This window comes from Pseudomonas sp. MWU12-2345 (assembly GCF_023242385.1).
Classification (GTDB): Bacteria; Pseudomonadota; Gammaproteobacteria; order Pseudomonadales; family Pseudomonadaceae; genus Aquipseudomonas; species Aquipseudomonas gingeri_D.
Map to the genome: position 1 here is coordinate 114,716 of NZ_JALLJA010000011.1, position 53,972 is coordinate 168,687.

57 protein-coding genes (2 of these 57 running past the window's edge) are annotated in these 53,972 nt (G+C 62.6%); 33 read left to right on the plus strand and 24 right to left on the minus strand.

Annotated elements, in window-relative coordinates:
• The 4 genes from trkA to def all read right to left on the minus strand — a co-directional run.
• On the minus strand, positions 1-51 hold the 5' portion of the coding sequence (gene trkA, locus M5C71_RS21235) for a Trk system potassium transporter TrkA (protein ID WP_103497193.1). It extends 1,323 nt beyond the left edge of the window; only the first 51 of its 1,374 coding nucleotides appear in the window; the start codon lies at positions 49-51; its stop codon lies off the left edge, out of view.
• Positions 52-73: 22 nt separating this feature from the next.
• On the minus strand, positions 74-1,384 hold the full coding sequence (gene rsmB / locus M5C71_RS21240; protein WP_248768662.1) for a 16S rRNA (cytosine(967)-C(5))-methyltransferase RsmB: 1,311 nt from the start codon (positions 1,382-1,384) through the stop codon (positions 74-76).
• Complete coding sequence (gene fmt, locus M5C71_RS21245) at positions 1,381-2,325, minus strand: methionyl-tRNA formyltransferase (RefSeq protein WP_248768663.1); 945 nt, start codon at positions 2,323-2,325, stop codon at positions 1,381-1,383. Before fmt ends, rsmB begins: the two co-directional genes overlap by 4 nt.
• Positions 2,326-2,467: 142 nt before the next feature.
• Complete coding sequence (gene def, locus M5C71_RS21250) at positions 2,468-2,974, minus strand: peptide deformylase (protein ID WP_103497196.1); 507 nt, start codon at positions 2,972-2,974, stop codon at positions 2,468-2,470.
• Positions 2,975-3,126: 152 nt separating this feature from the next.
• Between def and M5C71_RS21255 the strand changes: the two genes are divergently transcribed.
• The 3 genes from M5C71_RS21255 to M5C71_RS21265 all read left to right on the plus strand — a co-directional run bounded on the left by M5C71_RS21255 (position 3,127) and on the right by M5C71_RS21265 (position 5,968).
• Positions 3,127-4,149 (plus strand): LysM peptidoglycan-binding domain-containing protein, encoded by a 1,023-nt coding sequence (locus M5C71_RS21255; RefSeq protein WP_103497197.1) that lies wholly within the window; start codon positions 3,127-3,129, stop codon positions 4,147-4,149.
• Between the two features lie 113 nt (positions 4,150-4,262).
• On the plus strand, positions 4,263-5,363 hold the full coding sequence (gene dprA / locus M5C71_RS21260; protein ID WP_248768664.1) for a DNA-processing protein DprA: 1,101 nt from the start codon (positions 4,263-4,265) through the stop codon (positions 5,361-5,363).
• A gap of 47 nt (positions 5,364-5,410) precedes the next feature.
• On the plus strand, positions 5,411-5,968 hold the full coding sequence (locus M5C71_RS21265; protein ID WP_103497199.1) for an L-threonylcarbamoyladenylate synthase: 558 nt from the start codon (positions 5,411-5,413) through the stop codon (positions 5,966-5,968).
• 168 nt (positions 5,969-6,136) lie between these two features.
• Here M5C71_RS21265 and M5C71_RS21270 read toward each other — a convergent pair whose 3' ends face one another.
• Entirely contained in the window at positions 6,137-7,114 is a 978-nt protein-coding gene (locus tag M5C71_RS21270) for a quinone oxidoreductase (protein ID WP_152736558.1), read from the minus strand.
• A 179-nt stretch (positions 7,115-7,293) separates the two neighbouring features.
• Here M5C71_RS21270 and hemF point away from each other — a divergent pair, with 179 nt between their 5' ends.
• The gene (gene hemF / locus M5C71_RS21275; RefSeq protein ID WP_103497201.1) at positions 7,294-8,214 is read left to right on the plus strand and encodes an oxygen-dependent coproporphyrinogen oxidase; all 921 of its coding nucleotides are present in this window, start codon (positions 7,294-7,296) and stop codon (positions 8,212-8,214) included.
• Positions 8,214-9,035: a shikimate dehydrogenase gene (gene aroE, locus M5C71_RS21280; RefSeq protein WP_103497202.1), complete on the plus strand. Its 822-nt coding sequence runs from the start codon at positions 8,214-8,216 to the stop codon at positions 9,033-9,035. Before hemF ends, aroE begins: the two co-directional genes overlap by 1 nt.
• Positions 9,036-9,259: 224 nt before the next feature.
• Here the strand turns inward: aroE and M5C71_RS21285 are convergent, their stop codons facing one another.
• The 3 genes from M5C71_RS21285 to betC all read right to left on the minus strand — a co-directional run bounded on the left by M5C71_RS21285 (position 9,260) and on the right by betC (position 13,584).
• Positions 9,260-10,828 carry a SulP family inorganic anion transporter gene (locus M5C71_RS21285; RefSeq protein ID WP_103496227.1) on the minus strand — a complete coding sequence of 523 codons (1,569 nt, stop codon included), beginning with the start codon at positions 10,826-10,828 and terminating at the stop codon, positions 9,260-9,262.
• A gap of 301 nt (positions 10,829-11,129) precedes the next feature.
• The gene (choX, locus tag M5C71_RS21290; protein WP_103496228.1) at positions 11,130-12,050 is read right to left on the minus strand and encodes a choline ABC transporter substrate-binding protein; all 921 of its coding nucleotides are present in this window, start codon (positions 12,048-12,050) and stop codon (positions 11,130-11,132) included.
• Between the two features lie 19 nt (positions 12,051-12,069).
• A complete protein-coding gene (betC, locus tag M5C71_RS21295; RefSeq protein ID WP_248768665.1) occupies positions 12,070-13,584 on the minus strand; it encodes a choline-sulfatase in 1,515 nt (504 codons plus the stop codon).
• A 114-nt stretch (positions 13,585-13,698) separates the two neighbouring features.
• Here betC and M5C71_RS21300 point away from each other — a divergent pair, with 114 nt between their 5' ends.
• Together M5C71_RS21300 and M5C71_RS21305 are read left to right on the plus strand one after the other, a co-directional pair.
• Entirely contained in the window at positions 13,699-14,649 is a 951-nt protein-coding gene (locus M5C71_RS21300) for a LysR family transcriptional regulator (protein WP_103496230.1), read from the plus strand.
• 35 nt (positions 14,650-14,684) lie between these two features.
• Positions 14,685-15,011, plus strand: a complete 327-nt coding sequence (locus M5C71_RS21305; RefSeq protein WP_152736554.1) for a DOPA 4,5-dioxygenase family protein — start codon at positions 14,685-14,687, stop codon at positions 15,009-15,011.
• 4 nt (positions 15,012-15,015) lie between these two features.
• Here the strand turns inward: M5C71_RS21305 and M5C71_RS21310 are convergent, their stop codons facing one another.
• The 4 genes from M5C71_RS21310 to trpB all read right to left on the minus strand — a co-directional run bounded on the left by M5C71_RS21310 (position 15,016) and on the right by trpB (position 18,101).
• Entirely contained in the window at positions 15,016-15,456 is a 441-nt protein-coding gene (locus M5C71_RS21310; RefSeq protein ID WP_248768666.1) for an anti-virulence regulator CigR family protein, read from the minus strand.
• Positions 15,457-15,599: 143 nt separating this feature from the next.
• Positions 15,600-15,881 carry a hypothetical protein gene (locus M5C71_RS21315; protein WP_248768667.1) on the minus strand — a complete coding sequence of 94 codons (282 nt, stop codon included), beginning with the start codon at positions 15,879-15,881 and terminating at the stop codon, positions 15,600-15,602.
• Positions 15,882-16,074: 193 nt separating this feature from the next.
• A complete protein-coding gene (gene trpA, locus M5C71_RS21320; RefSeq protein ID WP_248768668.1) occupies positions 16,075-16,881 on the minus strand; it encodes a tryptophan synthase subunit alpha in 807 nt (268 codons plus the stop codon).
• Entirely contained in the window at positions 16,881-18,101 is a 1,221-nt protein-coding gene (trpB, locus tag M5C71_RS21325) for a tryptophan synthase subunit beta (protein ID WP_248768669.1), read from the minus strand. The genes trpA and trpB overlap by 1 nt, the downstream gene beginning before the upstream one ends.
• Before the next feature lie 112 nt (positions 18,102-18,213).
• On the opposite strand from trpB, the gene M5C71_RS21330 reads away from it, so the two are divergent.
• Positions 18,214-19,107, plus strand: a complete 894-nt coding sequence (locus tag M5C71_RS21330) for a LysR family transcriptional regulator (protein ID WP_103496235.1) — start codon at positions 18,214-18,216, stop codon at positions 19,105-19,107.
• Here M5C71_RS21330 and M5C71_RS21335 read toward each other — a convergent pair.
• Positions 19,104-19,430 (minus strand): DUF883 family protein, encoded by a 327-nt coding sequence (locus M5C71_RS21335; RefSeq protein WP_103496236.1) that lies wholly within the window; start codon positions 19,428-19,430, stop codon positions 19,104-19,106. The genes M5C71_RS21330 and M5C71_RS21335 overlap by 4 nt on opposite strands.
• Before the next feature lie 161 nt (positions 19,431-19,591).
• Here M5C71_RS21335 and M5C71_RS21340 point away from each other — a divergent pair, with 161 nt between their 5' ends.
• Together M5C71_RS21340 and M5C71_RS21345 are read left to right on the plus strand one after the other, a co-directional pair.
• Positions 19,592-19,807, plus strand: a complete 216-nt coding sequence (locus M5C71_RS21340) for a dodecin (protein WP_100939968.1) — start codon at positions 19,592-19,594, stop codon at positions 19,805-19,807.
• A gap of 134 nt (positions 19,808-19,941) precedes the next feature.
• Positions 19,942-20,172, plus strand: a complete 231-nt coding sequence (locus tag M5C71_RS21345; protein ID WP_177103937.1) for a DUF1161 domain-containing protein — start codon at positions 19,942-19,944, stop codon at positions 20,170-20,172.
• A gap of 54 nt (positions 20,173-20,226) precedes the next feature.
• Here M5C71_RS21345 and M5C71_RS21350 read toward each other — a convergent pair whose 3' ends face one another.
• Positions 20,227-21,228 carry an LLM class flavin-dependent oxidoreductase gene (locus M5C71_RS21350; RefSeq protein WP_103496238.1) on the minus strand — a complete coding sequence of 334 codons (1,002 nt, stop codon included), beginning with the start codon at positions 21,226-21,228 and terminating at the stop codon, positions 20,227-20,229.
• A 220-nt stretch (positions 21,229-21,448) separates the two neighbouring features.
• Between M5C71_RS21350 and M5C71_RS21355 the strand changes: the two genes are divergently transcribed.
• Both M5C71_RS21355 and M5C71_RS21360 read left to right on the plus strand, forming a co-directional pair.
• Positions 21,449-21,880, plus strand: a complete 432-nt coding sequence (locus M5C71_RS21355; protein WP_248768670.1) for an OsmC family protein — start codon at positions 21,449-21,451, stop codon at positions 21,878-21,880.
• A 128-nt stretch (positions 21,881-22,008) separates the two neighbouring features.
• Positions 22,009-22,242 carry a DUF1161 domain-containing protein gene (locus M5C71_RS21360; protein ID WP_103496240.1) on the plus strand — a complete coding sequence of 78 codons (234 nt, stop codon included), beginning with the start codon at positions 22,009-22,011 and terminating at the stop codon, positions 22,240-22,242.
• A 2-nt stretch (positions 22,243-22,244) separates the two neighbouring features.
• Here M5C71_RS21360 and M5C71_RS21365 read toward each other — a convergent pair whose 3' ends face one another.
• Positions 22,245-22,661, minus strand: coding sequence for a hypothetical protein (locus M5C71_RS21365; protein ID WP_103496241.1), 417 nt, complete (start codon positions 22,659-22,661; stop codon positions 22,245-22,247).
• A 176-nt stretch (positions 22,662-22,837) separates the two neighbouring features.
• On the opposite strand from M5C71_RS21365, the gene M5C71_RS21370 reads away from it, so the two are divergent.
• Positions 22,838-23,887 carry an aminopeptidase gene (locus M5C71_RS21370; RefSeq protein WP_248768671.1) on the plus strand — a complete coding sequence of 350 codons (1,050 nt, stop codon included), beginning with the start codon at positions 22,838-22,840 and terminating at the stop codon, positions 23,885-23,887.
• Between the two features lie 119 nt (positions 23,888-24,006).
• Here the strand turns inward: M5C71_RS21370 and M5C71_RS21375 are convergent, their stop codons facing one another.
• Entirely contained in the window at positions 24,007-24,651 is a 645-nt protein-coding gene (locus M5C71_RS21375; protein ID WP_103496243.1) for an HAD family hydrolase, read from the minus strand.
• A 27-nt stretch (positions 24,652-24,678) separates the two neighbouring features.
• Complete coding sequence (locus tag M5C71_RS21380) at positions 24,679-25,227, minus strand: gamma carbonic anhydrase family protein (RefSeq protein ID WP_177103933.1); 549 nt, start codon at positions 25,225-25,227, stop codon at positions 24,679-24,681.
• 62 nt (positions 25,228-25,289) lie between these two features.
• Here M5C71_RS21380 and prlC point away from each other — a divergent pair, with 62 nt between their 5' ends.
• From prlC to M5C71_RS21395, 3 genes are all read left to right on the plus strand, one after another.
• On the plus strand, positions 25,290-27,368 hold the full coding sequence (gene prlC, locus M5C71_RS21385; RefSeq protein WP_247263085.1) for an oligopeptidase A: 2,079 nt from the start codon (positions 25,290-25,292) through the stop codon (positions 27,366-27,368).
• The gene (locus M5C71_RS21390; protein WP_248747450.1) at positions 27,365-27,652 is read left to right on the plus strand and encodes a YheV family putative zinc ribbon protein; all 288 of its coding nucleotides are present in this window, start codon (positions 27,365-27,367) and stop codon (positions 27,650-27,652) included. Before prlC ends, M5C71_RS21390 begins: the two co-directional genes overlap by 4 nt.
• Before the next feature lie 137 nt (positions 27,653-27,789).
• The gene (locus M5C71_RS21395) at positions 27,790-29,814 is read left to right on the plus strand and encodes a M3 family metallopeptidase (protein WP_248747451.1); all 2,025 of its coding nucleotides are present in this window, start codon (positions 27,790-27,792) and stop codon (positions 29,812-29,814) included.
• Here the strand turns inward: M5C71_RS21395 and M5C71_RS21400 are convergent.
• The gene (locus M5C71_RS21400) at positions 29,792-30,436 is read right to left on the minus strand and encodes a protein tyrosine phosphatase (RefSeq protein WP_248768672.1); all 645 of its coding nucleotides are present in this window, start codon (positions 30,434-30,436) and stop codon (positions 29,792-29,794) included. The two genes, M5C71_RS21395 and M5C71_RS21400, sit on opposite strands and share 23 nt — an antisense overlap.
• A 301-nt stretch (positions 30,437-30,737) precedes the next feature.
• On the opposite strand from M5C71_RS21400, the gene M5C71_RS21405 reads away from it, so the two are divergent.
• From M5C71_RS21405 to M5C71_RS21430, 6 genes are all read left to right on the plus strand, one after another.
• Positions 30,738-31,478, plus strand: a complete 741-nt coding sequence (locus M5C71_RS21405; RefSeq protein WP_152736542.1) for a gluconate 2-dehydrogenase subunit 3 family protein — start codon at positions 30,738-30,740, stop codon at positions 31,476-31,478.
• Positions 31,479-31,480: 2 nt separating this feature from the next.
• Positions 31,481-33,265: a GMC family oxidoreductase gene (locus M5C71_RS21410; RefSeq protein WP_248768673.1), complete on the plus strand. Its 1,785-nt coding sequence runs from the start codon at positions 31,481-31,483 to the stop codon at positions 33,263-33,265.
• A 12-nt stretch (positions 33,266-33,277) separates the two neighbouring features.
• Positions 33,278-34,552, plus strand: coding sequence for a cytochrome c (locus tag M5C71_RS21415; RefSeq protein ID WP_248768674.1), 1,275 nt, complete (start codon positions 33,278-33,280; stop codon positions 34,550-34,552).
• A gap of 79 nt (positions 34,553-34,631) precedes the next feature.
• Positions 34,632-35,690 carry a PA0069 family radical SAM protein gene (locus M5C71_RS21420; RefSeq protein WP_248768675.1) on the plus strand — a complete coding sequence of 353 codons (1,059 nt, stop codon included), beginning with the start codon at positions 34,632-34,634 and terminating at the stop codon, positions 35,688-35,690.
• Between the two features lie 253 nt (positions 35,691-35,943).
• Complete coding sequence (locus M5C71_RS21425; RefSeq protein WP_248768676.1) at positions 35,944-36,675, plus strand: carbonic anhydrase; 732 nt, start codon at positions 35,944-35,946, stop codon at positions 36,673-36,675.
• A gap of 95 nt (positions 36,676-36,770) precedes the next feature.
• Positions 36,771-38,306 carry a SulP family inorganic anion transporter gene (locus tag M5C71_RS21430; protein WP_248747454.1) on the plus strand — a complete coding sequence of 512 codons (1,536 nt, stop codon included), beginning with the start codon at positions 36,771-36,773 and terminating at the stop codon, positions 38,304-38,306.
• A gap of 209 nt (positions 38,307-38,515) precedes the next feature.
• On the opposite strand, the gene M5C71_RS21435 is transcribed toward M5C71_RS21430, so the two are convergent.
• On the minus strand, positions 38,516-39,166 hold the full coding sequence (locus tag M5C71_RS21435; RefSeq protein WP_103496252.1) for a hypothetical protein: 651 nt from the start codon (positions 39,164-39,166) through the stop codon (positions 38,516-38,518).
• A 372-nt stretch (positions 39,167-39,538) separates the two neighbouring features.
• Between M5C71_RS21435 and coxB the strand changes: the two genes are divergently transcribed.
• From coxB to M5C71_RS21455, 4 genes are all read left to right on the plus strand, one after another.
• Entirely contained in the window at positions 39,539-40,669 is a 1,131-nt protein-coding gene (gene coxB / locus M5C71_RS21440; protein WP_152736538.1) for a cytochrome c oxidase subunit II, read from the plus strand.
• An 82-nt stretch (positions 40,670-40,751) separates the two neighbouring features.
• Entirely contained in the window at positions 40,752-42,350 is a 1,599-nt protein-coding gene (gene ctaD / locus M5C71_RS21445) for a cytochrome c oxidase subunit I (protein WP_100939988.1), read from the plus strand.
• A 3-nt stretch (positions 42,351-42,353) separates the two neighbouring features.
• Positions 42,354-42,902: a cytochrome c oxidase assembly protein gene (locus M5C71_RS21450; RefSeq protein ID WP_103496254.1), complete on the plus strand. Its 549-nt coding sequence runs from the start codon at positions 42,354-42,356 to the stop codon at positions 42,900-42,902.
• 33 nt (positions 42,903-42,935) lie between these two features.
• Entirely contained in the window at positions 42,936-43,826 is an 891-nt protein-coding gene (locus M5C71_RS21455; protein ID WP_103496255.1) for a cytochrome c oxidase subunit 3, read from the plus strand.
• A gap of 20 nt (positions 43,827-43,846) precedes the next feature.
• Here the strand turns inward: M5C71_RS21455 and M5C71_RS21460 are convergent, their stop codons facing one another.
• A complete protein-coding gene (locus M5C71_RS21460) occupies positions 43,847-44,050 on the minus strand; it encodes a twin transmembrane helix small protein (RefSeq protein WP_100939991.1) in 204 nt (67 codons plus the stop codon).
• A 71-nt stretch (positions 44,051-44,121) separates the two neighbouring features.
• Between M5C71_RS21460 and M5C71_RS21465 the strand changes: the two genes are divergently transcribed.
• The 5 genes from M5C71_RS21465 to M5C71_RS21485 are packed head-to-tail and all read left to right on the plus strand — an operon-like array spanning position 44,122 to position 48,036.
• On the plus strand, positions 44,122-44,868 hold the full coding sequence (locus M5C71_RS21465; protein ID WP_103496256.1) for an SURF1 family protein: 747 nt from the start codon (positions 44,122-44,124) through the stop codon (positions 44,866-44,868).
• Positions 44,834-45,427, plus strand: a complete 594-nt coding sequence (locus M5C71_RS21470; protein WP_103496257.1) for a hypothetical protein — start codon at positions 44,834-44,836, stop codon at positions 45,425-45,427. The genes M5C71_RS21465 and M5C71_RS21470 overlap by 35 nt, the downstream gene beginning before the upstream one ends.
• A gap of 10 nt (positions 45,428-45,437) precedes the next feature.
• On the plus strand, positions 45,438-46,517 hold the full coding sequence (locus M5C71_RS21475) for a COX15/CtaA family protein (protein WP_103496258.1): 1,080 nt from the start codon (positions 45,438-45,440) through the stop codon (positions 46,515-46,517).
• On the plus strand, positions 46,505-47,404 hold the full coding sequence (gene cyoE, locus M5C71_RS21480) for a heme o synthase (protein WP_177103915.1): 900 nt from the start codon (positions 46,505-46,507) through the stop codon (positions 47,402-47,404). The genes M5C71_RS21475 and cyoE overlap by 13 nt, the downstream gene beginning before the upstream one ends.
• The gene (locus tag M5C71_RS21485; RefSeq protein ID WP_103496260.1) at positions 47,401-48,036 is read left to right on the plus strand and encodes an SCO family protein; all 636 of its coding nucleotides are present in this window, start codon (positions 47,401-47,403) and stop codon (positions 48,034-48,036) included. Before cyoE ends, M5C71_RS21485 begins: the two co-directional genes overlap by 4 nt.
• A 3-nt stretch (positions 48,037-48,039) precedes the next feature.
• On the opposite strand, the gene M5C71_RS21490 is transcribed toward M5C71_RS21485, so the two are convergent.
• A complete protein-coding gene (locus M5C71_RS21490; protein ID WP_103496261.1) occupies positions 48,040-48,465 on the minus strand; it encodes a VOC family protein in 426 nt (141 codons plus the stop codon).
• A gap of 105 nt (positions 48,466-48,570) precedes the next feature.
• Here M5C71_RS21490 and M5C71_RS21495 point away from each other — a divergent pair, with 105 nt between their 5' ends.
• Entirely contained in the window at positions 48,571-49,431 is an 861-nt protein-coding gene (locus M5C71_RS21495; protein ID WP_248768677.1) for a LysR family transcriptional regulator, read from the plus strand.
• Between the two features lie 134 nt (positions 49,432-49,565).
• Here the strand turns inward: M5C71_RS21495 and M5C71_RS21500 are convergent, their stop codons facing one another.
• The 3 genes from M5C71_RS21500 to M5C71_RS21510 all read right to left on the minus strand — a co-directional run bounded on the left by M5C71_RS21500 (position 49,566) and on the right by M5C71_RS21510 (position 52,088).
• Complete coding sequence (locus M5C71_RS21500) at positions 49,566-50,339, minus strand: MetQ/NlpA family ABC transporter substrate-binding protein (protein WP_103496263.1); 774 nt, start codon at positions 50,337-50,339, stop codon at positions 49,566-49,568.
• 67 nt (positions 50,340-50,406) lie between these two features.
• Complete coding sequence (locus M5C71_RS21505) at positions 50,407-51,081, minus strand: methionine ABC transporter permease (protein ID WP_103496264.1); 675 nt, start codon at positions 51,079-51,081, stop codon at positions 50,407-50,409.
• Positions 51,081-52,088 (minus strand): methionine ABC transporter ATP-binding protein, encoded by a 1,008-nt coding sequence (locus M5C71_RS21510; RefSeq protein WP_103496265.1) that lies wholly within the window; start codon positions 52,086-52,088, stop codon positions 51,081-51,083. Before M5C71_RS21510 ends, M5C71_RS21505 begins: the two co-directional genes overlap by 1 nt.
• A 485-nt stretch (positions 52,089-52,573) precedes the next feature.
• Here M5C71_RS21510 and M5C71_RS33760 point away from each other — a divergent pair, with 485 nt between their 5' ends.
• Positions 52,574-53,972 carry the 5' portion of a ricin-type beta-trefoil lectin domain protein gene (locus tag M5C71_RS33760; RefSeq protein WP_248768678.1) on the plus strand. 623 nt of this gene lie beyond the right edge of the window, so the window shows 1,399 of its 2,022 coding nt (coding positions 1-1,399); the start codon lies at positions 52,574-52,576; its stop codon lies off the right edge, out of view.

Here is a 53,972-nt window from a genome sequence, read left to right on the forward strand (position 1 = left end):
TTCGGCCAGGGTGCCGCCGACCTGGCCGGCACCGAGGATGATGATTTTCATCGGGGCGCTCCGTTGTCCCGGCTCAGCCGCGCGCGGCGGCGATCTTGATCAGCTTGGCGTAGTAGAAACCGTCGTGTCCGCCTTGCTGGGCCAGCAACTGGCGACCGTGGGGCTGCTTGAGGCCGAAGTCCCCGGCGATATCCAGTTCACGGGCACCGGAGGTGCGGGCGAGAAACGCCTCGATCACTTCGGTGTTCTCGGTCGGCAGGGTCGAGCAGGTGGCGTAGAGCAGGATGCCGCCGACTTCCAGGGTCGTCCACATCGCGTCCAGCAGCTCGCCTTGCAAGGCGGCCAGGGCGGCGATGTCGTCGGGTTGGCGGGTCAGCTTGATGTCCGGATGGCGGCGGATCACGCCGGTGGCCGAGCACGGGGCATCCAGCAGGATGCGCTGGAACGGCTTGCCGTCCCACCAGGTGGCGACATCACGGCCGTCGGCGGCGATCAGTTCGGCGTCCAGGCCGAGGCGCGCGAGGTTCTCGCGTACCCGCACCAGGCGCTTGGCCTCCAGGTCCACGGCGACCACGCCGGCCAGTTGTGGCTGGACTTCGAGGATATGGCAGGTCTTGCCGCCGGGGGCGCAGCAGGCGTCGAGCACCCGTTGGCCGGGGGCCAGGTCCAGCAGGTCGGCGGCCAGTTGCGCGGCTTCGTCCTGGACGCTGATCCAGCCTTCATTGAAGCCGGGCAGGTTGCGTACGTCACAGGCCTCTTCCAGCACGATGCCGTCCGGGCTGTAGACGCACGCGTGGGCGATGACCCCGGTGTCGCCCAGCAGCTTGAGGTAGGCATCGCGCGAGTGATGGCGGCGATTGACCCGCAGGATCATCGGCGGATGGGCGTTGTTCGCCGCGCAGATGGCTTCCCACTGTTCGGGCCAGAAGGCCTTGAGGGATTTTTGCAGCCAACGCGGGTGGGCGGTACGGACCACCGGGTCATGTTCCAGCTCGGCCAGCAGCGCCTCGCCTTCCCGCTGGGCGCGGCGCAGCACGGCATTGATCAAGGCCTTGGCCCAGGGCTTTTTCAGTTTTTCGGCGCAACCGACGGTTTCGCCGATAGCGGCGTGGGCCGGAACGCGGGTGTAGAGCAGTTGATAGAGGCCTACCAGCAGCAGGGCTTCGACGTCGGCGTCGGCGGCCTTGAAGGGTTTTTGCAGCAGCTTGGCCGCCAGCGCCGAGAGGCGTGGCTGCCAGCGCGCGGTGCCGAACGCCAGGTCCTGGGTCAGGCCGCGATCACGGGCCTCGACCTTGTCCAGTTGCAGCGGCAACGAGCTGTTGAGCGAGGCCTTGCCGTTGAGGACGGCGGTGAGTGCCTTGGCGGCGGCCAGACGCGGGTTCATTGGCCGAGCACCGTACCGAGGGCGAACTTCTCGCGGCGGCTGTTGAACAGGTCGCTGAAGTTCAGCGCCTTGCCGCCGGGCAGTTGCAGGCGGGTCAGGCACAGGGCACCGGTGCCGGTGGCGACGATCAGGCCGTCCTTGCTGGCGGCGAGGATTTCACCCGGCGCGCCCTGGCCTTCGGCGACGCTGGCGGCGAGGACTTTCAGGGCTTCGCCACTGAGGGTGCTGTGGCTGATCGGCCAGGGGTTGAAGGCGCGGATCAGTCGCTCCAGCTCCACCGCCGGACGATTCCAGTCGATGCGCGCCTCGTCCTTGTTCAGCTTGTGGGCGTAGGTGGCAAGGCTGTCGTCCTGGACTTCGCCGTCCAGGCTACCGGCGGCGAGACCGGCGATGGCCTGGAGCACGGCGGGCGGGCCGAGTTCGGCCAGGCGGTCGTGCAAGGTGCCGCCGGTGTCTTCGGCGCTGATCGGGGTAACGCTCTTGAGCAGCATCGGCCCGGTGTCGAGCCCGGCTTCCATGCGCATCACGGTTACGCCGCTTTCGCTATCGCCGGCTTCCACGGCGCGCTGGATCGGCGCGGCACCGCGCCAGCGCGGCAACAGCGAGGCGTGGCTGTTGATGCAGCCCAGGCGCGGGATATCCAGCACCACCTGCGGCAGGATCAGGCCGTAGGCGACCACCACCAGCAGGTCCGGCTTGAGCGCTGCCAGTTCGGCCTGGGCTTCGGCATTGCGCAGGGTCGGCGGTTGCAGGACGACAATGCCGTGCTCCAGGGCGAGTTGCTTGACCGGGCTTGGCATCAGCTTTTGCCCACGGCCCGCCGGACGATCCGGCTGGGTGTAGACCGCAACGATCTCGTAAGGGCTGTCGAGCAGGGCCTTGAGGTGTTCGGCGGCGAATTCGGGGGTGCCGGCGAAGACGATGCGCAGTGGCTCAGACATAAAAAGGGCTCGCTTGGATACTGTAGGAGCGAGCTTGCTCGCGAGGGTGGCCGGGGCAGCGCGGGGTATCAGGTACCCCGCGTTATCGTTGACGTCCATCGCGAGCGAGCTCGCTCCTACAGGAGATACAGGAAGGGGCGGATCAGGCGTTCTGGCGATGGAGCTTTTCCAGTTTCTTCTTGATCCGGTCGCGCTTGAGCGTAGACAGGTAATCGACGAACAGCTTGCCGTTCAGGTGATCGCACTCATGCTGGATGCACACCGCCAGCAGGCCCTCGGCCTCCAGCTCGAACGGCTTGCCGTCGCGGTCCAGGGCCTTGACCCGCAGTTGGGTCGGGCGATCGACGTTCTCATAGAAACCCGGCACCGACAGGCAGCCTTCCTGGTACTGGTCGACGTCGGTGGTCAGGGTTTCGAACTCGGGGTTGATGAACACCCGGGGTTCGCTACGATCTTCACTCAGGTCCATGACCACGATGCGCTGGTGCACATTGACCTGGGTCGCCGCCAGGCCGATGCCCGGGGCTTCATACATTGTTTCAAACATGTCATCGATCAGCTGCCGCACCTGGTCGTCCACCACGGCCACGGGTTTGGCGATGGTGCGCAGGCGCGGGTCTGGAAATTCGAGGATGTTTAAAATGGCCATAGGCGTATTTGCTGCACTTGTGAGGTAAAGTCAGAGACGGTTGCCGAAATGTCCCGGTGGGATCGGCTACCGTTGTAAAACGTTCTCCTTGGGAGCGAGCCGCGGGGGCTCTGGCGTTTCACGCGAAGGCACATAATAAAGGGATTCACTGCATGAGGAAAACACTACTCGCCCTGTTGCTGGCTGTTACCGGCGTCGTGCAGGCGCAAGTGCAACTCAAGGACGGTTATCCACAGCGCTATACGGTGGTGCGCGGTGACACACTTTGGGACATTTCCGGCAAGTTTCTCAGTGAGCCGTGGAAGTGGCCGGAAATCTGGCACGCGAATCCCCAGGTGGCGAATCCGGACCTGATCTACCCCGGCGATACGCTGACGCTGCAATTCGTCGACGGTCAGCCACGATTGGTCGTGGATCGCGGTGTGTCGCGGGGGACCGTGAAACTGTCGCCGCAGGTGCGCCGCTCGCCGGTGGCCGAGGCGATTCCGAGCATTCCGCTGGAAAAGATCAATGCGTTCCTGTTGAGCAACCGCATTGTCGACAGCCCCAATGACTTCCAGAAAGCCCCGTATATCCTGGCCGGCAACAATGAGCGGGTGCTCAGCGGCATGGGCGACCGGATCTACGCTCGTGGCGTGTTCGACCCGGCGCACTCGGTGTATGGCCTGTTCCGCCAGGGCAAGGTCTATACCGACGCGCAGACCAAGGAGTTCCTGGGGATCAACGCCGACGACGTCGGCACCGGCGAGCTGGTGGCGACCGAAGGCGATATCGGCACCCTGAACCTGCGCCGCACCACCCAGGAAGTTCGCCTGGGGGACCGCCTGTTCGTCAGCGAAGAGCGCCCGGTCAATTCGACGTTCATGCCCAGCGCGCCGCAAGCGCAGATCCGCGGCACGATCATAGATGTGCCACGGGGTGTTACACAGATCGGCGTCATGGACGTGGTCACGATCGATAAAGGTCGACGCGATGGCCTGGTCGAAGGCAACGTTCTAGCGGTGATGAAGACCGGCGAGACCGTGCACGACCAGGTCACCGGGCAGCGGGTGAAGGTCCCCGACGAGCGTTCGGGCCTGCTGATGGTGTTCCGCACCTACGAAAAGCTCAGCTATGGTTTAGTACTCACTGCCACGCGGTCCCTGACAGTCATGGACAAGGTGCGCAACCCGTAGCGCCGGACGATAACGCAGGGCCGATTCCGTTAGCAGGCTAAACAGGTTACCCACAGAGTTATCCACAGCTTGTTCCAGCTGTTCCAGGACCGCCACAGATCAAGGATGATCCGATGTCGTTGTCCAACTGTACCTCCCTGTCCCCGGCGGAGCTGGAAGCCCGCCTGCGTCTGCATCGTCTGCCGGAACTCGGTCCGCGGCGCTTTCGAACCCTGATTCAAGCCTTCGGTTCGGCCTCGGCGGCCCTCGGTGCACCGGCCGCTGCCTGGCGCGCGCTGGGGTTGCCGGCGGCCTGTGCCGAGGCGCGCCGCAGTCCTGAAGTGCGGGACGCTGCCAGCGCTGGATTGCGCTGGCTAGAGCGCCCGGCTTGTCATCTGGTGATGTGGGACCAGGCCGATTACCCCGCCCTTCTCGCCGAACTGGACGACGCCCCGCCGCTACTGTTCGTGGCCGGCGATCCTGCCATTCTGGAACAACCGCAGTTGGCGTTGGTTGGCAGTCGGCGTGCTTCCAAGCCGGGCATGGATACGGCGGCGGCCTTTTCCCGGAGCCTGGCCGGTGCCGGTTTTGTCATCACCAGCGGGCTGGCGCTGGGGATCGACGGGGCGGCCCATCAGGCGGCCCTGGACGTCGGCGGGCGAACGATCGGCGTACTCGGCACCGGTCTGGAAAATCTTTATCCACAGCGTCATCGTCGTCTGGCGGAAGCGATGATTGCCCAGGGCAGCGCCGTGGTTTCCGAGTTGCCACTGGAGGCGCCGCCCCATCCGAGCAACTTCCCCCGGCGCAATCGGATTATCAGCGGCTTGTCCCTGGGTGTGCTGGTGGTGGAGGCCAGTGTCGCCAGCGGCTCGCTGATCACCGCGCGGCTGGCGGCGGAACAGGGGCGCGAGGTGTATGCGATTCCCGGCTCGATCCATCACCCTGGCGCCAAGGGCTGTCATCAGTTGATCCGCGACGGTGCGGTACTGGTGGAAACCGTCGAACATATCCTCGAACCCCTGCGCGGTTGGCAGCGAGTGACCGCCAGCGCGATTCCCGCCGTGCCCGAGCATCCGCTGCTAGGCTTGCTGCATGCCGCACCGCAAAGCAGTGAGGCCCTGGCCAACGCCTGTGGCTGGGCATTACCGCGAGTCTTGGCGGCGCTGACCGAACTGGAGCTTGAAGGCCGGGTTGCCAATGAAAACGGACGCTGGTTAGCTCGCGCGAGGTAGGTTTACCTGAGTAAACTGCGAGCAGCTTTGAATCCGGAGAACGAGTAATGGTCAAGAGTTGGCGTGTGCAAGAAGCCGCACGAGAAATTCGCGCAGGAGCGGTGATTGCCTATCCAACCGAGGCGGTCTGGGGTTTGGGTTGCGATCCCTGGAACGAAGAGGCGGTGGACCGCTTGCTGGCGATCAAGAATCGTTCGGTGGACAAGGGTTTGATCCTGATCGCCGACAATATCCGCCAGTTCGATTTTCTCTTCGAGGATTTCCCGGAAGACTGGATCGACCGCATGGCCAGTACCTGGCCGGGGCCCAATACCTGGCTGGTGCCGCATCAGGACTTGCTGCCGGAGTGGGTCACCGGTGTGCATGACACCGTGGCCCTGCGGGTCAGCGATCATCCGTTGGTACGGGATCTGTGTTCGTTGGTGGGGCCGCTGATTTCCACTTCGGCCAATCCCCAGGGGCGGCCGGCGGCGCGCACGCGGATTCGCGTGGAGCAGTATTTCCGGGGGCAGATCGACCTGGTGCTGGGCGGTAACCTGGGCGGGCGCAAGAACCCGAGCCTGATCCGCGACCTGGCGACCGGCAAGGTGGTGCGTCCGGCGTAAGTTCGGCCCGACAAGCACAGCTCCCACAAGGGGACCGCGTTATCGTTCATCGCCAGCAAGCTGGCTCCTACAGGGACGGTGTCGATCACAAAAAGGTGCCACGACACAAATACTGTAGGAGCCAGCTTGCTGGCGAACCGCTGCGTCAGCAGCGGCCATCCACCCCGATCAAGGCAAAAGCACCGTCGACCCGGTAGTCCGCCGTGCCGCCAGTTCGGTGTGGGCCTTGGCCGCTTCCGCCAGGCTGTACCGCGCGCCGATCTCGATCTTCAGCTTGCCGCTGGTGATCATCCCGAACAGATCCTTCGCCATGATCTGCAGGTTTTCCGCGTTGTTGGCGTAGGTCGCCAGTGTCGGCCGGGTCACATACAGCGAGCCCTTGGCCGCCAGAATCCCCAGGTTGACCCCATCCACCGCGCCCGAGGCATTGCCGAAGCTGACCATCAGCCCACGGGGCGACAGGCTGTCCAGCGAAGTCAGCCAGGTGTCCTTGCCCACGCCGTCATACACCACCGGCACTTTCTTGCCATCGGTCAGTTCCAGCACCCGCTTGGCCACATCTTCATGGCTGTAGTCGATGGTTTCCCAGGCGCCGAGGGACTTGGCCAACGCCGCCTTTTCCGGCGAACTGACGGTACCGATCAGCTTCACGCCCAGGGCCTTGGCCCACTGGCAGGCAAGCAAGCCGACACCGCCGGCCGCCGCATGGAACAGCACGGTTTCACCGCCCTTCAACTCATAGGTCTGGCGCAACAGGTACTGCACCGTCAGGCCCTTGAGCATCACCGCGGCGGCCTGTTCGAAGCTGATGCTGTCCGGCAGATGGACCAGGTTGGCTTCCGGCAGCACATGCACTTCGCTGTAGGCGCCCAGTGGACCGCTGCCATAGGCCACGCGATCACCGACCTTGAACTGGCTGACCTCGCTGCCGACCGCCTCGACCACGCCCGCCCCCTCGGCCCCCAGGCCCGACGGCATGGCTGGTGGTGCATACAGCCCGCTACGCAGATAGGTGTCGATAAAGTTCAGGCCGATGGCGTGGTTGCGTACCCGCACCTGCTGCGGGCCCGGCTCGGCGGGGGTGTAGTCGACATACTCAAGGACTTCCGGGCCGCCATGGGCGCGAAACAGGATACGTTTGGCCATCTTTCTCTCCTTGGACATTTCACAAAGGGGCGCCATGCAGCGCGATGCAAGGGCCCTATCGGACTCCTTCGCTTGACCTTCGTCAACTGCGATGAGTACAAACGCGGTGCTATGCTACGCGCCTCTTTGCTACCGGCCGTCCGATGTGCCGAGTAGCTTTGCCCGATCAAGGTGAAGCCATGACTACCCGCACCGAGGCCGTGAAAGCCTATCTGCTCGACCTGCAAGACCGTATCTGTGCCGCCCTGGAGGCCGAAGACGGTGGCGCGCGTTTCGTTGAAGACGCCTGGACCCGCCCCGCTGGTGGTGGCGGTCGGACCCGGGTGATCGGCAACGGCCAGGTCATCGAGAAAGGCGGCGTGAACTTCTCCCACGTCTTCGGCAACGGCCTGCCGCCGTCGGCCAGTGCCCATCGGCCGGAACTGGCCGGGCGTGGTTTTGAGGCCCTGGGCGTGTCCCTGGTGATTCACCCGCATAACCCCCACGTGCCGACGTCCCACGCCAATGTGCGGTTTTTCATCGCCGAGAAGGAAGGCGAGGAACCGGTCTGGTGGTTCGGCGGTGGTTTCGACCTGACGCCCTACTACGGCAATGAAGAAGACTGCGTGCACTGGCACCGGGTGGCCGAGCGCGCCTGTGCGCCGTTTGGCGCCGATGTCTACCCACGTTACAAGGCCTGGTGCGACAGCTATTTCCACATCAAGCACCGCAACGAGCCGCGCGGTATCGGCGGCCTGTTCTTCGATGACCTGAACGAGTGGGACTTCGACACCAGCTTTGCCTTCATGCGGGCGATCGGCGATGCCTATATCGAGGCTTACCTGCCGATTGTGCAGCGGCGCAAGGCCCAGGCCTGGACCGAACAGCAGCGCGAGTTCCAGGAGTTTCGTCGTGGTCGTTACGTGGAGTTCAACCTGGTGTACGACCGTGGGACCCTGTTCGGCCTGCAATCGGGCGGTCGCACCGAGTCGATCCTGATGTCGTTGCCGCCGCAAGTGCGCTGGGGCTACGACTGGAAGGCCGAGCCGGGCAGTGAAGAGGCGCGGTTGACCGAATACTTCCTGCAGGACCGCGACTGGCTGGCGGAGGGGGCTGTCTGATGGATCGTTATGCCGTCTTCGGCAATCCCATCGGCCATAGCAAGTCGCCGTTGATTCACCGTCTGTTCGCCGAGCAGACGGCCCAGCAGTTGGTTTACAGCACCCTGCTGGCGCCCCTTGACGATTTTTCCGGCTGTGCCCGGGCGTTTTTCCAAGCAGGGCGCGGGGCCAATGTGACGGTGCCGTTCAAGGAGGAGGCCTATCGCCTGGCCAACAGCCTGACGGCCCGGGCGCAGCGGGCCGGGGCGGTGAATACCCTGAGCAAGCTGGCTGATGGCAGTTTGTTGGGCGATAACACCGACGGCGCCGGGCTGGTGCGCGATCTGACGGTGAATGCCGGATTCAGCCTGAAGGGCAAGCGTATCCTGCTGCTGGGTGCCGGTGGTGCGGTACGTGGGGCGCTGGAACCGTTGCTGGCGGAGCAGCCGGCTTCGGTGATCATCGCCAATCGGACCGTGGAGAAGGCCGAGTTGCTGGCCGAGCTGTTCGCCGACCTGGGGCCGGTGTCCGCCAGTGGGTTTGACTGGCTGCGGGAGCCGGTGGACCTGATCATCAACGCCACTTCAGCGAGCCTGTCGGGGGATGTGCCGCCGATTGCGCCGAGCCTGATCGAGCCGGGCAAGACCTTCTGCTACGACATGATGTACAGCAAGGAGCCGACGGCGTTCTGTCGCTGGGCGAGCGAGAATGGCGCGGCGGTGTCGATGGATGGCCTGGGCATGTTGGCTGAGCAGGCGGCGGAAGCTTTCCTGCTGTGGCGCGGCGTGCGCCCTGATACCGCGCCGGTGCTGGCGGAATTGCGGCGGTTGCTGGCTTTGTAGGAGGCCCTTGAGTCTTGTGTCGTTTGTCAGGGCCTCTTCGCGGGCAAGCCCTGCTCCTACAAATTGGTGGCGTGCACCCGCTCTCTGAACGACGACATACTGTAGGAGCAGGGCTTGCCCGCGAAGCTTTTGGCGATCTTGAGGGCCCATTCGCTGCGATGCGGCGTCCCGACAAGCCAGGCTCCTACAAGGGACCGCGATGACCACAAGATCGCGTCGGGCGCTCAATCCTCAAACAGGATCGGGCACTTATCCACACCCTCCAGCTTGACCAACTCCTCCACCACCGGCGCCCGCGCCCGTCTCAGGGTCAGGCTACGGCCTTCGCGTATCAACCGCCGGGCTTCCTGATGCAGCATCTCAACCCCCGAGTAGTCGATAAAGTTGATCTGCTGCGCCTCGATCACCACCTTCACCCCGTGCAACCGTTGCAACTGCACTTGCAGGTAATGGCTGGCACCGAAAAAGATCGACCCCCCCACCCGCAACACATCCTCGTCGCCATCGCGCCAATGCTGCACCCGTGGCTGCGAGGTGCGCTTGAGGTAGAAAAACAGCGAGGCCAGCACCCCGGCGTAAATTGCCGTCTGCAACTCCAGCAGCAAGGTCGCCACGCAGGTCAGGGCCATCACCGCGAACTCGGCGTGACTGACCCGGAACAGTGCCCGAATCCCCCGCCGGTCCACTAATCCCCAACTGATCAGCAGGATACTGCCGGCCATCGCCGGGATCGGGATGTGTGCAATGAGCGCCGAGCCGGTCACGGCGAACAGCGCCACCCAGAGCGCGGAAAACACCCCGGCCAGCGGTGAGCAGGCCCCGGCCTCGTAACTCAGCGCGGCGCGGGTGAACGAGCCAGCCGACAGGTAGCCGGAAAACAGGCTGCCGATCATGTTCGACAGGCCCTGGGCGCGGACCTCCTGGTTGGCATCGAGCAATTGTTGCGAACGTGCGGACAACGAGCGGGCAATCGACAGGCTGGTCACCAGCCCGAGCATGCCCACCGCGACGGCACTGGGCAGCAGGCGCAGGATGGTCTCCAGGTCCAGCGGCAAGGCGCTGAACGGCGGCAACCGGCCGATAAAACCCTTGACCAGTTGCACATGCCCGAACAGGCCCGGGCACAGCCAGACCAGCGTGCTGGCCAGGACCAGGGTGATCAGCAGGGTCGGCCAGCGTGGCAGCAGGGATTTGAGGGTAAAGCCGAGGATCAGGGTGCCCAGCCCCAGCAGCAGCGAGGGTTTGTCCAGTTCGCCGAGGTGCTGGCTCAGTTGCAGCAGGCTGTTCAGGGCGGTGGCCTGGTTGGGGATATCGAGCCCCAGCAGGTTCGGCAGTTGCCCGAGGGCGATGACCACGGCGGCGCCCAGGGTGAAACCCAGCACCACCGAATGCGAGACGAAGTTCACCAGGGCGCCGAAGCGCAGCATGCCCAGCAGCCACTGGAAGATCCCGGCGATGCAGGTCAGCAACAGGATCAGTGTCACGTAGTCCTGGCTGCCGGGTACCGCGAGGGGGCTGACACTGGCGAACAGGACAATCGAAATGGCGGCCGTGGGCCCGCAGATCAGGTGCCAGGACGAGCCCCAGAGACAGGCGATCAGTACCGGGACGATGGCCGCGTAGAGGCCGTATTCAGGTGGCAGGCCGGCGATCAGCGCGTAGGCGACCGATTGCGGCAGGGCCAGGATGGCGCCGCTCAGGCCGACGATCAGGTCACGGCTGACGCTGGCGCGGGTTTGCCGGGGCAACCAGCTGAGAAATGGCAGGAGTTTGTGGCGGTTGGTCCAGCCCATGGGTCTCTCGGTCGGGTGAGGCGGTGTCAGGGTGAGGGGTATATCTGAGATTTTCGCGGTGAAACACCGACCTGCAGGAGCCGGCTTGCTGGCGATGGACCAGACAGTCGATGCAAGGCTTACGGGCCTCTTCGCTGGCAAGCCAGGCTCCTACAGATTTTGTGCCGTGCACAATGCCTGTGCTCGCCGCCTAACTGTAGGAGCAGAGCTTGCTCGCGAAGAGGCCCTTGAACGTTGCACAGCCCTCAAGGCCGCCATCGCCAGCAAGCCGGCTCCTACACGTCGGGTTGTGTGTTGGCCGTTAGAGCTTGGCCTTCACCGCCGACAACCCATCCTGGCCATCCACGGTCTTGACCCCGTCCAGCCACTTGTCCAGCACCGCCGGATTGGCCTTGATCCAGGCCTTGGCCGCGTCGGCATTGGTCAGCTTCTTGTTCACCACTTCGGCCATGATGCTGTTTTCCATGTCCTGGGTGAAGCTCAGGTTGCTCAGCAACTTGCCGACGTTCGGGCAGGCCTGTGCATAACCCTTGCGGGTCACGGTATAGACGCTACCGGTATCACCGAAGTATTTCTCGCCGCCCTTGAGATAGTGCATCTTCATCTGCACGTTCATCGGGTGCGGGGTCCAGCCGAGGAACACCACGAACTTCTGCTTCTTCACCGAACGGGCCACTTCAGCCAGCATCGCCTGCTCGCTGGACTCCACCAGTTTCCACTGGCCGAGGTCGAACTCGTTCTTCTTGATGATCTCCCCCAGCGAGATATTGGCCGGCGCGCCGGAGCCGATGCCATAGAGCTTCTTGTCGAACTTGTCGGCGAACTTGTTCAGGTCGGCAAAGTTATGCACACCCGCGTCCCAGACATAATCCGGGACCGCCAGGGTGAATTCGGTGCCGTCGAGGTTCTTCGCCAGTTGCGTGACATCGCCGTTGGCCACGAACTTGTCGTAGAAACCCTGCTGCGCCGGCATCCAGTTGCCGAGGAACGCATCCACCTGGCCGTCCTTGAGACCGCCATAGGTGATCGGCACCGCCAGGGTGTCGACCTTGGCCTTGTAGCCCAGGCCATCCAGCAGCAGGCTGGTGATGGCGTTGGTCGCGGCAATATCGCTCCAGCCCGGATCGGCCATTTTCACCGTGTCGCAGCTCTGCTCGGCATAGGCACTCAGGCTGCTCATGGCCAGGAGGCCTACCGTCAGTGCTGTGGATAACTTCTTCATCGCCTTCCCCTTACGTTCGTTATTGATTTTGGCAGGGTTGTGGATAACGCGCTTTGCGTTCCAGATCGTCGAGGTCGATATGGTTGCGCATGTATTGCTGACTGGCGTCCACCAGTGGCTGGTGATCCCAGCTCTTCAGCTTTCCTTGGGTCAGCGCGCTGGCGACGAAACGCCGGCGCCGCTGACTGGCGAGCACCTGTTGGTGGATCGCCGGGATGTTCCATTTCGCCCGGGCTTCGGCCAGGAAGTCGTTGAAGAGTGCTTGGTACGGCGCTGACTGGCTGAGTTCTTCCTCCTCGCGTGGGTCATTGTGGATATCGAAGAGCAGACAGGGGTCGTCTTCGCTGTAGATGAATTTGTAGGCGCCGCGACGAATCATCATCAGCGGGCTGATGGTGCCTTCGGCCATGTATTCGCCGAACACTTCGTCGTGGCCGCCCTCGCCTTTCAGGTGCGGGACCAGCGAGCGCCCGTCCAGCGGCAGCTCGGCCTGCAGCGTGCCGCCGGCGAGTTCCACCAGGGTCGGCAGCAGGTCGGCGGTGGAGACCGCGGCGCTGACGCGTCCGGCGGCGAACTGACCCGGGGCGCTGATCAGCAGCGGCACCCGCGCGGACATTTCGAACCAGTGCATTTTGTACCAGAGGCCACGCTCGCCGAGCATGTCGCCGTGGTCGCCGGAGAACACGATCACCGTGTCTTCGGCCAGCCCGGTTTCCTCCAGGGTTTGCAGGAGTTTGCCGACGTTGCTGTCGATATAGCTGCATGCGCCGAAGTAGGCACGACGGGCATCGCGGATCTTATCCACAGGCAGCGGCTTGTCCCACAGGTCGTAGACCTTGAGCAGACGCTGGGAATGCGGATCGAGGCTGTCCTGGGCCGGGGTCTGCGGCAACGGGATATCTTCGTCGCGATACAGGTCCCAGAAGGCCTTGGGAATGGTGTAGGGATCGTGGGGGTGGGTCATGGACACGGTCAGGCAGAACGGCTGGTTGCCGTCTTCGCGCACATGGTCGAACAGGTATTGCTGCGCCTTGAAGACCACCTCTTCATCGAAGTCCAGCTGGTTGGTGCGCACGCAAGGGCCGGCCTGCAGCACCGAGGACATGTTGTGGTACCAGGTCGGCCGCACGTCGGGCTCGTCCCAGTTCACCGCCCAGCCATAGTCCGCCGGGTAGATATCGCTGGTCAGGCGCTCTTCGTAGCCATGCAACTGGTCCGGCCCGCAGAAGTGCATCTTGCCCGACAGCGCGGTGCGATAGCCCAGGCGCCGCAGATAGTGGGCATAGGTCGGTACGTCGGCGGGGAAATCGGCGGCGTTGTCGTAGGCACCGATCTTGCTCGGCAACTGGCCACTGACCAGGGTAAAACGTGAAGGCGCGCAGAGCGGGCTGTTGCAGTAGGCGGCATCGAAGACCACGCCTTCGGCGGCCAGGCGGCTCAGGTTCGGAAGTTTGATGGGCGATGCACCGTAGAGCGGCAACAGGGGCGCGGCCATTTGATCGGCCATGATGAAGAGAATGTTCTTGCGCTTCATGTAATCGCGGCATTCCATAGTGAATTGTTATGCGATAGTGCTGCGATCCAGCATGTGGCCCACGGAATCTGTGGTAAAGCCCCTACCAAACAATGACTAGGATAAGTACAGCTTATGTATGAAGCGCTGGGTGACCTGTCCCTCGATCTGCTCCGGGCCTTTGAAGCGGCGGCCCGTCATCACAGCTTTACCGCCGCGGCGGTGGAGCTGGGCACGACTCAGCCGGCCATCAGCCAGCAGATCAAGCGCCTGGAAGACCAGTTGACCACCCGCCTGTTCGACCGCATCTACCGGGGCATCGAGTTGACCGAAGCCGGCTCGATTCTGTTCGAGCAGGTGCAGGCCGGTTTGCAGAGCATCGACAGTGGCTTGAGCGCGGTCACCGCCCAGCGTCAGCACGAGGTGTTGCAGGTCGCTACCGACTTTGCTTTTGCCGCCTATTGGTTGATGCCGCGCCTGCACCGTTTTCATGCGGCCAATCCGCAGGTCGATGTCAGCCTGGTGACCAGTGAGCGTAGCCACAACATGTTGCGCACTGATATCGATGTGGCAGTGTTGTTCGGCAAGGGCCGTTTCAAGCAGGGCGAGAGTCATTGGCTGTTCAGCGAGGAAGTGTTTCCGGTGTGCAGCCCGCAATTGCTCAAGGGCCGCGAGCTGCCGCTGCCCACCGAGGCGCTGCTGGAGTTTCCCCTGCTGCACCTCAAGGGCGAAAACAGCAGCCACTGGTTCGACTGGAGCGGGGTTTTTCGCGAACTGGGACTGACCACGGCACCGGCGCCGGGGCAATTGCGCTTCGACAACTACACCTTGCTGATCCAGGCGGCGATCGGCGGTCAGGGCGTGGCCATCGGCTGGCGTCACCTGGTGGATAATCTGTTGGAGCAGGGATTGTTGTGCCGGCCGATCAGCCAGACGGCGATTTCCACTTTTGGCTATTACGTGGTCTTGCCCCAGCGTAAACGGCGTGGCGCGCTGATCCAGCGTTTCTTCGACTGGTTGATGGCCGAGCAGGCCGACAGTGCGCAATCGCTGGTGGGGCTGGGCTTGCCCTCGATTGCGGTGTAGCGTTAGGCCATTAACCGACGCTGAACGGGAGCGGCATGCAACGTATCAAGGGTTATCACGCCCACATCTATTTCGATGCTTCGACCCTGGAGCAGGCCCGTGAGCTATGTGAGCTGGCGGCGACGACCTTTCCACTGCAGATGGGACGGGTGCACGAGCGCCCGGTGGGACCTCATCCGGACTGGAGCTGCCAACTGGCGTTCGAAGCGCAATATATCGGCGTGGTCTTGCCGTGGCTGGCGTTGCACCGCAAGGGCCTGGTGGTGTTCATCCATCCCCTGACCGGCGATGACCTGGCCGACCATCGCGATCATGGGATCTGGATGGGGGCGGTCAGGCCATTGGATCTGTCGCTGTTCTAGGCGGTCAGTTCAGCACGCCGTCGAGAATCTCGTAGACGATCCCGGTGCCGATGGTAATCAGGACCACGTCATTGCCCATGCGCCGCCACTCGTAACCCTCATACCTCGGCAGGCGGCTCAGTGCCCGGTCGTCCAGGCGCTCGCCTTCGTAGCCCCGTGGCAGCGGCCGGCCACGTTCCAGACGGTAGCCCGGTGGCGGTGGCGCGCCACGGCCGAAGTGTTCACGGTCATCATGAATGATCTGCCGGACCGGGCCGAAGTCCTGGGGCGGACGGTGCATATTGCGCTCGTCATGTCCCCTGTCCGGGCCTCTGTCGGGACCCCGTTGGTCATAGCCACCGTGATCATGGTCTTCGCCGTGCCATTGATCCTCGGCATGCAGCAGCGGACTGGCGCTCAGTACCAGCAGACCAAGACCGGCCATCAGGCGTTTGGGCATTTTCATCGGGGGCATTCCTCACCACACGGGCAATACATCGAATAGGGGTGAAGATTTGGCTTCAAACCCCCGGGTCATACTTTATTAGTCCGCATGGTGGCGTTTAGATTCCTTTGTATCAGGAACTTTACCTTTGGCCGGCGCCGACGTTATCGCCAGCGATCATGCCGTTCGCTCATGCCGTGTCGCAGGGCTTCGAGGCGTTCGCGCAAGGAGGCATCGTTCGCCGGCTCGCCGACGGTTCTTGCGGGATCGGAGGCCAGGCTCGTGGCGCTGGGCGCCAGGGCTTCGAACGCGAACAGGCTGGACAGGTCTTGTCGCGGTGGCGGCGTTTGGCGTGGAAGCGAAGTGACCGACCTGAGCCGCTTTGGGCGCGGGATTTCAGTGACGGACTGGTGATCGAGGAAGGTACAGGCGACAGCGAGGGTCATAGGGGGGCATCCATGTTCATAGGTAACGATCCAGCGCTCCTGCGCGGCCGTCTCTTGCCGGTATCTCCCGGAAAGAGCATGTAATGATTACGCCTTTGACAGCGCAGTTCTGTCAATAAACGCTCAGGTTGGTGCCCATGAAAAAGGGACCCAGGGCGGTGGCCCTGGATCCCTCTGTGCCGTGCCGCGTGGTTCAGCGCGCGGTACGTACGCCTTCGGCGAGGGCCGCGCAGAGGCTCAGCACGCCATCGATGGCCTGCTCATCGCTGGTGGCGTTGGCGATGTGATCGATCAGCGCCGAGCCGACCACCACGCCATCCGCCAACCGGGCGATGGCCGCGGCCTGCTCCGGGGTGCGGATACCGAAACCGATGCTGATCGGCAGGTCGGTGTGACGACGCAGACGGGCCACCGCTTCTTCGACGTGTTCCAGGGTCGCCGAGCCGGCACCGGTCACACCGGCCACCGACACGTAGTAGACGAAGCCGGAGCTGCCGTTGAGTACGGTGGGCAGGCGCACGTCGTCGGTGGTCGGCGTGGTCAGGCGGATAAAGTCCAGGCCGGCGGCCTGGGCCGGGTCGCACAGCTCGCCGTTATGTTCCGGTGGCAGGTCGACCACGATCAGGCCGTCGACACCGGCGGCCTTGGCATCGGCGATAAAACGCGGCACGCCGTAGTGGTGGATCGGGTTGAAGTAACCCATCAGCACCAACGGTGTGTCGTTGTTCTCGGCGCGGAACTCGCGAACCATCTGCAGGGTTTTTGCCAGGTTCTGCTTGGCGCCCAGGGCACGGATGTTCGCCAGCTGGATCGCCGGGCCGTCGGCCATCGGATCGGTGAAGGGCATGCCCAGCTCGATCACATCGGCACCGGCCTTGGGCAGGCCCTTGAGGATCGCCAGGGAGGTGTCATAACCCGGGTCACCGGCGGTGATAAAGGTCACCAGGGCGGCGCGGTTCTGTTCTTTCAGCTCGGCAAAACGGGTTTGCAGGCGGCTCATCAGTGTTTCTCCTGCTGGGACTGTTGCATGTGGTGCATGACGGTTTGCATGTCCTTGTCACCGCGACCGGACAGGTTGACCACCATCAGGTGATCCTTGGGCAGGGTCGGCGCCCGCTTGAACACTTCGGCCAGGGCATGGGCGCTTTCCAGGGCCGGGATAATGCCTTCGAGGCGGCAGCACTGGTGGAACGCGGCCAGGGCTTCGTGATCGGTGACCGAGGTGTACTGGACGCGACCGATATCGTGCAACCAGGCGTGTTCCGGGCCGATGCCGGGGTAGTCGAGGCCGGCGGAAATCGAGTGGGCATCGATGATCTGGCCGTCATCGTCCTGCAGCAGGAAGGTCCGGTTGCCGTGCAGCACGCCCGGGACGCCGCCGTTCAGGCTGGCGGCATGCTTGCCGGTTTCGATACCGTGGCCGGCCGCTTCGACGCCGATGATTTCGACGCTGGTGTCATCGAGGAACGGGTGGAACAGGCCCATGGCGTTGGAGCCGCCACCGATGCACGCCACCAGGCTGTCGGGCAGGCGCCCTTCCTGGGCTTGCAACTGGTCGCGGGTTTCCTTGCCGATCACCGCCTGGAAGTCGCGGACCATGGCCGGATACGGGTGCGGGCCGGCGACGGTGCCGATCAGGTAGAAGGTGCTGTCGACGTTGGTCACCCAGTCGCGCAGGGCTTCGTTCATCGCGTCCTTCAGGGTGCCGGTGCCGGCGACCACCGGGATCACTTCGGCGCCCAGCAGCTTCATGCGGAACACGTTGGCCTGCTGGCGCTCGATGTCGGTGGTGCCCATGTAGATCACGCAGTCCAGGCCGAAACGCGCGGCGACGGTGGCGGTGGCCACGCCGTGCATGCCGGCGCCGGTCTCGGCGATGATGCGTTTCTTGCCCATGCGCCGCGCCAGCAGGATCTGGCCGATGCAGTTGTTGATCTTGTGGGCGCCGGTGTGGTTCAGCTCTTCGCGCTTGAGGTAGATCTTCGCGCCGCCGCAGTGTTCGGTCAGGCGTTCGGCGAAGTACAGCGGGCTCGGACGACCGACGTAGTCGCGCTGGAAGTAGGCCAGTTCCTCGATGAACGCAGGATCGATCTTGGCGGCTTCGTATTCGCGGTTCAGGTCGAGGATCAGCGGCATCAGGGTTTCGGCCACGTAGCGGCCGCCGAATGCGCCGAACAGGCCGTTGGCGTCGGGGCCGTTGCGCAGGTTGGACTGGGTCATGGGAGGCTCCAGGTGGGCGATTGAATGTTTGATGGGGTTCACTCTAACCATGACAGGCGCGGATGAAAACCGATAAGATCGCCGTAACCTGTCAGGAAAACTCACAGATACCATGAGCCGCGACCTTCCCCCGCTCAATGCCTTGCGCGCCTTCGAGGCCACCGCCCGCTTGAACAGCGTCAGTCAGGCCGCCGAACAGCTGCATGTGACCCATGGAGCGGTCAGCCGGCAGTTGAAAGTGCTTGAGGAGCATCTGGGCCTGAGCCTGTTCGCCAAGGAAGGCCGCGGCCTGAAACTCACAGATGCGGGCGTTCGCCTGCGCGACGCCAGTTTCGAGGCGTTCGAGCGGCTGCGGGCGGTCTGCGCCGAGTTGACCCAGAGCACGGCGGACGCGCCCTTTGTGCTGGGCTGTTCCGGGAGCCTGCTGGCGCGCTGGTTTATTCCGCGACTGGGGCGGTTGAATGCCGATTTGCCCGACCTGCGCCTGCACCTGTCGGCGGGTGAAGGCGATCTCGATCCGCGCAAGCCGGGGCTCGATGCCCTGTTGCTGTTCGCCGAGCCGCCGTGGCCGGCGGATATGCAGGTTATAGAACTGGCGAGCGAGCGCATCGGCCCGGTCATGAGTCCGCATTTTGCCCGTTACGAGTCATTGCTACGGGCCCCGGCCCGTGGCCTGGTGGGTGAAGCGCTGTTGCACACCACCTCACGACCCCAGGCCTGGCCCAGCTGGGCGCGGCAGAACGGTATCGATGCGGCGCAGTTGAAGTACGGACAGGGTTTCGAGCATCTGTACTACCTGCTCGAAGCGGCGGTGGCCGGTTTGGGGGTGGCGATCGCGCCGCAGCCGCTGGTGGCGGACGATTTGCGTGGCGGTCGGCTGGTGGCGCCCTGGGGCTTCAATGAAACCCCGGGGCGGCTGGCCTTGTGGCTACCCCGGCGCGCCACGGACGGACGCGCCCAGCAGTTGGCCCAATGGCTCAAGACCGAGTTGGAACACAGGGCTTAATCGCCGCGTTTGCACAACAGGTAAGCGGCCAAAAGCCCCAGCGCACCCACCGCGACACCGGCGGTTGTCCACGGATGTTCCTGGGCATAATCACGGGTCGCAATCCCGGTTTCGCGGGTTCTGACCTTGACCTCTTCATAGGCATCGCTGAGCAGGTGACGTGAATGCTTGAGCGCGTTCTCGGCATTGCTCTTGAGGGCCTTGAGGGTTTTGCGCGACTCGTCCGAGGCGTCGTCCTTGAGGCTTTCGAGGGACTTGAGCAGGCTCTCGATTTCGGCTTCCATGCTTTGCAATGAGGCTTTGCGTAGTGCGTTGCTGGCCATATCGGCGTTCTCCCGCAGTTGAGTGGCGTGTGCAGATTGGGACTCCAGCGCGCGGTGAAAGTGCAGAAAATCTGCATCGCATCTCAGGATCTATCGATCCGAGCTGTGGGAAAAATCACTGCTAGGCTCTCTGGACAGCCCCCGGGACTTAGGAGAACAGCATGAGCGACCACCACACCTACAAGAAAATCGAACTGGTAGGTTCTTCCCCCACCAGTATCGAAGACGCTATCAACAATGCCCTGGCCGAAGCCGGTAAAAGCATCAAGCATCTGGAATGGTTCGAGGTGCTTGATACCCGTGGGCATATCAAGGACAACAAGGCCGCGCACTTCCAGGTCACCCTGAAAGTCGGCTTCAGAATCGCCAATAGCTGAACAAATACTGGCCTTTTGAACTTATAGGCTGGCCGACTGCCATATTGATTGCTATACAGAGGGGGCTAAATAGCCCGAGGTGCGTCGCCCAAAAGCCGACGCACTTTTTTTGATCTGACCAGGGAATATGATCGATGAAGAAGCTTGTGCTGGCGGTAGCGTTGTTGAGTCTGGCGGGAACCGCCCTTGCGGCGGGCAAGCCATGCGACGTGGTGGAGAAGGACATCAAGGACAAGCTTGAAGCCAAGGGCGTTCATGGTTATTCGCTGCAGATCGTCGATGCAGGCAGCAATACGGGTTCCGATGGCAAGACCGTTGGCCGCTGCGAGGCGGGTAAGAAGGAAATCGTCTACAAGCGCAAATAAGCGTGAGTGGGGATCAAAGCCGGCGCCAGGCGCCGGCTTTTCTGTTTCTGGCCGTCAGCCCTTCATGACCTGCGCCAGCAACTCGTAGGAATGCAGTCGATCGGCATGTTCATACAGGTCGCAGGTGAAGATCAGCTCATCGGCCTGGGTCTGCTCGATCAGGACTTCCAGCTTGGCGCGGATCTTCTCGGGGCTGCCGACCATCGCCAGGCCGAGGAAACTCGCCACCGCTTCTCTTTCGTGGGGCAGCCACAGGCCATCCATGGTCTGCACCGGCGGCCGTTGCACCAGGCTCTGGCCACGCATCAGCGCAAGGATGCGCTGGTACACCGAGGTCGCCAGGTAGTCGGCCTTTTCATCGGTATCCGCGGCCACCAGCGGTACGCCGAGCATCACGTAGGGTTTGTCGAGCACCGCCGAAGGCTTGAAGTGATTGCGGTAGACGCGAATCGCCTCATGCATGTAGCGCGGTGCGAAATGTGAGGCGAAGGCGTAGGGCAAACCCCGCTCCCCGGCCAGCTGTGCGCTGAACAGGCTCGAACCCAGCAGCCAGACCGGCACCTGGGTACCGGTGCCCGGCATGGCGATCACCCGTTGTTCCGGTGTGCGCGGGCCGAGGTAGCCCATCAGTTCAGTGACATCTTCGGGGAAGTCGTCGGCGCTGCCCGAACGCTCGCGGCGCAGGGCCCGGGCGGTCATCTGGTCGGAACCCGGGGCGCGGCCCAGGCCCAGGTCGATACGGCCGGGATAGAGACTTTCCAGGGTGCCGAACTGTTCGGCGATCACCAGGGGCGCATGGTTGGGCAGCATCACGCCGCCGGAACCGACGCGAATGGTCGAGGTGCCGCCCGCCAGGTAACCCAGCAGCACGGACGTCGCCGAACTGGCGATCCCGTCCATGTTGTGGTGCTCGGCGACCCAGAAGCGGTGGTAGCCGAACTTTTCCACATGACGGGCCAGATCCAGCGAATTGCGCAGGGATTGGCCCGGGCTGCCGTCCTGGCGCACGGGCACCAGGTCGAGGGTGGAAAACTTGACGTCGGACAGTCGCTTCATGAGCCTGCTACTCCTGTGAGGGTACGCAGGCTTCGTCTGCTGTCGAAAAACCTGCCGGTCTCCAGGGAATGTGGGCATATACCCGAGTTTCAAGGGGGGAGCTGTTTTTAACCGGCATTTTTTTCAGATGAGTCTGACAGGGTGAACTTTAATCCAGCGTCTATCCTCAGAACCTTGACCCCGGCGTGAACCCTTCGCGCCGGCTTTTGAGGAGGCAGCTATGAGTATCACGAAGAAAGCATCGGCTCATTGGGCAGGCGACCTGAAAACCGGTATTGGTTCCATTTCCACGGAAACCGGGGTGTTGCGTGAAGCGCCTTACGGTTTCAAGGCACGTTTCGAAGGCGGCAAGGGCACCAACCCGGAAGAACTGATCGGCGCCGCCCACGCGGGGTGTTTCTCCATGGCCTTTTCGATGATTCTCGGCGAGGCCGGGCTCAAGGCCGACAGTATCGACACCCAGGCCGAAGTGACCCTGGACCAGGTTGACGGTGGTTTTGCGATCACCGCGGTGCACCTGATTCTCAAGGCGAAAATCCTCGGCGCCAGCCAGCAGCAGTTCGATGAGCTGAGCAAAAAGGCCAAGGAAGGTTGTCCGGTGTCCAAGGTGTTGAACGCGAAGATCAGCCTCACCGGGACCTTGGTGCACTGATTGTGCACTGGCAAGACCCAGGGATGTGAGGCGGCTCAGAACTTGGCTGGCGCAAGTGTGGTCGAATGAACTGTGGCAGTTTGCGCGTACGCCCTGGCGACGCGCTGCCGTAGTCAAGGAGTTCGACCATGAAACGTATTGCCCTGGGGATTTTCTGTTGCGTGCTGGCCACCTCGGCCCTGGCCGCGACCAAGCCGTGTGAAGAGCTCAAGTCCGAGATCGAAACCAAGATCCAGGCGGCCGGCGTCAGTTCCTACACCCTGGAGATCGTTGCCAGGGATGAAGTCCACGACCAGAACATGGTCGTGGGCAGTTGTGAAGGCGGCAGCAAGAAAATCATCTACCAGAAGAACGACCGCTGAAGCTACGGAATGCAGAACACATTGTTCTGCTCCGCCACGACTTCACCCTTGTCGTTGTACAGCCGCGCGCTGGCGTTGAAGCCCAGGGCTATACCCTCCAGGCGGTAGCGCCGGCCGGCTTCGAAGTGGTCGTAGTGCACGCTCAGGTAGCACAGCCGGTTCGGCGGGTCGGTGTTCATCGCCATGCCGCCGATATAGACCTCGTAATCGAAACGAGCCAGGAGGTCATGGCTGCCCGGCGTGACCTGGAAAAAGCGTCCGTCGCGCAGACGCTGCTTGTCCAGGCTTTCGGCCATGATCACCGTACCGGTGTGGGTGTCCAGGTCGACCCAGGCCATTTGCGGATTCACCGCCGGTAACGGACTGATACAGCCGCCCAGGCTGGCCAGGGCGAAGAGTACGGGGAGATGTTTGCGCATGATGTTTCCACTCTGTTCAGGAGATCAGCATACCTGCGTTCAGGGGTATCGGGACGCCCGGGCGTGAAGCTTGTGGTGGGGCCTCCCTGCGGTGAACACCTCAACCTCGATAATCTTCATGGAAAAGCCTTCAGCCCGCGCGCTAGTCTTGTGTCTGCTCCCTGCAGGTGATTCCCATGATGTTCAGGCCCGTGGTACGCGGTTCGATAGGCGCCTTGCTGCTGTTGCTCGGTGGTTGCAGCAGTCTCAATTATTATAGCCAGCTGGCCGGTGGCCAGTTGAGCCTGTTGCACGCCCGGGAGCCGGTGGCCGAGGTGATTGCCGATCCGGCCCGGGACCCGAAACTGCGCGAACACCTGGCCCAGTCCCAGCAGGCGCGGGCCTTTGCCAGCGAGCATCTGCACCTGCCGGACAACCGCAGTTACCGCTTGTATGCGGATATCAAACGCCCTTATGTGGTCTGGAATGTCTTTGCCACGCCGGAATTTTCCCTGACCCCGCAGCAGCATTGTTTCCCGATTGCCGGTTGCGTGGCCTATCGCGGCTATTACAACCAGGGCGCGGCGCGGGGTGAGGCGGCGCTGCAGAAGCAGCAGGGCATGGACGTGTATATCGGCGGGGTCGAGGCCTACTCGACGCTGGGCTGGTTCGACGATCCGATTATCAGTTCGATGATGACCTGGGGCGACGAGCGCCTGGCGACGCTGATCTTTCATGAACTGGCGCACCAGCGTTTTTATGTGAAGGACGACACCGAGTTCAATGAGTCCTATGCCAACTTCGTCGAGCAGGAAGGCACGCGGCAATGGCGGGCGGCGCGAGGCTTGCCGCCGGCCAAGGTCAACGATGTAGCGCAGAAGGATCAGTTTATCGAACTGGTGCTGAAGACCCGGGCGCGCTTGCAGCAGTTGTATGCGCAGGCCTTGCCGGTCGAGCAGATGCGTGAGCGCAAGGCGCAGGAGTTCCAGCGCTTGCGTGATGAATACCACAAGATGCAGGCGAGTCAGTGGGCCGGCGACAAGCGTTATGACGCCTGGATCAATGGGCCGCTGAATAACGCCAAGTTGCTGCCCTTCGGGCTGTATGACCAGTGGGTGCCGGCGTTTGCGGCGTTGTTCAAGCAGGTGAATGGCGACTGGCCGTCGTTCTTCAAGGCTGTGGAAAAGCTGGGGGGCTTGCCGGTTGGCGAGCGTACGGCGGCGTTGCGCAAGCTGATGCCTGGCTGAAGGGCGCCATCGCGAGCAAGCTTGCTCCTACAATGTTTGTGTCGTGCCAATAAGTTGCGGACGACCGATATCTTGTAGGAGCAAGCTTGCTCGCGATGCAGGCGACACGGTTTCACGTCTTACACAAACGCCCGATGCAACTGCGCCAACGTCTGGAAATGATAAGCCGGCTGCTGCGCACTCAACTCCTCGAAACTGCCGAACCCATACCCCACCGCCGCCGCATCCAGACCATTGCGTTGCGCGCCGATCAGGTCGTGCTTGCGGTCGCCGATCATCAGCGTATCGCTCGGTTCCAGCCCTTCTTCGGCGATCAGGTGGGCAATCAGCTCGACCTTGTCGGTCCGCGTGCCATCCAGCTCGCTGCCGTAGATCATCTTGAAGTGCCGGGCAAAATCGAAATGCCGGGCAATCTCCCGGGCAAACACCCAGGGCTTGGACGTGGCGATATACAAGGTGCGCCCCTGCCCGCCCAGCAGCTCCAGCAACGGCATGACCCCTTCGAACACCCGGTTTTCATACAGCCCGGTCACCTTGAAGCGCTCCCGGTAGAAGTTCACCGCCTCCCAGGCCTTGGCCTCGTCAAACCCGTAGAACTGCATGAACGCCTGCAGCAACGGCGGGCCGATAAAGTGTTCGAGCTTGCCGAGGTCCGGCTCGTCGATCCCCAGTTTGCCCAGTGCGTACTGGATCGAACGGGTGATGCCCTCGCGCGGGTCGGTCAGGGTGCCGTCGAGGTCGAAGAGAATCGTCTGGTAATGCATGGAATGTCCTGGTTGTACAAAAAATAATCAAACGGCCTGGTGATAACCTTCGGCCATGTGCAGGTCCTTGAGCTTCACGTAGTTCGCCGCGCTGTAGGTGAAAAACGCCCGTTCCTTGTCCGTCAGCGCGCGCGCCTGCTTGACCGGGCTGCCGACATAGAGAAAGCCGCTTTCCAGGACCTTGCCCGGCGGCACCAGGCTGCCGGCGCCGACGATCACCTCGTCCTCGATCACCGCGCCGTCCATGACGATGCTGCCCATGCCGATCAGAATCCGGCTGCCCACCGTGCAGCCATGCAGCATGACCTTGTGGGCGATGGTCACGTCGTCGCCGATCAGCAGCGGGAAACCCTCGGGGTTGAAAGGCCCGGCGTGGGTGATATGCAACACGCAGCCGTCCTGCACGCTGGTGCGTTGGCCGATGCGGATGCGGTGCATGTCGCCGCGGATCACGGTCAACGGCCAGATGGAGCTGTCGGCGCCGATTTCGACGTCGCCGATCACCACCGCCGAACGGTCGACAAAGGCCCGTTCACCGAGTGCCGGCGTGAGGTTCTGATAGGTACGAAGGGTCACGATAGGCGCTCTCTCTTTGGTTGATAGCTGCGGTCGACGTCGATTGTAATTAAGATGGGCCCATGTTTCTTCCAGCCAAGGTGCCAACCGTGAGCGTGAACAACCCTCTTCTGCAGTCCTACGACCTGCCGCCGTTCTCGGCGATCCGCGCGGAACACGTGCTGCCGGCCATTGAACAGATCCTGGCGGACAACCGCGCGGCCATCGCCGAAATCCTCGCCACCCAAGGCCAACAGCCTACCTGGGCCGGGCTGATCCTGGCGATGGATGAACTCAACGATCGCCTGGGCGCCGCCTGGAGTCCTGTCAGCCACCTGAATGCGGTGTGCAACAGCGCTGAATTGCGCGAAGCCTACGAGGCCTGCCTGCCGGCCTTGAGCGCCTACTCCACGGAGCTGGGCCAGAACCGCGAACTGTTCCAGGCCTTCGAAGCCCTGGCGAACAGCCCGCAGGCCGCCAGCTTCGACGTCGGCCAGAAAACCATTCTCGAACACTCCCTGCGCGACTTCCGCCTGTCGGGTATCGACCTGCCGCCCGAGCAGCAAAAGCGCTATGCCGAGGTGCAGAGCAAGCTGTCCGAACTGGGCAGCCGCTTCTCCAACCAGTTGCTCGACGCGACCCAGGCCTGGACCCGGCACGTCACCGACGAGGCCGGTCTTGCCGGCCTGAGCGACTCCTCCAAGGCGCAAATGGCCGCCGCGGCCCAGGCCAAGGGCCTGGACGGCTGGTTGATCACCCTGGAATTCCCGAGTTACTACGCGGTGATGACCTACGCCCAGGACCGCGCGCTGCGCGAAGAGGTGTACGCCGCCTACTGCACCCGTGCCTCGGACCAGGGCCCGAATGCCGGCCAGTACGACAACGGCCCGGTGATGGAAGAAATCCTCGACCTGCGCCAGGAACTGGCGCAATTGTTGGGTTTCGCCAGCTTCTCGGAATTGAGCCTGGCGACCAAGATGGCCGACTCCAGCGACCAGGTGCTGACCTTCCTGCGCGACCTGGCCAAGCGCAGCAAGCCGTTTGCCGCCCAGGACCTGCAACAACTCAAGGCCTACGCCGCCGAACAAGGCTGTGCCGAGCTGCAAAGCTGGGACAGCGGTTACTACGGCGAGAAGCTGCGTGAGCAACGCTACAGCGTTTCCCAGGAAGCCCTGCGCGCCTACTTCCCGATCGACAAGGTTCTCGGCGGGCTGTTCGCCATTGTCCAGCGCCTGTACGGCATCGAGATTGCCGAGCAGAGCGGTTTCGACACCTGGCACCCGGATGTCCGCCTGTTCGAAATCAAGGAAAACGGCCAGCACGTCGGGCGTTTCTTCTTTGACCTCTATGCCCGCGCCAACAAGCGTGGCGGGGCCTGGATGGACGGTGCCCGTGATCGTCGGCGTACGGTTGATGGCGTCCTGCAAAGCCCGGTGGCCAACCTGGTGTGCAACTTCGCCCCGGCCGACAGCGGCAAGCCGGCCCTGCTGACCCATGACGAAGTCACCACCCTGTTCCACGAGTTCGGCCATGGGCTGCATCACCTGCTGACCCGTATCGACCATGCCGGGGTGTCCGGTATCAATGGCGTGGCCTGGGATGCCGTGGAGCTGCCGAGCCAGTTCATGGAAAACTGGTGCTGGGAGCCCGAAGGCCTGGCGTTGATCTCCGGTCACTACGAAAGCGGCGAACCGCTGCCCCAGGACCTGCTGGAAAAAATGCTCGCGGCAAAGAACTTCCAGTCCGGGCTGATGATGGTGCGCCAGCTGGAATTCTCGCTGTTCGACTTCGAACTGCATGCCACCCACGGCGACGGCCGCAGCGTGGCACAGGTCCTCGAAGGCGTGCGCGACGAGGTCTCGGTGATGCGTCCGCCGGCCTACAACCGCTTTCCCAACAGCTTTGCGCACATTTTCGCCGGCGGTTACGCGGCGGGCTACTACAGCTACAAATGGGCGGAAGTGCTGTCGGCCGACGCCTTCTCCAAGTTCGAGGAAGAGGGTGTGCTGAACGAACAGACCGGTCGTGCCTTCCGTGAAGCGATCCTGGCCCGCGGTGGCTCCCAGGCGCCGATGGTGCTGTTCGTCGACTTCCGTGGCCGCGAGCCGTCGATTGACGCACTCTTGCGTCACAGCGGCCTCAGCGAGGATGCCGCGGCATGAGCGAGGCTCCCGTGATCAAGACCAAGAAGCGCTTTATCGCCGGGGCAGTCTGCCCGGCGTGCAGCGAGCAGGACAAGCTGATGATGTGGAGCGAAGACGACGTTCCGCACCGTGAGTGCGTGGCTTGCGGCTATGCCGACACCCTGAATGAACAGGGTTTGTCGGTGCCCAAGGAGCTGGGCACGCGGGTCAATACCGCACCGGCCAAGGCCCCGCAGGACAATAAGGTCCAGACCGTGCAGTTTTTCCCCAATCCGAAGCTGAAAAAGCCCGACGACAAGTAATCCCGCCGCTCCGCTTTCCCGGGCCGTCCAAGGCCCGGGGATGTCTTATCCCTGTACCACTCGCGCAAGCGCCTGCTACCCCAGACTGTGGCCTTGAGCGGACCCGCTGGCGGTCCGTGCCTGTCCAGGAGTGAACCGTGGGGACCTTCAACCCTTTGCTGCACGCGCAGCCGCCTGATCTGCCGGCCTATTCATCGGTGCGTGTCGAGCACCTGCTGCCGGCGCTCGAGGCGCTGATCAAACACCACTGGAGCGCGATCGACGAGATTATCGCGAACCAGAGCGAAAACCCGACCTGGGACGACTTCTTCGTACCGGTCGACGCCTTGCGGGGGCGCCTGGCGGGGCTTATGGGCGTCATTACCGCCTTGAGTACCGCCCGCCCCTACCCCGTGTGGGGAGAGGCGTTCCACAGTTGCCGCCGGCGTTATCTCGCTTACCGCCTTGAAGTCAGCCAGCATCCCGGGCTCTTTCAACTCTACGAACGCCTGGCGGGCAGCGCGAACGCGCGCCTGTTCGACGCCACGCGTGTCGCCGCGCTCCAGCGGGTCGTGCTGGATTGCCGGCTGGCGGGGGCGCATTTGTCCGAGGAACAGAAGACCCGGTTGCGGGCGCTGGACGCGCGAATCCGGCAACTGGAATTGCGCTTCCTCAACAATGTGCGCATCGCCAGTGAAGACGGCAGCCTGTACTTCAGCGACGACAGTACCCTGGAGGGCGTTTCGGACGAGGACAAGGTCCATATGGAGCTGTACCACGAGTCGAACTTTGCCGGTTGGTGGTTGAACATCGACGATCCGCAGGCGGTCAGCTCGATCTTTCGGGATGCGCGAGGGCGCGAGCTGCGCCAGCAGGTCTATGAGGCCGTTGTGAGCCGTGCCAGCGATGCCGAAACGGACCATGACAATACGCCCGTGCTCGACGAGTTGCTGCAATTGCGCTTCATGAAGGCTGAGCTGCTGGGCTTCGCCAACAGCGCGGCACTGCAACTGCAAAGCCTTTCGTTGAGTTCTGCCGAGCAGGTCGAGGGATTCTTGCGCCGACTGGTGGCCGCGGAAAAACCAGGCTGGATCCGCGAAGTGGAGGTACTGGAGGCGTTTGCCGCCGAGCAGGGCCTGACGGAGCTGAAACCCTGGGACCGGCCCTTTTATAGCCAGCAGCTGCGCCTGCACAAGGGTGCGATCAGCGAGGATGAAAGTCGCGCCTACTTCGAACTCGAGCAGGTTCTGAAAAGCCTGCTGGCACTCCCCGCTCGCCTGTTCGGCGTTGAATTCATCGCCCGCGACGAACTGGATACCTGGCACCCCGACGTCCGCCCGTTCGAGGTTCGCGAGTATGGGCAGGCGATAGGCTACCTGTTCCTCGATCTGTTCGCCCGCGAGGAGAAGACCACCAGGAGCGGCGCGATGTATGCGCTGCGCCATCGGCTGCTATCGGTCGAGGGCCGCAGCCTGACCCTGCCGGTCGTGGTGCTGTACTGTTATCTTCCGCGGCCCGCGGCTGACAAGCCCCTGCTGCTCAAGCACGGACAGATGCGGGTACTGTTCCACGAGTTTGGGCACTGCCTGCATCAGTTGCTGGACCGCTCTCCTTGCTGGAGCTTGTCCGGTACCGATTCGGCCAGGGATGCTGGCGAGTTCTTCTCGGCGTTGCTGGAGTGCTGGTGTCATTCGCCTGCCTATCTCGTCGAGATCAGTCGGCACCACCAGACCGGCGCCGCGCTTTCTGCCGATCAGGCCGACCGGTTGATGATTTCACTCACCACCGGCAACGGCTTGAAGTCGGCCAGTACCCTGATTCTTGCCGCGCTCGCGTTGGAGCTGCACCAGAACCCCGCCCGGGAGCAAAGCGTCCTGGAGCGCAGCGCACGGGTGCGCGATGAGGTCTTGTCGCTGCCGGCACCGAGCGATGTGCGTCAGGTCTACAGTTTCAGTCACCTGGTCACCGGCACGGACGCCGCCTATTTCATCTATCCCTGGGGGCAGATGCTGGCGAGGGCGGTGTTCAGCCGTTTCGAAGAGCAGGGGCTCTTCGATCCCGTGGAAGGCAGGCGCCTGCGCGAGCTGGTCTTCGCGCCGGGCGGTTCCCGGCCCATCCTGAAATCCATTGAGGCGTTTCTGGGACGAACCCTCGATGAACTCACTGCACCTGTGCCGACTTGAGCCAGCTCTGCACTGCGCAGGTAGCGTAGGGACTGGTGCTGCACGCGCCGCTGGCCAGGGCCTCGCGTAGCTTGTCGACCGGCGCCTGCATCATGTAACGGATGCTGTCCTTGAAGTGCGGGGTGTCGCCAAACCCGCCCATCATCATTTCGCTCAGGGCTTCCTCCTTGCTCCAGCCCTGCACCACCACGCGGTACATCGCCGCCATCAGGCCGGTGCGTTCCGTGCCCTTCCGGTCGTGGATCAGTACCGAACCCCGGTCCTCGGCGTCCTTGATCGCGCGCAAGACGGTCAACACGTCGGCGTCATCGACATGGCCGATCCGGTAGGGCAGTTGCACCTGCTTGATGTTCGGGGCTGACAGCCAGCTGGAGTCGGCCTCCGGCTGGAAGTTGATGACCGTGGTGATGTTCAGCCTGGCCAGGATCGGCACGGCATTGCTGTCGGGCAAGGTGCTGCGATAGAGCGTCGGGGTCATCTGGTTGAGGTTGTACTGGTTGCCCACCGGCGTGGCCCATTGCGGCGGGCGTTGGCTGCTGTTGTCGCCGGCCTGGGCGGCGAGCAGCACCAGACCGCTGATCAGTATCAGGCCAAGGAGGGAAAACCAGCGAACGATCGACATAGATGGACGGCGCCCGGAAAAGAGAACTCGATATTGCCCTATAGCATTGTTTTTTACGGATCAAAAGCCCGTGAGTCGAGCGTCAAAGATTTGTGAGAGGGGTGGAATGGGGGCGGAAAAGGTCGAGATTTTTAGCTGAATCGATTCATCCTGATGCTTAGGCTGCTATCATTTGTAACTAAAGGTTGCCAGTGTGTTCTCAATTCGAGGTGTCTCGATAGAGACCGCTACCCGAAAAAGACAGGTTGCTCAATTGAAGTGACCGAATAATCCGTGCGTGCAAGATGAGAGAGGTAACGCCATGTCTGATCAAGATCGAGATAACCCGCGGCGTGAGTTCCTGCGCAAAACCCTGACCTTGATCCCGGTGGTCACCGTGGCGAGCAGCGCGTTGGGCAGCAGTGTCCTGCAAGCCGCCTCGCAAGTGACGCCAGCGGCCGCCGACAAGGCTCCGGTCAACAGCGGGCATTACGAGCCGAGCTTCTTCACCGCCGAGGAATGGGCTTTTCTCAATGCCGCCGTGGCCCGATTGATTCCGGCCGATGCCCAGGGGCCGGGTGCCCTGGAAGCTGGTGTGCCGGAATTTATCGACCGGCAAATGAACACCCCTTACGCCAGTGGCGCCTTGTGGTTTATGCAGGGGCCCTTCGCCGCCGATGCGCCGCCGGAGATGGGTTGGCAAAGCAAACTGGTGCCCCGCGAGATCTATCGGCTGGGCATCGCTGCTACGGAGGCCTGGTGCAAGAAGCTGCACGGTTCAACCTTTGCCGCGCAAGACAGCGCTACCCAGGATGCCTTGCTCAAGCGACTGGAGGTCGGAGACGCCGATTTCGACAGTGTCCCGCCGAAGATTTTCTTCAGCTTCCTGCTGCAAAACACCAAGGAAGGTTTCTTCAGCGACCCGATCCATGGCGGCAACAAAGGTCTGGTCGGCTGGACCATGATCGGCTTTCCCGGCGCCCGCGCCGACTTTATGGATTGGGTTGAACGCAACGAGCAATACCCCTTCCCGGCTGTATCCATTCGCGGCGAGAGGGCATGAGCATGGCGATTCAAATGAAGAAGGTCGACGCGGTAATCGTCGGTTTCGGCTGGACCGGGGCGATCATGGCCAAGGAACTGACCGAAGCCGGGCTCAATGTCGTGGCCCTGGAACGCGGTCCCATGCAGGACACCTACCCAGACGGCAATTACCCACAGGTGATCGACGAGCTCACCTACAGCGTGCGCAAGAAACTCTTCCAGGATATCTCCAAGGAAACCGTCACCATTCGCCATAGCGTCAATGACGTCGCCCTGCCGAACCGCCAGCTCGGCGCGTTCCTGCCGGGCAATGGCGTGGGTGGTGCGGGGCTGCACTGGTCTGGCGTGCACTTTCGGGTCGATCCCATCGAGCTGCGCATCCGCAGTCACTACGAAGAGCGCTACGGCAAACACTTCATTCCCAAGGACATGACCATCCAGGACTTCGGCGTCAGCTACGAAGAGCTGGAACCGTTCTTCGACCATGCCGAAAAGGTCTTTGGCACCTCGGGGCAGGCCTGGACCGTCAAGGGCCAGTTGGTCGGCCAGGGCAAGGGCGGCAACCCCTACGCGCCGGATCGCTCCAATCCCTTTCCGCTGGAGTCGCAGAAGAACACCTACTCCGCGCAGCTGTTCCAGAAAGCCGCCAGCGAGGTCGGCTACAAGCCCTACAATCTGCCATCGGCAAATACTTCAGGGCCCTACACCAACCCTTACGGGGCGCAGATGGGCCCGTGCAATTTCTGCGGCTTCTGCAGCGGTTATGTCTGCTACATGTATTCCAAGGCCTCGCCGAACGTGAACATCCTGCCGGCGTTGCGCCAGGTGCCGAACTTCGAACTGCGGCCCAATTCCCACGTGCTGCGGGTCAATCTCGACAGCACCAAAAGCAAGGCCACCGGCGTGACCTATATCGACGCCCAGGGCCGCGAGGTGGAGCAAGAGGCCGACCTGGTGATTCTCGGCGCCTTCCAGTTCCATAACGTGCGGTTGATGCTGCTGTCCGGCATCGGCAAACCCTACGATCCGATCACCGGCGAAGGCGTGGTGGGCAAGAACTTCGCCTACCAGAACATGGCCACCGTGAAGGCCTTCTTCGACAAGGACGTGCACACCAACAACTTTATCGGTGCCGGCGGCAACGGTGTGGCGATCGACGATTTCAACGCCGATAACTTCGACCACGGCCCCCATGGCTTTGTCGGCGGGTCGCCGATGTGGGTCAACCAGGCCGGCAGCCGGCCGATTGCCGGGACTTCGAACCCGCCGGGCACACCAGCCTGGGGCAGTGCCTGGAAACGTGCCACGGCCGATTACTACACCCACCAGGTGTCGATGGATGCCCACGGTGCGCACCAGTCCTATCGGGGCAACTACCTGGATCTCGACCCGGTTTACCGTGATGCCTACGGCTTGCCGCTGTTGCGGATGACCTTCGACTGGCAGGAAAACGACATCAAGATGAACCGCTTCATGGTCGACAAACTGAGCAAGGTCGCCGAGGCGATGAACCCCAAGTCCATTGCCCTGCTGGGCAAGCAGGTCGGTGAGCACTTCAACACGTCGTCCTACCAGACCACCCACCTCAACGGTGGCGCGATCATGGGCACCGACCCGAAGACCAGCGTCCTGAACCGCTACCTGCAATGCTGGGATGTGCACAACGTCTTCGTCCCCGGCGCTTCGGCCTTCCCCCAGGGCCTGGGCTACAACCCCACCGGCCTGGTGGCGGCGCTGACCTACTGGTCGGCCCGGGCGATCCGCGAGCAGTACCTGAAAAATCCCGGCCCGTTGGTCCAGGCATAAGGAGCGATGAACATGAAAGCACTGGTTATCGCCACCCTGGCGCTGTTGGGCAATGGCGCGGTCAGCGCCGCCGAGGCCGATCCGTCGGCCCTGATCAAGCAGGGCGAATACCTGGCGCGGGCCGGGGATTGCGTGGCCTGTCACACGGCCAAGGGCGGCCAGCCGTTCGCCGGCGGGCTGCCGATGCAGACGCCCATCGGCACGATCTATTCGACCAATATCACCCCGGATAAAAGTGGGATCGGCGCCTACAGCTTCGAAGATTTCGACCAGGCGGTCCGCCATGGTGTCGCCAAGAACGGCAGTACGCTTTACCCGGCGATGCCCTATCCGTCCTACGCCCGGGTCAGCGACAGCGATATGCAGGCGCTGTACGCCTACTTCATGAAGGGCGTGGTGCCGGTGGCCCAGGACAACAAGGCCGTCGATATCCCCTGGCCGCTGAGCATGCGCTGGCCGTTGGCGGGTTGGCGCTGGGTGTTTGCGCCCAAGGTCGCCGAATACCAGGCCGGCAGCGGCGCTGACCCGGTGGTGAGCCGTGGCGCCTATCTGGTCGAAGGCCTCGGCCATTGCGGTGCCTGCCATACGCCACGGGCCCTGACCATGCAGGAAAAAGCCTTGAGCGCGAATGACGGCAGTGCCTTCCTGGCGGGCAGCGCGCCGCTCGAGGGCTGGATCGCGAAAAGCCTGCGCGGCGACCATAAGGATGGCCTCGGCAGTTGGAACGAAGCGCAGCTGGTGCAGTTCCTCAAGACCGGTCGCAGCGATCGCAGCGCGGTATTCGGCGGCATGAGCGATGTGGTGGTGCACAGCATGCAATACATGAGCGATGACGATCTGACGGCGATTGCCCGCTACCTCAAGAGCTTGCCGCCGGTGGATCCGCAGGACGCGCCTCACGCCTATGAGCCGCAGGTCGCACAAGCCCTGTGGAAAGGTGATGACAGCAAGCCGGGGGCGTCGGTCTATATCGACAACTGCGCGGCCTGCCACCGTACCGACGGTCACGGCTATACCCGGGTGTTCCCGGCGTTGGCCGGTAATCCGGTGGTGCAATCGGCGGACCCGACGTCGTTGATCCATATCGTGCTCAAGGGCGGCACCTTGCCGGCGACCCACACCGCACCTTCGAACTTCACCATGCCGGCGTTTGCCTGGCGATTGTCGGACCAGGAAGTGGCGGACGTGGTCGGTTTCATTCGCGGCAGTTGGGGTAATCAGGGCGGCGCAGTAAAGGCCAGCGATGTGGCGGCGTTGCGCAAGGAGGATATGCCGGCCAAACCGTAGGCTGGCGCCTGCCAGACGGTGCTAGGCAGATTCGCCTGACTCCATTACTGTATATAAATACAGTAATGGAGCCTTTCCAATGTTCACCCCGCTCCCACCCCGTGGCCGTGGCACCGCGACCAACCCGCACAACCGCTTCGCGTCCCATCGTTCGGTGGCCGAGGACGACGGCTGGTACCAGGAGGTTCCGCTGACCCAGGGCACCGAGGTGCGCATCGAGACGGCGAAGTCCATCATCACCCGCAACACCTCGCCGGACCTGCCCTTCGACCGCTCCATCAATCCCTATCGCGGCTGCGAGCACGGTTGCATCTACTGCTACGCACGCCCCAGTCATGCCTACTGGGATATGTCCCCAGGCCTGGATTTCGAAACCAGGCTGATCGCCAAGACCAACGCCGCCGCCGTGCTGGAGCAGCAATTGTCCAGGCCGGGCTATCGCGTCGCACCGATCAACCTGGGCTCCAACACCGATCCCTACCAGCCGATCGAACGCGAGCACCAGCTCACCCGGCGGATCCTCGAGGTGTTGCTGCGTTATCGGCATCCGGTGACCATCGTCACCAAGGGCTCGCTGATCCTGCGCGACCTCGACCTGCTCACGGAACTGGCACGGCAGCGCCTGGTGGCGGTGATGATCAGCCTGACCAGCCTCGACGACGAACTCAAGCGCATCCTCGAGCCCCGTGCGGCGGCGCCCAAGGCGCGCTTGCGGGCGATCCGGGTCATGGGTGAAGCGGGTATCCCGGTGGGCGTTTTATGTTCGCCGATGATTCCGATGATCAACGACAGCGAGCTGGAAAGCCTGCTCACCGAGGCCCGCGACGCCGGTGCCCAGAGCGCCGCCTACATGATGCTGCGCCTGCCCCTGGAGGTAGCGCCGCTGTTCGAGGAGTGGCTCGCCGCCCACTATCCGCAACGGGCAGCCCATGTCTTGAGCCTGATTCGCCAGACCCGCGGCGGCGAGCTCTACGACAGCCGGTTCGGTGCGCGGATGCGCGGCGAAGGGCCGTTTGCCGACCTGCTGGCGCAACGTTTTGCCAAGGCCATCAAGCGTCTGGGCCTCAACCGCCGCGAAGGTTACAACCTCGATTGCACGGCGTTTTGTCCTCCCGGAGGGCAAATGTCGTTACTCTGAGGCATGATCCGGACAAAGGTGTCTGCTGGCGTTTGGCCTGCGCCTATACTCTCGGGTAAGCGCGTAAGAAGCTTCTGGAACGTCCGTCCTAGAGCCTCTGATTCAGCTTGAGTTAAGTTTTCGCGACTAGGGTGAAGCTGCCTGTTGTGTACAGGTGCGTTCAAGGAATCGGGCGTATTGATCCGATGGGTGCTGGCGCGAGCGAGCCAAATCAGGAAAATCCCCTTCAATCCGTCAGAAAAGAGGATGAATCATGAGTGACAAGGATAAACAGCCGTCAGCTGCGTCGGCCTCTGGGCTCCCCGGGGCCGAAACCGCCGATGCGGCGCTGCAGCATATCGTCGATGGCTTCCTGCATTTTCATCATGAAATTTTTCCGCAGCAGGAAGAGTTGTTCAAGAAACTCGCCACGGCCCAGAACCCCCGGGCGATGTTCATCACGTGCGCGGATTCGCGGATCGTGCCTGAACTCATTACCCATAGCTCGCCCGGCGACCTGTTCGTGACCCGCAATGTCGGCAACGTGGTGCCGCCCTACGGGCAGATGAACGGCGGTGTCTCGACCGCCATCGAGTACGCGGTGCTGGCCCTCGGCGTGCAGCACATCATCGTCTGCGGGCATTCGGACTGCGGCGCCATGCGTGCGGTGCTCAACCCCGACAGCCTGGAAAAGATGCCCACGGTCAAGGCTTGGCTGCGCCATGCCGAAGTGGCGAAGACCATGGTCCATGAAAACTGCAACTGTGCCAACGAAAGCGAAAGCATGCAGGTGCTGACCGAAGAAAATGTTATCGCCCAGTTGCAGCACTTGCGCACGCACCCTTCGGTAGCCTCGCGCATGGCCAACGGTCACCTGTTTATCCATGGTTGGATCTACAACATCGAAACCAGCGAAATCAAAGCGTATGACGCCGATCGGGCCTGCTTCCTGCCCCTCGATGGCACTCATCCGATCCCGAGTGCGACGCCCAAAGCCCGCTTCTAGCGCCTGAAGCCTCCTCCATCCATTGGGTTCAGCCACGACCGACGTTCGAGCGGTCGGGCTTGGCCATGCCTGAAGAAATCCTCGGGAGATTCATCATGCGTGCTGCACAACTGAAAGCGGTTTTGCCACGGGAGCTATTGGCTTCCGTGGTGGTATTCCTGGTGGCCCTGCCGCTGTGCATGGGGATCGCCATCGCGTCCGGCATGCCACCGGCCAAAGGGCTGATTACCGGCATCATCGGTGGATTGGTGGTGGGCTGGCTGGCGGGTTCGCCGTTGCAGGTCAGCGGTCCGGCCGCGGGCCTGGCGGTGCTGGTGTTCGAACTGGTGCGCGAGCACGGCATGGCCATGCTCGGGCCGATCCTGTTGCTGGCCGGCGTGTTGCAATTACTGGCTGGCCGCCTGCGCCTGGGCTGCTGGTTCCGGGTGACCGCCCCGGCGGTGGTCTACGGCATGCTTGCCGGGATCGGTGTGTTGATCGTGCTGTCCCAGGTCCATGTGATGCTCGACGGCTCTCCCCTACCCTCGGGGCTGGACAACCTGCTGGGCTTCCCCGCCGCTGTGGGCCAGGCGTTTTCCGGCGAAGGCAGCGGCTGGCAGGCCGGTGCGTTGGGTCTGGGAACCATCCTGGTGATGTGGCTTTGGGACAAGCGCAAACCCCATGCCCTGCGCTTTGTCCCGGGTGCGCTGCTTGGCGTGGGCCTGGCGACCCTGGCGAGCCTGCTGCTGGCGCTGTCGGTCAAGCGCGTGGAAGTCCCCGCCAACCTGGCCGAGGCCATCGACTGGCTGCGGCCCGCCGACCTGCTCAACCTGGCCGATCCCAACCTGCTGATCGCGGCTTTTGCCGTGGCCTTTATCGCCAGCGCCGAAACCCTGCTCTCAGCCGCCGCCGTGGACCGCATGCACGACGGCCAGCGTTCGGACTTCGACCGCGAACTGTCGGCGCAGGGGGTGGGCAACATGCTCTGCGGCTTGCTCGGGGCGCTACCCATGACCGGGGTGATCGTGCGCAGTTCGGCGAATGTCCAGGCCGGTGCCCGGACCCGCCTGTCGACGATGTTCCATGGCTTGTGGCTGCTGGCCTTTGTGCTGCTGTTGTCCAGCGTGCTGCAAAGCATTCCGGTGGCGAGCCTGGCGGGTGTGCTGGTGTATACGGGCATCAAGCTGGTGGACCTCAAGGTCTTTCGCGGCCTGGGGCGCTACGGGCGCATGCCGATGCTGACCTATGGGGCCACGGCCCTGGCGATTGTCTGCACTGATCTGTTGACGGGGGTGTTGATCGGTTTCGGCCTGACCCTGGCGAAGCTGGCCTGGAAAGCCTCGCGCCTGAAAATCAGCCTGGTGGACTTGCCTGCCGAGGGTGAGATGGAGCTGCGCCTGCTGGGAGCGGCGACCTTTCTCAAGGTGCCGGCGCTGACCCGGGTGCTGTCGACGGTTCCGACGGGCACGGTGGTGCACGTGCCGCTGGGCAACCTGAGCTATATCGACCACTCTTGCCTGGAGTTGCTGGAGGAGTGGGACCGGGCCAACCGGGCCAAGGGTTCGCGATTGGTGATCGAGGCCCATGGCTTGAAACGGCGCCTGGAAGGGCGGTTGCGGACCACCAGCGGTATCGGTTCCGCCGCAGCCTGACGATGGTAAAACGCCACAAAACCTGTAGGAGCCGAGCTTGCTCGCGATCGGGCGCGCAGCGACCGCAATCCGGCTGACTCGGTGTGCCAGATGCACCGCATGCGCAGGTTTTACGACTGCTGCGCAGCCGATCGCGAGCAAGCTCGGCTCCTACAGGAGCGCGCGTCGGCAGCTGATCGCGTTCGGTTGCGATCAATTGCGTTGTCGGTTCAAGCGCCCGGCTGCTCCAGCTCCAGCCCCACGCCCAATTGGCGCGACAGGCACGGCCAGCGCTTCCACGCCGCCTCGGTGTCCGGGCTGTACAGGCGCTCGCGATAGGCTTCCACCGACTCCAGGGCAAAACTTTCTTCGTTGAGCATTTCATCGACCGCGTGATGCACCGCTTCATCCAGCTGGTTGGCGAATGTCTCGCCGATCAACTGGTGGGCGATCAGGTTGGCCACGGTAATGTCCGAGGGAATCAGCGGCTGGCCGAAATGCTTGATGTACAGGTCGTTGACCTCCTCCACCAGGCGATGCGCCAGATAGGCTTCGTCCAGCAGGCCGTCGAGCCCGACATGGCCTTCCAGGATCGCCGGGGGTTGCAGGAAAAACTGCTCGGCGATAGTCAGCACCGGCTTGATCTGCGATTCGATGCCGGCTTCGCGCGCCACCTCATTGGCCGCATCCAGCAAATCGGGAACCAGGTCGATATAGGCTTTGACAAACCGGGTCAGCACACCTTTGGCGTCAACATCCGGCAGTTGAATAGCGGGGTGAAGGTGCGGCAATTGAACTTCAAGTTGACGCGTCAACTGGCCACTACCGGCCTCGTGTTGATGGGCACGTTGAATCTGCTCGCGCAATGCGGCGGTGTTCATGAAAACTCCAGGGGGGGACGGCAAAGGGAAAATAGGGAGAGTACAAAGTAGCTGGGTTATAAAAGATGTTCAGACGCATTTGTAATAATTATTTCATGCTTATATGCGTGAGTTATATCGGCTTGCCATCATTTCTGCTCTGCCCCAGGTAATTCGTGGCCTCCAGCCTGATGCAAAGTCGCCTTCAGTTCATTTCCCAGATCGCATGGCGCTGTCCCGGTCGCTGTCTATACTCGATTTCGTAGGGAGTTAGCTGTTGACGCCCGGCAGCTGTTGCAGGCCCGGCCGAATGGTCCGCTTACGCAGTACGACCATTCCCTTGGCCGCAGGTGAAAGCCGGCGGGATAACAAGAACGATAAGGGGAACCCGCAATGATGCGACATCCACGAGTCTGGATGGGCCTCCTGTTGTGGTCGATATTCAGTCAGGCGCATGCCGCCTGGACCGTGAATATGACGCCTGGAGCGACGGAAGTCAGTCACGAGATCTTCGATCTGCACATGACCATTTTCTGGATCTGTGTGGTGATCGGCATCATCGTGTTCGGTGCAATGTTCTGGTCGATGATCATGCACCGACGCTCCACTGGCCAGGTGGCGGCCAAGTTCCATGAAAGCACCACCGTGGAAATCCTCTGGACCATCGTGCCCTTGCTGATCCTGGTGGTAATGGCGATTCCCGCGACCGCCACGCTGATCAAGATGTACGACACCAGTGAGTCGGACGTCGATATCCAGATCACCGGCTATCAGTGGAAATGGCACTACAAATACCTGGGCCAGGATGTCGAGTTCTTCAGCAACCTGTCCACCCCCGCCGAACAGATGCATAACCAGGCGCCCAAGGGCGAAAACTACCTGCTGGAAGTCGACCAGCCGCTGGTCTTGCCGGTGGGCGCCAAGGTGCGTTTCCTGGTGACCTCCGCCGACGTGATCCATTCCTGGTGGGTGCCGGCCCTGGCGGTCAAGCGCGATGCCATTCCGGGGTTCTTCAACGAAGCCTGGACCCGGATCGACAAGCCCGGCCTCTACCGCGGGCAATGTTCCGAACTGTGCGGCAAGGACCACGGTTTCATGCCGGTGGTGGTCGATGTCCGCACCAAGGCCGACTACGACAGCTGGCTGGCCGATCGCAAGGCCGAGTCCGCCAAGCTCAAGGAACTGACCAGCAAGGAGTGGACCCTCGACGAGCTCAAGGAGCGCGGCGACAAGGTCTACCACACCACCTGCGTGGCCTGTCACCAGGCCGAGGGCCAGGGCCTGCCGCCGATGTTCCCGTCACTCAAGGGCTCGAAAATCGCCACCGGTCCCAAGGAAGACCACCTGCACCGGGTGTTCTTCGGCAAGCCGGGCACGGCCATGGCGGCCTTCGGCAAACAGTTGTCGGAAGTCGATATCGCCGCCGTCGTGACCTACGAACGCAATGCCTGGGGCAACAACAAGGGCGACATGGTCACGCCCAAGGAAGTCCTGGCACTGAAGCAGGCGGAGGGCAGCAAATGAACAGCTCCGTTGCGTGTTCGCTGAACCGGTCGGAGCCGAGGCTCCCGGGCCAAGCCGTTCCCCCGTTTGCAGGAGACAGGACATGAGTGCAGTGATCGATGACCATGGCCATGGCGGCCACGATGAGCACGCCGCCCACGGTCCCGCCAAGGGCCTGATGCGCTGGGTGCTGACCACCAACCACAAGGATATCGGCACGCTGTACCTGTGGTTCAGCTTCGCCATGTTCCTGCTCGGCGGCTCCTTCGCCATGGTGATCCGCGCCGAGTTGTTCCAGCCGGGGCTGCACATTGTCGAGCCGGCGTTCTTCAACCAGATGACCACCATGCACGGCCTGGTGATGGTCTTCGGCGCGGTGATGCCGGCCTTCGTCGGCCTGGCCAACTGGATGATCCCGCTGATGATCGGCGCGCCGGACATGGCCTTGCCGCGGATGAACAACTTCAGCTTCTGGCTGTTGCCGGCGGCCTTCTCGCTGATGGTCTCGACCCTGTTCATGCCCGGCGGCGGGCCGAACTTCGGCTGGACCTTCTATGCGCCGCTGTCGACCACCTACGCGCCCGAAAGCGTGACCTTCTTTATCTTCGCCATCCACATGATGGGCATCAGTTCGATCATGGGCGCGATCAACGTGATCTCGACCATTCTCAACCTGCGTGCGCCGGGCATGACCCTGATGAAGATGCCGCTGTTCGTCTGGACCTGGCTGATCACCGCGTTCCTGCTGATCGCGGTGATGCCGGTGCTGGCGGGTGTGGTGACCATGATGCTGATGGATATCCATTTCGGCACCAGCTTCTTCAGTGCCGCCGGTGGCGGTGATCCGGTGCTGTTCCAGCACGTGTTCTGGTTCTTCGGCCATCCCGAGGTGTACATCATGATCCTGCCGGCGTTCGGCGCGGTCAGTGCGATCATCCCGGCGTTTTCCCGCAAGCCGCTGTTCGGCTACACCTCGATGGTCTACGCCACGGCGAGCATCGCCTTTCTCTCGTTCATCGTCTGGGGCCACCACATGTTCGTGGTCGGCATTCCCCTGGTCGGCGAGCTGTTCTACATGTACGCGACCATGCTGATCGCGGTGCCGACCGGGGTGAAGGTGTTCAACTGGGTCAGCACCATGTGGCAAGGTTCGCTGACCTTCGAGACGCCCATGCTGTTTGCGGTGGCCTTTGTCATCCTGTTCAGCATCGGCGGCTTCTCCGGGCTGATGCTGGCGATGGCGCCGGCGGACTTCCAGTACCACGGCACCTATTTCGTGGTGGCGCATTTCCACTACGTGCTGGTGCCGGGGGCGATCTTCGGGATCTTCGCGTCCACCTACTACTGGCTGCCGAAGTGGACCGGCCACATGTACGACGAAACCCTCGGCAAGCTGCACTTCTGGCTGTCGTTCATCGGCATGAACCTGACCTTCTTCCCGATGCATTTCGTGGGCCTTGCGGGGATGCCACGGCGGGTGCCGGACTACAACCTGCAGTTCGCCAACTTCAACATGGTCTCCTCGATCGGTGGCTTCATGTTCGGGGTCACCCAGCTGCTGTTCCTGTTTATCGTCATCAAGTGCATCCGCAGCGGCCCGCCGGCCCCGGCCAAGCCCTGGGATGGCGCGGAAGGCCTGGAGTGGAGCATTCCGTCACCGGCGCCGTACCACACCTTCACCACGCCGCCGGAAGTGAAATAGATCATGGCCGACTCGATCTCGCTCAAGCGCCTGGTCACACGCCTGTTGTTGGTGGTGGTAGCGATGTTCGCCTTCGGTTTTGCCCTGGTGCCGCTCTACGACGTGATGTGCAAGGCCTTCGGGATCAACGGCAAGACCGCCGGGCAGTATGAAGGTGAGCAGGTGGTCGACCTGTCACGCAAGATCGGCGTGCAGTTTCTCTCGACCAATGCCGTCGACATGGTCTGGGAGTTCTATCCCAAGGCCAACCAGTTGACCGTGCACCCCGGTGCCGTCAACGAGATGCTCTTCGTGGCCTACAACCCCACCGACCATGTGATGAAGGCCCAGGCCATCCCGAGCATCGCCCCGGCGAATGCGGCGGTGTATTTCCACAAGACCGAATGCTTCTGCTTCACCCAGCAGACCCTGCAGCCCGGGCAGCGCATCGAGATGCCGGTACGTTTCATCGTTGACCGCGACATGCCCAAGGATGTGAAGCAACTGACACTGGGCTACACGCTGTTCGACATCACCGCCCGCAATCCGCCCGTGGCGGGTACGGGCGGCTAGGACATTTGGCGTGCCCGATAAGGAGAACAATAAATGGCGATTCATGAGCATTACTACGTACCGGCCCAGAGCAAGTGGCCGATCATTGCCACGGCGGGCATGCTGACCACGATGTTCGGTCTGGGCACCTGGTTCAACGACCTGAAGGCGGCGCGCCCGGATTCCCACGGCCCGCTGATTTTCTTCGTCGGCGGACTGCTGCTGGCCTATATGCTTTTCGGCTGGTTCGGCACGGTGATCAAGGAAAGTCGCGCCGGGCTCTACAGCCCGCAGATGGACCGCTCGTTCCGCTGGGGCATGAGCTGGTTCATCTTTTCCGAGGTGATGTTCTTTATCGCCTTCTTCGGCGCGCTGTTCTATGTGCGCAATCTGTCGGTGCCCTGGCTGGCCGGTGACGGTGGCGCGAAAGGGATCGCCCACCTGTTGTGGCCGAACTTCCAGAATGCCTGGCCCTTGCTGAACAACCCCGATCCGAAGCTCTTTCCCGGACCCAGGGAAACCATCAGTCCCTGGGGCTTGCCGCTGCTCAATACCGTGTTGCTGGTCAGTTCCAGCGTCACCGTGACCATCGCTCACCATGCCCTGAAGAACGGCCATCGCGGCGCGCTGAAGATCTGGCTGGCGATCACCGTGCTGCTGGGGATCGCGTTCCTGAGCTTCCAGGCCAAGGAATACATGCATGCCTATCACGAGTTGGGGCTGACCCTGGGCTCGGGCATCTACGGCGCGACCTTCTTCATGCTCACCGGTTTCCACGGTGCCCACGTGACCATCGGCACCCTGATCCTGTTCGTGATGCTGATGCGGGTCATGCGCGGGCACTTCAATGCCGAGCATCAATTCGGTTTTGAAGCGGCCAGTTGGTATTGGCACTTCGTCGACGTGGTCTGGATCGGCCTGTTCGTGTTCGTCTACGTGCTTTGAGCCTTGCCGGGCCCTGGGTTTTACCAGGGCGCCGAGGACACCAGTTGGCCGCTGAAAAAGCCCCAGGTGATCAAGGCCAGGGTGATCACGGCAAGCCCGACCCGCACGGTGAGGGCATGGACCAGGCGCTTGGAGTGCGCGTCGTCCTTCACCAGGAAGAACAGGCCGCTGAACAGGCTGGCCACCGTGGCCAACAGCATCAGGACAATCGCCGCTTTCAACATGGTGAGACTCCGGGGGAGATGCGCATGCAATTGAGTATAGCGAGTCGAATAACGGCCGCCGGAGCGCGGTCATGAGGCGCTTCCAGCCCGGCATCGCGCCGACCCTGGTGGTGCTTGTGCTGCTGCCGTTGCTGGTCTGCCTGGGGTTCTGGCAGCTGAGTCGCAGCGAGCAGAAACGCGTGCTGCTGGAGAACCATGCCCAGCGTCGCACTTCCGAACCGGTGGCTAGCGACCAGTTGAAAGCCATGACCGATCCGGCCTTTCGGCGGGTGCGATTGAGCGGGCAGTTCGACGCCGAACACAGTTACCTGCTGGATAACCGCATGCGCGACGACCGGGTCGGCGTCGAGCTGTTGCAGCCGTTCCACGACGAGGCCAGCGGCCTGTGGTTGCTGGTCAACCGGGGCTGGTTGCCCTGGCCGGATCGGCGCACGCCGCCGGTGTTCAGCACCCCTGCGCAGCGGCTGGAAATCGGCGCCTGGGTGTATGTCTCGCCTGGCGCGACCTTCCAGCTGGGCAGCGACCCGGCCAATGCGAGCTGGCCACGGCTGGTGACCGCGATCGACCCGGACAAGCTCTGGGCGGAGCTGGGACGCACAGGTTTCAACTACGAACTGCGCCAGGAGTCCGGCCCGGCGGCCTATGAGGCCGGCTGGCCGGTGGTCTCCGAAGGCATGGGGCCGGAAAAACATGTGGCCTATGCCGTGCAGTGGTTCGCCATGGCACTGGCGCTGTTCGGCCTTTATCTCTACCTCGGATGGCATAACGCAAGGGAGAAACACCATGGGAGCGGCCATGAATCCACTGAACACAGCTGAAGCCCCGACCCCGCCACGGCGTGCCCGCGGTCGCTGGCAACTGATCATGATCCTGTTGGTGGTGATCGGCCCGATGGTCCTCGCCACCGGGATGTACAAGTTGCAGTTCTGGGTGCCGGAGAGCCGCAGTTATCACGGCGAGTTGATCGGCAATGGCGAAAGCCGTGCCGACCTGGGCGTGCAGACCGACGAGCAGCGCTGGCAGATGCTGGTGACCGCGCCGGGGGACTGTGCCGCGGACTGCCAGCAACTGGTCTACCTGGCGCGGCAGATCCAGATCGCCCTGGGCCGCGATGCTTCCCGGGCCAGCCATGCCCTGGCGACGGCGCAACCCCTGGAGACGTTCTACGACGCCAAGCTCAAGCGCGAATACCCGCAGTTGCAACGCTACCCGCTGGATCTTGCGGCCTACAACCGGGAGGCCAAGGGCAACGGCGCGGCGCAACTGTGGATCGTCGATCCCCACGGCAACCTGGTGCTGCGTTATGACGCGGGGGTCAACGGCAAGGACCTGCTCAACGACCTGGTGCAACTGTTGAAACTGTCGAATATCGGATGAGGGCATCGTCATGGCCAAACCTGGATTTCGCCTCGCGCTGTTCGCCACGCTGCTGGCGCTGATTGTCGTCCTGCTGGGCGCCTACACCCGGCTGACCCACGCCGGCCTGGGCTGTCCCGACTGGCCGGGCTGCTACGGCTTTATCAGCGTGCCCCAGAGCGAAGCCCAGCTGGCCCATGCCGAATTGCATTTTCCCGATACCCCGGTGCAAGCCCACAAGGGCTGGAACGAGATGGTCCATCGCTACTTCGCCGGGACCCTGGGGCTGCTGATCGTGCTGCTGGCCGCACGCTCCTGGCATGAACGCCGGCGTGACGGGCAACCACTGAAGCTGCCGCTGTTCCTGCTGGGAGTGGTCTTCGCCCAGGCGGCCTTCGGCATGTGGACGGTCACCCTCAAGCTCTGGCCCCAGGTGGTCACGGCCCATCTGCTCGGCGGTTTTGCCACCTTGAGCCTGCTGTTCCTGCTGACCTTGCGCCTGTCCGGCGTGCTGCCGGCGCTGGCGGTGCCACGGCGTTTGCAGCGCTGGGCCACGGCCGGGTTGCTGCTGGTGATTCTGCAGATCGCCCTCGGCGGCTGGGTCAGTTCCAATTATGCGGCGGTGGCCTGTATCGACCTGCCGACCTGTCACGGGCAATGGTGGCCGAACGCGGATTTCGCCAACGGTTTCCACCTGACCCAGCATATCGGCCCCAACTACCTGGGCGGCCAGCTCGACAGCGATGCGCGCACGGCCATTCACCTGACCCACCGCATCGGCGCCCTGTTGGTGACCCTGGTGCTGCTAGGCCTGGCCTGGCAACTGCGGGCGGTGGGCATGACCCGGCTCGCCGGGTTGCTGCTGCTGGCGCTGGCGGCGCAGATCTGCCTGGGCCTGAGCAATGTCTACTTTCATCTGCCGCTGCCGGTGGCCGTGGCGCACAATGCCGGCGGCGCGGCCTTGTTGCTGACGCTGGTGCTGGTCAACTACCACGCGCGTACCGCGCTGGTCCGGGTGCGCGCGCAAGCGCCGGCACGCTGGCGTCTGAGCCCGATCAAAGCGGTCCATGCGCCCATCACGATCAAGGGAGAAATGCCGTGGCGACTGTAATCGGTGAGGCCCAGGCCCAGGCGCTCTGGCGCGACTACCTGGAGCTGACCAAACCCAAGGTGGTGGTGCTGATGCTGATCACCTCGCTGGTGGGCATGTTTCTCGCGACCCGTGCCGGCGTGCCCTGGACCGTGCTGGTGTTCGGCAACCTGGGCATCGCCCTGTGTGCCGGCGGCGCGGCGGTGGTCAATCATGTGGTGGATCGGCGCATCGATGCGCTGATGGCCCGCACCCACAAGCGGCCGCTGGCCCAGGGCCGGGTATCGCCGGCGGCGGCGCTGAGTTTCGCGCTGGTCCTCGCGGTGCTCGGGCAGGCCTTGTTGCTGAGTTTCACCAACCCGCTGACGGCCTGGCTGACCCTGGCGTCCCTGCTCGGTTACGCGGTGATCTACACCGGCTTTCTCAAGCGCGCCACGCCGCAGAATATCGTGATCGGCGGCCTGGCCGGGGCGGCGCCGCCGTTGCTCGGCTGGGTCGCGGCCACCGGCCATGTCAGCGCCGAACCGCTGTTGCTGGTGCTGATCATCTTCGCCTGGACCCCGCCGCACTTCTGGGCCCTGGCCATCCACCGCAAGGAAGAGTACGCCAAGGCGGATATCCCGATGCTGCCGGTGACCCATGGCGAGCATTACACCAAGGTGCATATCCTGCTCTACACCTGTGTCCTGCTGGCGGTCAGCCTGCTGCCGTTCGTGATCCACATGAGCGGCCTGCTCTACCTGGTCTGCGCCACGCTCCTGGGCGCGCGCTTCCTGAACTGGGCGTGGGTGCTGTACCGTGGCAGTCAGCCGCATGCGGCGATCAACACCTTCAAGTACTCTATCTACTACTTGTTCCTGCTGTTTATCGCGCTGCTTGTCGATCACTACCTATTGTTGAATCTATGACTCGAGTTCAGAAAACCGTTTTTATTCTTGTCGCCGTGGTGGCCCTGGTCCTGGGCCTGACGGTCAACAAAGTGATCCATAACCAGCGCCAGGGCGAGCCCACGGCGATGATCGATGCGGGGATCATCCTGCTGCCCCAGAGCCGTTCGCTGCCCGGGGTGAAGATGACCGACCAGAACGGCCAGCCGGTGCAGGTCGACGAGCTCAAGGGCAAGTGGAGCCTGCTGTTCTTCGGCTACACCTTCTGCCCGGACATCTGCCCGACCACCCTTGCCCAACTGCGTCAGATCAAGAGCGAGTTGCCCAAGGACGCGGTGGGCCAGTTGCAGGTGATCCTGGTGAGCGTCGACCCGAACCGCGATACGCCGCAGCAGCTCAAGCAGTACCTGGGTTACTTCGATCCAGAGTTCCGTGGGCTGACCGCGGGTTCGATCGACGACCTGCAGAAGGTCGCCAATGCGCTGAGCATTCCGTTTATTCCGGCGGACACCAGCAAGCCCAACTACACCGTTGACCATAGCGGCAACTTGGCGATCGTCGGGCCGGACGGTACTCAGCGCGGCTTTATCCGCGCGCCGTTGAACAACCAGAAGCTGGTGGCGCAGTTGCCGGATTTGCTCACGCGCAAATAGCGGCTACTTGGCAAACATCTGCCCGATATCCTTGAAGGCCTTGAACTCCAGGGCATTGCCGCACGGGTCGAACAGGAACATGGTTGCCTGTTCGCCCACCTGCCCCTTGAAGCGCACGTAGGGTTCGATCACGAACCGCGTGCCCTTCTCTTTCAGGCGCTCGGCCAGCGCTTCCCAGGTTTCCCATTCCAGCACCACGCCGAAATGCGGTACCGGCACGTCGTGGCCGTCCACCGGGTTGCTCAACGCCTGTTCCTGGGCCGCCGTCTTGGCCTGGTAGTGAATCACCAACTGATGACCGAAGAAGTCGAAGTCCACCCAGTGATCGCTGCTGCGTCCTTCCGGGCAGGCAAAAACATCGCCGTAGAAATGTCGGGCCGCGGCCAGGTCATGGACCGGGATTGCCAGGTGGAACGGTGAAAGCGCCATGTCGGATACCAGGCTGGGGGAAGGAGCTTTCAGTGTAGCGATGATTATTTTGCTGAAAAGCGCATATTCTTGCTTCCGAGCCCGACTATTTTTGTTGAGTAAGCCATGCTTCGTGAACTCAAGACCTTTATCCGCGTTGCCCGCGAAGGCACCTTTGTCGCCGCCGGCCAGCAGGTGGGGCTGACCCAGTCGGCGGTCAGCGCGCAGATGCGCGTGCTGGAGCAGAACCTCGGGGTGCGCCTGTTCGATCGCAGTGGGCGGGCCGCCGTGCTGAATGCGGCGGGTCGCCATGCGCTGCCCCTGGCCGAGCAGATCCTCGCCTTGTACGGGCAGATGGCCCTGTCGACGAGCGCCGCCGAGTGGCAGGGGGAGTTGCGTATCGGCGCCATTGCCACGGTGCAGACCGGTTTGTTGCCCCAGGCCTTGCCGCGCTTTCGCCAGGCGGCGCCACGGGTGGAGTTGAAGCTGGTGCCGGGCGTTTCCCTCAATCTGCTGGGCCAGGTGGATGCCGGTGAGCTGGACCTGGCGCTGTTGATCAAGCCGCCGTTCGAGCTGCCCAAGGAGTTGCTGGAGATTCCCCTGGCCAGCGAGCCCTTTGTGCTGATCGCGTCGCTGCATCTGCCGGGGGATGACCCGCTGCAATTGCTCGCCGAGCAGCCATTCGTACGGTATGACCGGGCATCCTTTGGCGGGCGGCTGGTCAGTCAGTTTCTGCGGGAACAGCGGATACAGGTACGCGATGCGCTGGAGCTGGATGAGCTGGAAGCGATTGCGCGGATGGTGGAGTGCGGGCTGGGGGTGTCGCTGGTGCCCCGGGCGGGACTGTGGTTGCAGCGGGCGGATCAGTTGCGGGTGATCGGGTTGGGCGAGCTGACTTTCGAGCGGCAGTTGATTGCGGTGTTGCGTCGCGCCCAGCGGCAGCCGGCGCTGGATTGTCTGCTGGAGTGTCTGCGTCAGCCGGTATAACGGCCTGTTCGATTCCTTGCAAACGGCACCAACCCTTGTAGGAGCAGGGCTTGCCCGCGGCCCTGAAGGCCACTAAAAGCTTCGCGGGCAAGCCCTGCTCCTACAGGAACGGTGTTCGGTCTTAACTGTGTGGCTTAGAACGCCGGTACGATCGCGCCCTTGTACTTCTCGAGGATGAAGGCTTTCACTTCAGGGCTGTGCAGCGCCGCGACCAGCTTCTTCATCGCGTCCGAATCCTTGTCGTCCTCGCGGGCCACCAGGATGTTCACGTACGGCGAGTCGCTACCCTCGATGATCAGTGCGTCCTTGGCCGGGTCCAGCTTGGCTTCCAGGGCGTAGTTGGTGTTGATCAGGGCCAGGTCGACCTGGGTCAGCACGCGCGGCAGGGTGGCGGCTTCCAGTTCGCGGATCTTCAGGTCCTTGGTGTTCTCGACGATGTCTTTGGGCGTCGACAGGATGTTGGTGGCGTCCTTCAGCTTGATCAGGCCGGCTTTCTGCAGCAGCAGCAGGGCGCGGCCGCCGTTGGTGGCGTCGTTCGGGATCACCACATTGGCGCCGCCTGGCAGGTCGGCGAGTTTCTTGTACTTGCTGGAGTAGGCGCCCAGGGGCTCCACATGCACGCCGGCAACGCTGACCAGGTGGGTGCCCTTGCTCTTGTTGAACTCATCCAGGTACGGCTGGTGCTGGAAGAAGTTGGCGTCCAGGCGTTTCTCGGCCACTTGCACGTTCGGTTGCACGTAGTCGGTGAAGACCTTGACCTTCAGGTCCACGCCTTCCTTGGCCAGGGCCGGTTTGACGAACTCGAGGATTTCCGCGTGGGGGACCGGCGAGGCGGCAACGGTCAGGGTTTCGGCGGCGTGGGCCGAGAGGGCGGCAACGGCGGCAAAGGCAGCAATCAGTTTTTTCATCGAACGACTCCATGTGAGGGGCGCATGCCGGCCTGGGGCCGGCTTATTCAGGTGTAAAAGGCGGATTTTACTTACGGGAAAAGTGCACCACCAGCCGGTCGCCGATGCTCTGCAGCACCTGCACCAGGACGATCAGCATGATCACCGTGACCACCATGACATCGGTCTGGAAACGCTGGTAACCATAGCGGATCGCCAGGTCGCCGAGGCCGCCGGCACCGACCACACCGGCCATGGCGGTATAGCTCACCAGGGTAATGGCGGTCACGGTAATCGCCGCGAGAATGCCCGGCCGGGCTTCCGGCAACAGCGCATTGAGAATGATCTGGCGGGTGGTCGCGCCCATCGCCTGGGTGGCTTCGATAATGCCCCGGTCGACTTCGCGCAGCGCGGTTTCCACCAGCCGCGCGAAGAACGGCGCGGCGCCGATCACCAGCGGCGGGATGGCCCCGGCCACGCCCAGGGAGGTGCCGGTGAGAAGCACGGTGAACGGAATCATCACGATCAGCAGGATGATGAATGGCAGCGAGCGCACCACGTTCACCACGAAGGCCAGGATCGCGTAGGTAGCCTTCTGCTCCAGCAACTGGCGCGGGCTGCAGAGGAACAACAGGATCCCCAGGGGCAGGCCCAGCAGGATGGTGAACACCAGCGAGGTGCCGAGCATCAGCATGGTATCGCCTGTGGCTTCCCAGATATCCGCCCAGTCGACGTTGGCGAAGAAATTCAGAAACAGGTCCATCAGCGCAGTACCTCCATATGGACGTCGGCGGCGGTGAAGCGCGCGAAGGCGGCCTCCATGTCGCCGCCGGTGACGGCGAGCGTCAGTTGCCCATAAGGGGTGTCCTTGATGCGGTCGATGCGCCCGGCAAGGATGCTGTAGTCCACGCCGGTTTCACGGGCGACGGTACCCAGCAGCGGCGCGTAGGTGGCTTCGCCCTGGAAGGTCAGACGCACTATACGGCCCGGCACATGGGCGAAGTCGTCACGCTGCTCGCTTTCGTCGATCTGTTCGTCTTCCTGGACGAAGCGGCGAGTGGTCGGGTGCTTGGGGTGCAGGAACACCTCGGCCACCGGACCCTGTTCGACGATCACGCCGGCATCCATCACCCCGACCACGTCGCAGACCCGGCGGATCACGTCCATTTCATGGGTGATCAGCACGATGGTCAGCTTCAGCTCGCGATTGATCTCGGCCAGCAGTTGCAGGACCGACGCGGTGGTTTGCGGGTCGAGGGCGCTGGTGGCTTCGTCGCACAGCAGGATCTTCGGCTTGGTCGCCAGGGCGCGGGCAATGCCGACCCGCTGCTTCTGGCCGCCAGACAACTGGGCCGGGTATTTCTTCGCGTGGTCGGACAGGCCGACCCGTTGCAAGAGTTCGGCGACCCGCTGGTCGATCTCACGCCGGGACAGCTCGCCGGCCAGGGTCAGCGGCAGCGCGACGTTGTCGGCCACGGTCTTGGAGGCCAGCAGGTTGAAGTGCTGGAAGATCATCCCGACCTGTTGGCGGAAACGCCGCAGGCCATTGGCGTCGAGCGCCGTGACCTCTTCGTCGTCGACGATGATCTGGCCGCCGCTGGGGGCTTCCAGGCGATTGATCAGACGCAGCAGGGTACTTTTTCCCGCGCCGGAATGACCGATCAGGCCGAAGACCTGGCCGTTCTCAACCCGCAGGTTGGTGGGGTGCAGGGCGGGAATATCCTTACCGGCGACCCGGTAGGTTTTATGGACGTTATGAAACTCGATCACGTAGCGAACCTTGTGGGGCGCAATGGAAAAAGGTCAGCGGTTAGCCGGGCGGGCATTTTAGCCTGTCCGTATAGGTCGTCTTAGCATTTATTTCGCATTCTACCTTTAATTTGGGCATATCTCGATCAGCGGCGGTCGTCGCGCCGGGCGCCGTCGAGTGGCGGTATTGGCTGGCAGTCTCCCCATCAGCGGGTAACGGGTTTACATCGATTGTGCTGTGTTGTGTAGGAGGTTTCTTTTGTGTGAAGTTCAGGGTCTTATAGTAGCGAGTGGATCCAATTCGGCTTCTGGATGTTAATATTTTGAATCGGCTTTTTCCGAGACTTGTTGTTTTTGTTCAAGTAGGCTTTTAACTAATCCGGCTCCCGAAGTGGGGTGTTATCTTCGGGTGTTACAAGTTTCTTGATTGAAATTTGTGAATTGAGTGTTTAGCCGGAAAGCAATGGATGGCCTTAGTCGTTTTATTTGTTTGACACGGAATTTCCGTGTTTCCGATAAGTTTGGAAACAATAAATAAGGTGATCGCATTGAAACCACTCAAGACCATGGTTATGGGTTTGCTTGCCCTGTCGATTCATAATATCGCAGCCGCCAGTGATAGTTCGACGGGTTCGTCGAGCGCCCAGAATATTATCTCCTCTCAAAAACTGCTGATGTTCGGCCCCCCTTCCGCACAGGGGCTTCCGGAGACGTTTGAGGCCTGGCCACGCCTGATGGCCGATGCCCTGGAGCCCGAGGAGATAGAGCGGCAGCGGGCAGGTATTGCTTTGGCTTATCTGGATATCGCGGCCGTTACGCAAGATGAGGACGTTCAGGCCAAGGTGGGTCAGCTGTTTGCCGAGCAGATACCTGTTTTGCTGAAAATGGACGGTGATAATGCCAAGTTGAAGGGGCAGGTTGCCGCTTTGTTTGGTATCGCCGGTTCCTCGCGCTATACGCTGTTTTACCGAAAAAATAACGCCCAGGTAGAGGTCCAGGGTTTCGATGATTTGAACACGCAGGAACAGATTGCCGCACTCGAAGAACAAGTGCTGAAGTGGCAGTCCGGGCAAGATGGGCATACGGCCACTGAGGCGGAAGAAGGCGTCGCGACATTACAGGGATCGGCAGAATATCCACCTGCCGGTGCTCCGGTGCAAGTAAGTTCTTCGGATTTTACAGCGGTGCCGAGCCTGACATTCAACTTGTCTCAAACGGGCCGCAGGGGTGAAGTCTCGACATTGGCCAATATCGAGATCATCAGAAGTGCCCTGCGCGCTCAAGACAAGAAGTTCATTATTATCAAGGGTAATCCGACGACGATTAAATCGGAGAGAAATGGCATTCTCACACCGATACCCGGTGTCAGGAATCTCTGGGCCTCCTATCTGCCCCAGACGTACCGGGTAAGCCATGTGGTCGAGGCCGCCGGTGCCGGTCCGGGCCTGGTGAGATTTGCTCCCCCGAGTGATGGCCGAACGGAGTTCAGTTACAACGAGACGCAGACCCGTGGTTTCACCATCGGTGGCTCGGTAGGTGCCGAATTCGGACCCGGAGCGACGGATAAGGCCACCTACGTGGCCAAATCCCCTTTCAGTCTGGGTGCCAGTTATGAGCACACCAATAGCAAAACCCTGGCGACCAGCTTCAAGGACTACTCGTTGTTGGCATCGTCAAATAACCGCGGCGCGCATTGGGTGGCCCCCATCGCACCTCGTCTCAGAAGTGCGTTGATTGACAGGGTCACCGCCAACGGGCCGATTCTGACAGAGAGTCGCATGACGCCGATGATGCGCCAGGCCAGCCTGGAAACCTACAGTGTCTGGGAGTTACCGGGCAGTTACAGCGGCAATGCGAAAGTGATAGTCGGTGCCGGCTATGACCTCCAACTGGATGAATGGTGGC

Excerpts from the sequence above, each read along its gene's own strand:
- rsmB (WP_248768662.1), bottom strand. The coding sequence starts at position 1,384 with ATGAACCCGCGTCTGGCCGCCGCCAAGGCACTCACCGCCGTCCTCAAC.
- fmt (WP_248768663.1), bottom strand. The coding sequence starts at position 2,325 with ATGTCTGAGCCACTGCGCATCGTCTTCGCCGGCACCCCCGAATTCGCC.
- def (WP_103497196.1), bottom strand. The coding sequence starts at position 2,974 with ATGGCCATTTTAAACATCCTCGAATTTCCAGACCCGCGCCTGCGCACC.
- M5C71_RS21255 (WP_103497197.1), top strand. The coding sequence starts at position 3,127 with ATGAGGAAAACACTACTCGCCCTGTTGCTGGCTGTTACCGGCGTCGTG.
- dprA (WP_248768664.1), top strand. The coding sequence starts at position 4,263 with ATGTCGTTGTCCAACTGTACCTCCCTGTCCCCGGCGGAGCTGGAAGCC.
- M5C71_RS21265 (WP_103497199.1), top strand. The coding sequence starts at position 5,411 with ATGGTCAAGAGTTGGCGTGTGCAAGAAGCCGCACGAGAAATTCGCGCA.
- M5C71_RS21270 (WP_152736558.1), bottom strand. The coding sequence starts at position 7,114 with ATGGCCAAACGTATCCTGTTTCGCGCCCATGGCGGCCCGGAAGTCCTT.
- hemF (WP_103497201.1), top strand. The coding sequence starts at position 7,294 with ATGACTACCCGCACCGAGGCCGTGAAAGCCTATCTGCTCGACCTGCAA.
- aroE (WP_103497202.1), top strand. The coding sequence starts at position 8,214 with ATGGATCGTTATGCCGTCTTCGGCAATCCCATCGGCCATAGCAAGTCG.
- M5C71_RS21285 (WP_103496227.1), bottom strand. The coding sequence starts at position 10,828 with ATGGGCTGGACCAACCGCCACAAACTCCTGCCATTTCTCAGCTGGTTG.
- choX (WP_103496228.1), bottom strand. The coding sequence starts at position 12,050 with ATGAAGAAGTTATCCACAGCACTGACGGTAGGCCTCCTGGCCATGAGC.
- betC (WP_248768665.1), bottom strand. The coding sequence starts at position 13,584 with ATGAAGCGCAAGAACATTCTCTTCATCATGGCCGATCAAATGGCCGCG.
- M5C71_RS21300 (WP_103496230.1), top strand. The coding sequence starts at position 13,699 with ATGTATGAAGCGCTGGGTGACCTGTCCCTCGATCTGCTCCGGGCCTTT.
- M5C71_RS21305 (WP_152736554.1), top strand. The coding sequence starts at position 14,685 with ATGCAACGTATCAAGGGTTATCACGCCCACATCTATTTCGATGCTTCG.
- M5C71_RS21310 (WP_248768666.1), bottom strand. The coding sequence starts at position 15,456 with ATGAAAATGCCCAAACGCCTGATGGCCGGTCTTGGTCTGCTGGTACTG.
- M5C71_RS21315 (WP_248768667.1), bottom strand. The coding sequence starts at position 15,881 with ATGACCCTCGCTGTCGCCTGTACCTTCCTCGATCACCAGTCCGTCACT.
- trpA (WP_248768668.1), bottom strand. The coding sequence starts at position 16,881 with ATGAGCCGCCTGCAAACCCGTTTTGCCGAGCTGAAAGAACAGAACCGC.
- trpB (WP_248768669.1), bottom strand. The coding sequence starts at position 18,101 with ATGACCCAGTCCAACCTGCGCAACGGCCCCGACGCCAACGGCCTGTTC.
- M5C71_RS21330 (WP_103496235.1), top strand. The coding sequence starts at position 18,214 with ATGAGCCGCGACCTTCCCCCGCTCAATGCCTTGCGCGCCTTCGAGGCC.
- M5C71_RS21335 (WP_103496236.1), bottom strand. The coding sequence starts at position 19,430 with ATGGCCAGCAACGCACTACGCAAAGCCTCATTGCAAAGCATGGAAGCC.
- M5C71_RS21340 (WP_100939968.1), top strand. The coding sequence starts at position 19,592 with ATGAGCGACCACCACACCTACAAGAAAATCGAACTGGTAGGTTCTTCC.
- M5C71_RS21345 (WP_177103937.1), top strand. The coding sequence starts at position 19,942 with ATGAAGAAGCTTGTGCTGGCGGTAGCGTTGTTGAGTCTGGCGGGAACC.
- M5C71_RS21350 (WP_103496238.1), bottom strand. The coding sequence starts at position 21,228 with ATGAAGCGACTGTCCGACGTCAAGTTTTCCACCCTCGACCTGGTGCCC.
- M5C71_RS21355 (WP_248768670.1), top strand. The coding sequence starts at position 21,449 with ATGAGTATCACGAAGAAAGCATCGGCTCATTGGGCAGGCGACCTGAAA.
- M5C71_RS21360 (WP_103496240.1), top strand. The coding sequence starts at position 22,009 with ATGAAACGTATTGCCCTGGGGATTTTCTGTTGCGTGCTGGCCACCTCG.
- M5C71_RS21365 (WP_103496241.1), bottom strand. The coding sequence starts at position 22,661 with ATGCGCAAACATCTCCCCGTACTCTTCGCCCTGGCCAGCCTGGGCGGC.
- M5C71_RS21370 (WP_248768671.1), top strand. The coding sequence starts at position 22,838 with ATGATGTTCAGGCCCGTGGTACGCGGTTCGATAGGCGCCTTGCTGCTG.
- M5C71_RS21375 (WP_103496243.1), bottom strand. The coding sequence starts at position 24,651 with ATGCATTACCAGACGATTCTCTTCGACCTCGACGGCACCCTGACCGAC.
- prlC (WP_247263085.1), top strand. The coding sequence starts at position 25,290 with ATGTTTCTTCCAGCCAAGGTGCCAACCGTGAGCGTGAACAACCCTCTT.
- M5C71_RS21390 (WP_248747450.1), top strand. The coding sequence starts at position 27,365 with ATGAGCGAGGCTCCCGTGATCAAGACCAAGAAGCGCTTTATCGCCGGG.
- M5C71_RS21400 (WP_248768672.1), bottom strand. The coding sequence starts at position 30,436 with ATGTCGATCGTTCGCTGGTTTTCCCTCCTTGGCCTGATACTGATCAGC.
- M5C71_RS21405 (WP_152736542.1), top strand. The coding sequence starts at position 30,738 with ATGTCTGATCAAGATCGAGATAACCCGCGGCGTGAGTTCCTGCGCAAA.
- M5C71_RS21410 (WP_248768673.1), top strand. The coding sequence starts at position 31,481 with ATGGCGATTCAAATGAAGAAGGTCGACGCGGTAATCGTCGGTTTCGGC.
- M5C71_RS21415 (WP_248768674.1), top strand. The coding sequence starts at position 33,278 with ATGAAAGCACTGGTTATCGCCACCCTGGCGCTGTTGGGCAATGGCGCG.
- M5C71_RS21420 (WP_248768675.1), top strand. The coding sequence starts at position 34,632 with ATGTTCACCCCGCTCCCACCCCGTGGCCGTGGCACCGCGACCAACCCG.
- M5C71_RS21425 (WP_248768676.1), top strand. The coding sequence starts at position 35,944 with ATGAGTGACAAGGATAAACAGCCGTCAGCTGCGTCGGCCTCTGGGCTC.
- M5C71_RS21430 (WP_248747454.1), top strand. The coding sequence starts at position 36,771 with ATGCGTGCTGCACAACTGAAAGCGGTTTTGCCACGGGAGCTATTGGCT.
- M5C71_RS21435 (WP_103496252.1), bottom strand. The coding sequence starts at position 39,166 with ATGAACACCGCCGCATTGCGCGAGCAGATTCAACGTGCCCATCAACAC.
- coxB (WP_152736538.1), top strand. The coding sequence starts at position 39,539 with ATGATGCGACATCCACGAGTCTGGATGGGCCTCCTGTTGTGGTCGATA.
- ctaD (WP_100939988.1), top strand. The coding sequence starts at position 40,752 with ATGAGTGCAGTGATCGATGACCATGGCCATGGCGGCCACGATGAGCAC.
- M5C71_RS21450 (WP_103496254.1), top strand. The coding sequence starts at position 42,354 with ATGGCCGACTCGATCTCGCTCAAGCGCCTGGTCACACGCCTGTTGTTG.
- M5C71_RS21455 (WP_103496255.1), top strand. The coding sequence starts at position 42,936 with ATGGCGATTCATGAGCATTACTACGTACCGGCCCAGAGCAAGTGGCCG.
- M5C71_RS21460 (WP_100939991.1), bottom strand. The coding sequence starts at position 44,050 with ATGTTGAAAGCGGCGATTGTCCTGATGCTGTTGGCCACGGTGGCCAGC.
- M5C71_RS21465 (WP_103496256.1), top strand. The coding sequence starts at position 44,122 with ATGAGGCGCTTCCAGCCCGGCATCGCGCCGACCCTGGTGGTGCTTGTG.
- M5C71_RS21470 (WP_103496257.1), top strand. The coding sequence starts at position 44,834 with ATGGGAGCGGCCATGAATCCACTGAACACAGCTGAAGCCCCGACCCCG.
- M5C71_RS21475 (WP_103496258.1), top strand. The coding sequence starts at position 45,438 with ATGGCCAAACCTGGATTTCGCCTCGCGCTGTTCGCCACGCTGCTGGCG.
- M5C71_RS21485 (WP_103496260.1), top strand. The coding sequence starts at position 47,401 with ATGACTCGAGTTCAGAAAACCGTTTTTATTCTTGTCGCCGTGGTGGCC.
- M5C71_RS21490 (WP_103496261.1), bottom strand. The coding sequence starts at position 48,465 with ATGGCGCTTTCACCGTTCCACCTGGCAATCCCGGTCCATGACCTGGCC.
- M5C71_RS21495 (WP_248768677.1), top strand. The coding sequence starts at position 48,571 with ATGCTTCGTGAACTCAAGACCTTTATCCGCGTTGCCCGCGAAGGCACC.
- M5C71_RS21500 (WP_103496263.1), bottom strand. The coding sequence starts at position 50,339 with ATGAAAAAACTGATTGCTGCCTTTGCCGCCGTTGCCGCCCTCTCGGCC.
- M5C71_RS21505 (WP_103496264.1), bottom strand. The coding sequence starts at position 51,081 with ATGGACCTGTTTCTGAATTTCTTCGCCAACGTCGACTGGGCGGATATC.